This is a genomic window from Pedobacter humicola, from assembly GCF_056490705.1.
The window spans coordinates 1-57,671 of record NZ_JBWJIG010000001.1; the positions used below are offsets into that span (position 1 = coordinate 1).

The 57,671-nt window shown below is 41.2% G+C and carries 51 protein-coding genes (1 of these 51 running past the window's edge); 37 read left to right on the plus strand and 14 right to left on the minus strand.

The genetic code is table 11. The features are described 5' to 3' along the window. Positions 1 to 79 precede the first annotated feature (79 nt). Positions 80 to 1,093, minus strand: a complete 1,014-nt coding sequence (locus AC04Q1_RS00005) for a zinc-binding alcohol dehydrogenase family protein (RefSeq protein WP_478360599.1) — start codon at positions 1,091 to 1,093, stop codon at positions 80 to 82. Positions 1,094 to 1,215: 122 nt separating this feature from the next. Between AC04Q1_RS00005 and AC04Q1_RS00010 the strand changes: the two genes are divergently transcribed. Next, positions 1,216 to 2,055, plus strand: a complete 840-nt coding sequence (locus AC04Q1_RS00010; RefSeq protein WP_478360601.1) for an AraC family transcriptional regulator — start codon at positions 1,216 to 1,218, stop codon at positions 2,053 to 2,055. A 115-nt stretch (positions 2,056 to 2,170) separates the two neighbouring features. On the opposite strand, the gene AC04Q1_RS00015 is transcribed toward AC04Q1_RS00010, so the two are convergent. Both AC04Q1_RS00015 and AC04Q1_RS00020 read right to left on the minus strand, forming a co-directional pair. Further along, positions 2,171 to 2,929 (minus strand): LytR/AlgR family response regulator transcription factor, encoded by a 759-nt coding sequence (locus AC04Q1_RS00015; RefSeq protein WP_478360603.1) that lies wholly within the window; start codon positions 2,927 to 2,929, stop codon positions 2,171 to 2,173. Between the two features lie 3 nt (positions 2,930 to 2,932). Then, entirely contained in the window at positions 2,933 to 5,974 is a 3,042-nt protein-coding gene (locus AC04Q1_RS00020; protein WP_478360605.1) for a ligand-binding sensor domain-containing protein, read from the minus strand. 925 nt (positions 5,975 to 6,899) lie between these two features. Here AC04Q1_RS00020 and AC04Q1_RS00025 point away from each other — a divergent pair. Continuing rightward, a complete protein-coding gene (locus AC04Q1_RS00025) occupies positions 6,900 to 7,154 on the plus strand; it encodes a hypothetical protein (RefSeq protein ID WP_478360607.1) in 255 nt (84 codons plus the stop codon). 384 nt (positions 7,155 to 7,538) lie between these two features. Here AC04Q1_RS00025 and AC04Q1_RS00030 read toward each other — a convergent pair whose 3' ends face one another. Then, positions 7,539 to 8,204, minus strand: coding sequence for a sensor histidine kinase (locus tag AC04Q1_RS00030; protein ID WP_478360609.1), 666 nt, complete (start codon positions 8,202 to 8,204; stop codon positions 7,539 to 7,541). Between the two features lie 461 nt (positions 8,205 to 8,665). On the opposite strand from AC04Q1_RS00030, the gene AC04Q1_RS00035 reads away from it, so the two are divergent. The 10 genes from AC04Q1_RS00035 (at position 8,666) to AC04Q1_RS00080 (ending at position 20,704) form a co-directional block, all read left to right on the plus strand. Further along, complete coding sequence (locus AC04Q1_RS00035; protein ID WP_478360611.1) at positions 8,666 to 9,301, plus strand: response regulator transcription factor; 636 nt, start codon at positions 8,666 to 8,668, stop codon at positions 9,299 to 9,301. A gap of 582 nt (positions 9,302 to 9,883) precedes the next feature. Continuing rightward, a complete protein-coding gene (locus AC04Q1_RS00040) occupies positions 9,884 to 11,476 on the plus strand; it encodes a hypothetical protein (protein WP_478360613.1) in 1,593 nt (530 codons plus the stop codon). Positions 11,477 to 11,830: 354 nt separating this feature from the next. Then, positions 11,831 to 12,373, plus strand: coding sequence for a serine O-acetyltransferase (locus AC04Q1_RS00045; protein WP_478360615.1), 543 nt, complete (start codon positions 11,831 to 11,833; stop codon positions 12,371 to 12,373). 218 nt (positions 12,374 to 12,591) lie between these two features. Next, positions 12,592 to 12,996, plus strand: a complete 405-nt coding sequence (locus AC04Q1_RS00050; protein ID WP_478360618.1) for a response regulator — start codon at positions 12,592 to 12,594, stop codon at positions 12,994 to 12,996. Further along, a complete protein-coding gene (locus tag AC04Q1_RS00055; RefSeq protein ID WP_478360620.1) occupies positions 12,996 to 14,069 on the plus strand; it encodes a sugar transferase in 1,074 nt (357 codons plus the stop codon). Before AC04Q1_RS00050 ends, AC04Q1_RS00055 begins: the two co-directional genes overlap by 1 nt. 31 nt (positions 14,070 to 14,100) lie before the next feature. Further along, positions 14,101 to 14,781, plus strand: coding sequence for a TolC family protein (locus AC04Q1_RS00060; RefSeq protein WP_478360622.1), 681 nt, complete (start codon positions 14,101 to 14,103; stop codon positions 14,779 to 14,781). 8 nt (positions 14,782 to 14,789) lie between these two features. Next, a complete protein-coding gene (locus AC04Q1_RS00065; RefSeq protein ID WP_478360624.1) occupies positions 14,790 to 16,928 on the plus strand; it encodes an exopolysaccharide transport family protein in 2,139 nt (712 codons plus the stop codon). 33 nt (positions 16,929 to 16,961) lie between these two features. Beyond that, on the plus strand, positions 16,962 to 18,218 hold the full coding sequence (locus AC04Q1_RS00070) for an O-antigen ligase family protein (protein ID WP_478360626.1): 1,257 nt from the start codon (positions 16,962 to 16,964) through the stop codon (positions 18,216 to 18,218). Positions 18,219 to 18,323: 105 nt separating this feature from the next. Beyond that, positions 18,324 to 19,478, plus strand: coding sequence for a glycosyltransferase (locus AC04Q1_RS00075; RefSeq protein ID WP_478360628.1), 1,155 nt, complete (start codon positions 18,324 to 18,326; stop codon positions 19,476 to 19,478). Positions 19,479 to 19,495: 17 nt separating this feature from the next. Beyond that, positions 19,496 to 20,704 (plus strand): glycosyltransferase, encoded by a 1,209-nt coding sequence (locus AC04Q1_RS00080; RefSeq protein WP_478360630.1) that lies wholly within the window; start codon positions 19,496 to 19,498, stop codon positions 20,702 to 20,704. Between the two features lie 92 nt (positions 20,705 to 20,796). On the opposite strand, the gene AC04Q1_RS00085 is transcribed toward AC04Q1_RS00080, so the two are convergent. The 3 genes from AC04Q1_RS00085 to AC04Q1_RS00095 are packed head-to-tail and all read right to left on the minus strand — an operon-like array spanning position 20,797 to position 23,842. After that, positions 20,797 to 21,576, minus strand: a complete 780-nt coding sequence (locus AC04Q1_RS00085; RefSeq protein ID WP_478360632.1) for a glycosyltransferase — start codon at positions 21,574 to 21,576, stop codon at positions 20,797 to 20,799. 17 nt (positions 21,577 to 21,593) lie between these two features. Next, positions 21,594 to 22,448: a glycosyltransferase family 2 protein gene (locus AC04Q1_RS00090; RefSeq protein ID WP_478360634.1), complete on the minus strand. Its 855-nt coding sequence runs from the start codon at positions 22,446 to 22,448 to the stop codon at positions 21,594 to 21,596. Between the two features lie 41 nt (positions 22,449 to 22,489). Next, positions 22,490 to 23,842, minus strand: coding sequence for a lipopolysaccharide biosynthesis protein (locus tag AC04Q1_RS00095; protein WP_478360636.1), 1,353 nt, complete (start codon positions 23,840 to 23,842; stop codon positions 22,490 to 22,492). 262 nt (positions 23,843 to 24,104) lie between these two features. On the opposite strand from AC04Q1_RS00095, the gene AC04Q1_RS00100 reads away from it, so the two are divergent. Further along, positions 24,105 to 24,614 (plus strand): serine acetyltransferase, encoded by a 510-nt coding sequence (locus AC04Q1_RS00100; protein ID WP_478360638.1) that lies wholly within the window; start codon positions 24,105 to 24,107, stop codon positions 24,612 to 24,614. Here AC04Q1_RS00100 and AC04Q1_RS00105 read toward each other — a convergent pair whose 3' ends face one another. The 4 genes from AC04Q1_RS00105 to AC04Q1_RS00120 all read right to left on the minus strand — a co-directional run bounded on the left by AC04Q1_RS00105 (position 24,615) and on the right by AC04Q1_RS00120 (position 29,247). Beyond that, positions 24,615 to 25,505 (minus strand): glycosyltransferase family 8 protein, encoded by an 891-nt coding sequence (locus AC04Q1_RS00105; RefSeq protein WP_478360640.1) that lies wholly within the window; start codon positions 25,503 to 25,505, stop codon positions 24,615 to 24,617. A gap of 17 nt (positions 25,506 to 25,522) precedes the next feature. Then, a complete protein-coding gene (locus AC04Q1_RS00110) occupies positions 25,523 to 26,878 on the minus strand; it encodes a UDP-glucose dehydrogenase family protein (RefSeq protein ID WP_478360641.1) in 1,356 nt (451 codons plus the stop codon). Positions 26,879 to 27,008: 130 nt separating this feature from the next. Next, complete coding sequence (locus AC04Q1_RS00115; protein ID WP_478360643.1) at positions 27,009 to 28,181, minus strand: glycosyltransferase family 2 protein; 1,173 nt, start codon at positions 28,179 to 28,181, stop codon at positions 27,009 to 27,011. Between the two features lie 118 nt (positions 28,182 to 28,299). Beyond that, positions 28,300 to 29,247: a glycosyltransferase family 2 protein gene (locus AC04Q1_RS00120; RefSeq protein ID WP_478360645.1), complete on the minus strand. Its 948-nt coding sequence runs from the start codon at positions 29,245 to 29,247 to the stop codon at positions 28,300 to 28,302. Positions 29,248 to 29,536: 289 nt separating this feature from the next. On the opposite strand from AC04Q1_RS00120, the gene AC04Q1_RS00125 reads away from it, so the two are divergent. Together AC04Q1_RS00125 and AC04Q1_RS00130 are read left to right on the plus strand one after the other, a co-directional pair. Further along, positions 29,537 to 30,370 (plus strand): LCP family protein, encoded by an 834-nt coding sequence (locus AC04Q1_RS00125; RefSeq protein WP_478360647.1) that lies wholly within the window; start codon positions 29,537 to 29,539, stop codon positions 30,368 to 30,370. A gap of 63 nt (positions 30,371 to 30,433) precedes the next feature. After that, positions 30,434 to 30,622 carry a hypothetical protein gene (locus AC04Q1_RS00130; protein ID WP_478360649.1) on the plus strand — a complete coding sequence of 63 codons (189 nt, stop codon included), beginning with the start codon at positions 30,434 to 30,436 and terminating at the stop codon, positions 30,620 to 30,622. A gap of 39 nt (positions 30,623 to 30,661) precedes the next feature. On the opposite strand, the gene AC04Q1_RS00135 is transcribed toward AC04Q1_RS00130, so the two are convergent. Then, the gene (locus AC04Q1_RS00135) at positions 30,662 to 33,046 is read right to left on the minus strand and encodes a TonB-dependent receptor (RefSeq protein WP_478360652.1); all 2,385 of its coding nucleotides are present in this window, start codon (positions 33,044 to 33,046) and stop codon (positions 30,662 to 30,664) included. Positions 33,047 to 33,155: 109 nt separating this feature from the next. On the opposite strand from AC04Q1_RS00135, the gene AC04Q1_RS00140 reads away from it, so the two are divergent. From AC04Q1_RS00140 to AC04Q1_RS00150, 3 genes are all read left to right on the plus strand, one after another. Beyond that, complete coding sequence (locus tag AC04Q1_RS00140) at positions 33,156 to 34,610, plus strand: sensor histidine kinase (protein ID WP_478360654.1); 1,455 nt, start codon at positions 33,156 to 33,158, stop codon at positions 34,608 to 34,610. After that, positions 34,597 to 35,289, plus strand: a complete 693-nt coding sequence (locus AC04Q1_RS00145) for a response regulator transcription factor (RefSeq protein ID WP_478360656.1) — start codon at positions 34,597 to 34,599, stop codon at positions 35,287 to 35,289. Before AC04Q1_RS00140 ends, AC04Q1_RS00145 begins: the two co-directional genes overlap by 14 nt. Positions 35,290 to 35,573: 284 nt before the next feature. Continuing rightward, entirely contained in the window at positions 35,574 to 36,488 is a 915-nt protein-coding gene (locus AC04Q1_RS00150; protein WP_478360658.1) for a pentapeptide repeat-containing protein, read from the plus strand. 443 nt (positions 36,489 to 36,931) lie between these two features. Here the strand turns inward: AC04Q1_RS00150 and AC04Q1_RS00155 are convergent, their stop codons facing one another. Further along, positions 36,932 to 37,915 carry a GlxA family transcriptional regulator gene (locus tag AC04Q1_RS00155; RefSeq protein ID WP_478360660.1) on the minus strand — a complete coding sequence of 328 codons (984 nt, stop codon included), beginning with the start codon at positions 37,913 to 37,915 and terminating at the stop codon, positions 36,932 to 36,934. 273 nt (positions 37,916 to 38,188) lie between these two features. On the opposite strand from AC04Q1_RS00155, the gene AC04Q1_RS00160 reads away from it, so the two are divergent. The 8 genes from AC04Q1_RS00160 (at position 38,189) to AC04Q1_RS00195 (ending at position 44,195) form a co-directional block, all read left to right on the plus strand. Beyond that, positions 38,189 to 38,683 (plus strand): SRPBCC family protein, encoded by a 495-nt coding sequence (locus AC04Q1_RS00160; RefSeq protein WP_478360662.1) that lies wholly within the window; start codon positions 38,189 to 38,191, stop codon positions 38,681 to 38,683. A 44-nt stretch (positions 38,684 to 38,727) separates the two neighbouring features. After that, the gene (locus AC04Q1_RS00165) at positions 38,728 to 39,171 is read left to right on the plus strand and encodes an SRPBCC family protein (RefSeq protein ID WP_478360664.1); all 444 of its coding nucleotides are present in this window, start codon (positions 38,728 to 38,730) and stop codon (positions 39,169 to 39,171) included. A gap of 463 nt (positions 39,172 to 39,634) precedes the next feature. Continuing rightward, positions 39,635 to 40,408: a carbonic anhydrase family protein gene (locus tag AC04Q1_RS00170; protein ID WP_478360666.1), complete on the plus strand. Its 774-nt coding sequence runs from the start codon at positions 39,635 to 39,637 to the stop codon at positions 40,406 to 40,408. A 531-nt stretch (positions 40,409 to 40,939) separates the two neighbouring features. Further along, positions 40,940 to 41,365: a Rieske 2Fe-2S domain-containing protein gene (locus tag AC04Q1_RS00175; RefSeq protein ID WP_478360668.1), complete on the plus strand. Its 426-nt coding sequence runs from the start codon at positions 40,940 to 40,942 to the stop codon at positions 41,363 to 41,365. A 5-nt stretch (positions 41,366 to 41,370) separates the two neighbouring features. After that, positions 41,371 to 41,799: a thioredoxin family protein gene (locus tag AC04Q1_RS00180; protein ID WP_478360670.1), complete on the plus strand. Its 429-nt coding sequence runs from the start codon at positions 41,371 to 41,373 to the stop codon at positions 41,797 to 41,799. A 5-nt stretch (positions 41,800 to 41,804) separates the two neighbouring features. Further along, complete coding sequence (locus tag AC04Q1_RS00185) at positions 41,805 to 42,737, plus strand: FAD:protein FMN transferase (RefSeq protein WP_478360672.1); 933 nt, start codon at positions 41,805 to 41,807, stop codon at positions 42,735 to 42,737. 2 nt (positions 42,738 to 42,739) lie between these two features. Further along, entirely contained in the window at positions 42,740 to 42,970 is a 231-nt protein-coding gene (locus tag AC04Q1_RS00190; protein ID WP_478360674.1) for a DUF4266 domain-containing protein, read from the plus strand. A gap of 13 nt (positions 42,971 to 42,983) precedes the next feature. After that, positions 42,984 to 44,195 carry a DUF3570 domain-containing protein gene (locus tag AC04Q1_RS00195; protein WP_478360675.1) on the plus strand — a complete coding sequence of 404 codons (1,212 nt, stop codon included), beginning with the start codon at positions 42,984 to 42,986 and terminating at the stop codon, positions 44,193 to 44,195. Positions 44,196 to 44,245: 50 nt separating this feature from the next. On the opposite strand, the gene AC04Q1_RS00200 is transcribed toward AC04Q1_RS00195, so the two are convergent. After that, positions 44,246 to 44,611 (minus strand): hypothetical protein, encoded by a 366-nt coding sequence (locus AC04Q1_RS00200; protein ID WP_478360677.1) that lies wholly within the window; start codon positions 44,609 to 44,611, stop codon positions 44,246 to 44,248. A gap of 227 nt (positions 44,612 to 44,838) precedes the next feature. On the opposite strand from AC04Q1_RS00200, the gene AC04Q1_RS00205 reads away from it, so the two are divergent. The 11 genes from AC04Q1_RS00205 to ccoN all read left to right on the plus strand — a co-directional run. After that, positions 44,839 to 45,714: a universal stress protein gene (locus tag AC04Q1_RS00205; protein WP_478360678.1), complete on the plus strand. Its 876-nt coding sequence runs from the start codon at positions 44,839 to 44,841 to the stop codon at positions 45,712 to 45,714. 57 nt (positions 45,715 to 45,771) lie between these two features. Next, positions 45,772 to 46,791, plus strand: a complete 1,020-nt coding sequence (gene adhP, locus AC04Q1_RS00210; RefSeq protein ID WP_478360679.1) for an alcohol dehydrogenase AdhP — start codon at positions 45,772 to 45,774, stop codon at positions 46,789 to 46,791. Positions 46,792 to 46,822: 31 nt separating this feature from the next. After that, positions 46,823 to 47,278, plus strand: a complete 456-nt coding sequence (locus AC04Q1_RS00215; protein ID WP_478360680.1) for a pyridoxamine 5'-phosphate oxidase family protein — start codon at positions 46,823 to 46,825, stop codon at positions 47,276 to 47,278. A 175-nt stretch (positions 47,279 to 47,453) separates the two neighbouring features. Further along, complete coding sequence (locus AC04Q1_RS00220; RefSeq protein ID WP_478360682.1) at positions 47,454 to 49,235, plus strand: hypothetical protein; 1,782 nt, start codon at positions 47,454 to 47,456, stop codon at positions 49,233 to 49,235. Positions 49,236 to 49,290: 55 nt separating this feature from the next. Next, a complete protein-coding gene (locus AC04Q1_RS00225) occupies positions 49,291 to 50,493 on the plus strand; it encodes a PAS domain-containing sensor histidine kinase (RefSeq protein ID WP_478360683.1) in 1,203 nt (400 codons plus the stop codon). A gap of 11 nt (positions 50,494 to 50,504) precedes the next feature. Further along, complete coding sequence (locus AC04Q1_RS00230; RefSeq protein WP_478360685.1) at positions 50,505 to 51,536, plus strand: response regulator; 1,032 nt, start codon at positions 50,505 to 50,507, stop codon at positions 51,534 to 51,536. Positions 51,537 to 51,880: 344 nt separating this feature from the next. Beyond that, positions 51,881 to 52,309, plus strand: a complete 429-nt coding sequence (locus AC04Q1_RS00235) for a lactate dehydrogenase (protein WP_478360687.1) — start codon at positions 51,881 to 51,883, stop codon at positions 52,307 to 52,309. After that, positions 52,309 to 53,655, plus strand: a complete 1,347-nt coding sequence (hemN, locus tag AC04Q1_RS00240) for an oxygen-independent coproporphyrinogen III oxidase (RefSeq protein WP_478360689.1) — start codon at positions 52,309 to 52,311, stop codon at positions 53,653 to 53,655. Before AC04Q1_RS00235 ends, hemN begins: the two co-directional genes overlap by 1 nt. 13 nt (positions 53,656 to 53,668) lie before the next feature. Further along, positions 53,669 to 56,053, plus strand: coding sequence for a heavy metal translocating P-type ATPase (locus tag AC04Q1_RS00245; RefSeq protein WP_478360691.1), 2,385 nt, complete (start codon positions 53,669 to 53,671; stop codon positions 56,051 to 56,053). Continuing rightward, positions 56,050 to 56,229 carry a cbb3-type cytochrome oxidase assembly protein CcoS gene (gene ccoS, locus AC04Q1_RS00250; protein WP_478360693.1) on the plus strand — a complete coding sequence of 60 codons (180 nt, stop codon included), beginning with the start codon at positions 56,050 to 56,052 and terminating at the stop codon, positions 56,227 to 56,229. Before AC04Q1_RS00245 ends, ccoS begins: the two co-directional genes overlap by 4 nt. A 72-nt stretch (positions 56,230 to 56,301) precedes the next feature. Further along, positions 56,302 to 57,671, plus strand: partial view of a cytochrome-c oxidase, cbb3-type subunit I gene (gene ccoN / locus AC04Q1_RS00255; protein ID WP_478360695.1) — the 5' portion only. The gene runs 772 nt beyond the window's last position; 1,370 of the gene's 2,142 nt are visible here — the first part of the coding sequence; it begins with the start codon at positions 56,302 to 56,304; its stop codon lies off the right edge, out of view.

Genomic DNA, 57,671 nt, shown 5'->3' on the forward strand with positions numbered 1-57,671 from the left:
AACGGTACGTACAGTGGTGTGAGAGGACAGATAGGGAACTAATCCCTATCTTCCTACTCGATTCAATTTTTGATGTTTTTTAATATTCGATTACCACTTTACCAATGGTTTTGCCGCTTTCCAATAAGCGATGTGCTTCTTTTAAATTTTCTGCTGTAAACTCTTTAAGTGTAGTATTTAATGTTGTTTTAAGTGTGCCATTATCAAATAGTGCGGCCAGTTTATTTAAAATACGGTGCTGTTCTTCCATATCATCGGTTTGATACATCGAGCGCGTATACATCAGTTCCCATGAAAAGGTAACACTTTTGTTTTTTAGTTTGTTTAATGCAATAGGAGTTGCTGAGCCGGTAATGGAGGCAATATGCCCTTGTGGTTTGATCAATTCTACTATCGCGTCCCAATATCCGTTCAGGTCCACAAAATCGAGAATAAAGTCTACCTCCTGGTAACCAGCTGCCCGTACTTCTTCGATCAGGTTTTTATGGTCTACCACCACATCGGCTCCCATCGCCTTACACCATTCTTTTGTTTCGGTACGCGAAGCGGTTGTAATTACCTTTAGTCCGCTTACTTTTTTGGCAAGCTGTATGGCTATCGAACCCACACCACCGGCACCTCCAATAATCAGAATGCTTTTCCCATGATCTTTCTCACTGCTAATGCGGATGCGGTCGTAAAGCGATTCCCATGCGGTAAGTGCTGTTAGTGGCATTGCGGCAGCCTCTGCATCGCTGAGTGTAACTGGCTTTGAGCCTACAATACGTTCATCAATCAACTGGTATTCGGTGTTCGAACCGCTCCGTGTAAGGTCACCAGCATAATACACGGCATCGCCTACTTTGAAAAGGTTAACCGCGTCGCCAACCGCTTCTACTGTTCCGCTTGCATCCCATCCAATTACTTTTGGGTTTTCGAGCAAGGTATCTTTGGCACTGTTCTGGCGGATTTTATAGTCAACGGGATTTACACTAATGGCTTTTATTTTTACTAAAATATCCCGCCCCTGCGGTGATGGAATGGGGGTGTCGAATTCGATCAAACTTTCATCTTCTGTTATCGGGAGCGATGTTTTAAATCCTATAGATTTCATATGTTTTTACTTTAAACTGAATGTTATTTTAATTCTATATAGCAAATATAAACTGATATTGTTTAGTTATTCGGTATAAATTTGTGTTTAATCAGTAAATTTGCGCCCTGGTTTAATCCGCAATGAACAGAGAAACTTTATACGAATCGTTTGAAATTGTTTATCAAAAACTGGATGAATGCCCCAAGCAAGGTCATAAACATCTGTTTTTTGAACTGGTTTATATTTTATCGGGTAGGGGTAAACAATGTATCAACAACAACAAATTCGATTATCGGGCCGGGCATATGTTTCTGATTACGCCAGAAGATTGCCATTCGTTTGAAATCGAAAGCACCACCGAATTTTTCTTTCTACGTTTTGGCAATGTATATATCCGATCGAAAGACTTTCGTACCGACGATGTACAGCGGATGGAATATATTCTGCAAAATGCCAGTCATCAACCAGGCTGTATTCTTAAAAATCTGTCAGATAAAGTTTTTGTAAAGTCGCTGATCGAGGCAATGATAGCCGAACATTTAAATCGCGACCTTTATAATAAAGAATTAATCACTAAAATGGTTGATACGATGATTGTAGTAATCGCCCGTAACATTGCTAAATATATGCCTGCAGCAGTAAAAGGCGATGCCGAAGAAAAAACTCTGGCACTTTTAAATTACATCCAGGCCAATATTTATTATCCTGAGAAATTGAGGGCCGAAAAACTGAGTAAGCAATTCGGTATTTCCGAAAACTATTTTGGTAAATATTTTAAGAAACATACCAATGAAACATTACAGCAATATACTGCCAATTTAAGAATTAAGCTTATCGAGGCACGTTTGCGTTTCAGTAATATGCGGATCAATGAAATTGCCTATGAATTGGGGTTTACCGATGAAAGCCACCTGAATAAGTTTTTTAAATCGCAGAAAGGTTTAAGTCTTAAAGCTTTTAGAACTTTATTTGCGGGTTGATTACATGAAAACTACCTAATCCTTGCTTACATCTGTATAGAAATTTCTTATACAATATTATTGGCTCCAGAATGTTTGGCTCGGTACTTAATTCTTACCAGGGATTTTTTCTCTTTTACTTTGCCATAAGCCCAATTCTTTTGAGTAAATGATCTTTTTTTGAGCGTGCGATCCCAAGCTGATGTCCATTTGCCATCACCAGGAAGGCGCCTTCTGATTTTTTGAACTGGCTGATTTGGTTGATATTGATGGTGTAGGAATGATGGATGCGAACGAATAGCGAACTGGGAAGCAAAGTTTCAATTTCGCCAAGCGATTTGGAAAGCAGAATGGTTTTGCCCTCAGTTAAGTGGATCTCGGTATAGGCTCCGTCCGCTTTGCAGTAAAGAATTTCTGTGGGAGAGATAAAATCATATCCACTACGGTTGGGCAATGCGAGTTTTTGTTCTTCCGTCGGGAACTTAAGGTTGGCTATTGCCTGTTGTATCTGTTGAATGTTATTTTCTTCTGCTTCAATAGAGGAGTGTACCCGTTTTACGGCCTGTAGAAGTTCCTGTCCGTCTATGGGTTTCAGCAGATAATCGAGGGCATTGATGCGTAAGGCCCGAACGGCAAACTGTGCATATGCCGTGGTAAAGATTACTTTGGCCCCAAGGGAAGTCCCAAGGATCTCTAGCATTTCAAATCCATTCATGTCCTGCATTTCAATATCCAGGAAGATGGCCTGGGGAGAATGCTCACGGATTTTTCTGATCCCGTCAAGGCCGGAGTGGGCAATACAAAGGATATTCACATCCGGGCAGTACATCCTCAGGTCGTTACTGAGGGCATTGGCGCAATGCGCTTCATCATCAATGATAATTACGCTGATCATTTCTTATGGTTTTAAAAATTTGACTTCAACAATAGTACCCATGTTTCCATTGGGCTGCGAATAGATCGTAATACTGCTTTGGGTATCGTTTCTGGCATTGAATACCCTTAATCGGTTCTCAATGAGTGCGATTCCCTTCGACTCGTGGAGGCTATTGCTTCTCGACTTTCGGGTTCGGGAAGCTGCCATACCAACACCATTGTCTTCTACCCGACAGGTGATGTATTGCGGGTTGCTATCGATGCGGACCACGATCTCGCCGCCTTGTTCCAATGCCAGGATGCCATGCCATATTGCATTCTCGATCAGGGGCTGAAGAAAAAGCGGGGGTACCATTATTCTTTTGGATTCAACCCCCGGGCCAGTCAAAAAACTATAGCTGATCTTGTCTCCAAACCTGAGCTTTTCCATATCCAGATATAATCGGCAGGTGTTGATTTCCTCTTCCAGTGATATTTCCTGTAGTTCGTTGCCGAGTTGCCCTCTGATAAGCCTGGAGAAGATAGACAGGTAGCTGATAGCCTGTTGGTTAGCGTTTTCCTGAATTAATGATTTGATTGAACTAAGGCAGTTAAAGATGAAGTGAGGGTTCATTTGAGCACGCAGGGCCTGTGCCTCCAGTTCAATCATTTCTATCTCCAGTTCATGCTTTTTCTGATCACGCTGACGGATGCCGGAAATCCTTTGTTTGAAAAGCAGATAGGCGCTCGCGATAAAAAGTATGCCCAGACCAGATATAAACCACCAGGTGAGGTAAAATGGCGGGTGAATAATAATGGTTAATTGCTTATATTCCTTGCTCCATTGTCCTCCGGAATTTGTAGCATTAACCAAGAATTGATATGTTCCTGGTGATAAGTTGGTATAAGTGGCCCGGTTATTCGTTCCCTCGTCGATCCATTTGCCATCTAGTCCGAGCATTGTATAGCGATAGTTGAGTTTACCGGTAATATTGTATTCCAGTGCAGCAAAATCGAGTTCCAGGAAATTTTGGTGATACGACAGCTTAAGCGTATCGAGTGCATTCACCGCCTTACTAAAAGGGGAATTTGGATCGCCATAATCTGCAGGCTTATTGTTTATCCGGATCCCCGTCAGTACAGTAGGAGGTTCAAAGTTGTCGTGGGTAATGGCATCAGGTATAAATAAGGTATAGCCTTGTGTTCCGCCAAATGCCAGTCTGCCATCAGGAATTTCGTAATAGTGAAACCTGTTAAATTCATCTACAGGGAGCCCGTCTATCATGGTATAACTTTGTATTCTGGCATCTTTCAGGTTAAATGAGAATATACCTTTATTGGTGCTGCACCATAATCTGCCATTTTTAGCCTGGATGGCATAGATCGTATTATTGGGAAGGCTATCGTCTGTGCTATAGAGGCGGAATGTTTTGCGGGCGGGATCCATTCTCACCATCCCGTCGCCCTTAGTTCCTACCCATAGTATTCCCGGTTTTACCGGATCTCTGATCAGCATCGTAAATTCTGCGCCAGGCAGCATTTTTCCATACGACAGGTTGACTTTAGTGTGTAGATCAAACCGGAAAAAACCGTGCGAAGTGGTGATATAGAATATTTGTTCATCCTCAACAAGCAGGCTATAGATTTCGAACACCTCTTTTATTCCTGAAAGCGGGATCTGTGAAACAATAGTGGCCAGACGTTTAGTGGTATCCAAACGGATCAGGTGGAGTTGGTTGTCCACGGCCCAAAGCTGGCCTTTATTGCTTAGGCATATAGCGCTGAGGTTTCTATGATTTTTGCTGACCGTATCGGCATACTGCCATTTATCACTGATCAGATGGCCCCCTTGATAATAGCAGATATTAGGCGCCGGAATCTCATTCGAGCCTGCAATCGACATCCATATTTTCCCCTGCTTATCCATAGCTGAACGGAATAGATAAGTTGTTCTCGCGGTAGCTAAGGGACTGTTTTGTATCTCCCTTCCCGGGACATTCATTTCGCGGTGAAGGATATCAATAAAAAAATTGTTGACATAGGTTTTCGCTGGCATGCGGGGCAGTCTCAGGTCAAACTGGCGGAGATTGTAACCATTTGTGCCAATCCAGAGTACCTCGGAGCGGTCGATCAGCATATTCCTGGCAACCTCTCCAGGTGCACTGTGAATGGGCTTGGGGATCAGCCTGCTATCGGTTGTTAGCATAAATACAGACTGGTTACTGCCAAACCAGATGTTGCCTTGGCTATCCACTGTTCGGGAAGGCTGCACGTAAGATTTTGACTCCGTAAGAGGTAGGATGCTAAAGCTACGGGAGGCTTTTTTATAGATGATTACCCGTCCCATATCCAGAATAACCATGTCTCCGTTTTTTCTGATGATTGGAGAGGTGTCCTTCCAGGTCCTGCTGGAGTCGTATATGTTTGGGTTTTTAAAGGTGAAGGGGATGGTACTGATTATTTTGCCTGCGGTGGTCAGAGTGATGATTGCCGAGTTGGTGGCCATTATAATGTTGCCTTTGGATGTTTCTATTCCGGTAATCTGTCTTTTGCCCAGGCCGAGCTTTGCGGGCGTGTAAAATGCCAGTTTCCTGTTTTTGAGATCGGCGACAAAGATTCCCCCGTTTTTGCTGATCATCCAATACATATTCTTTTCAGGGGAAACAATGGCATTGATATTTTTTATATTGGAAAAGGTAGGCCTGAATACGGGGTCGTCAGAAAAATGGTACAGGTGTTCTGTATGGGCGTTGAGCACATCCATTGCACCGTTTTCATACTGGATCCATAGCTGATCCTGGCCATCGAGGTAAAGGGTGGCAATAATATTGGATGCCAGGCTCTTTTGGTCATTCACCCTATGGCGGAAAATCTTGAATTTGCGGCCGTCATATCGGGCCAGCCCTTCGCGGGTAGAGATCCATATAAATCCTGCCTTATCCTGGACGATCCCGCTGACAAAAGATTGAGGTAATCCATCGGCAGAGGTAAGCCTGCGCTTCTCGAGAAGAACAGGCTGTGCCTTGACTGATAAAACAGCCAGCAGCAGAAAGCCGATGAAGTAAGGAATAGGGCGTAGAGACATGATATGCTAAAGTATCGGATTTTCATCAAATTCGGAATGATGTAATGAAATATAGTTTCCTGGAGTCAAATTCTCTGGAATAGCAGCGATAGAATTACCAACTGTTAACTGATATTGTTGTTTAAGAGGTTAATGATTACCAACTGTTAATTTGGATGGGTACATCACGGCAGTATTTGTAATTTTAAACATCTGATTAGGTATGAACTGATTACAGAAATTGATTTTCTAACTGAGTGATCGGCAATTGCTAAAGGCGTTGATTACCTGATGAAGATCTTAAAAATTGGACCGTCTATCCTTATATATGTATTCAAAAAAAATGTTGCACCGTGATGGAGTTATCAGGCCTTTGGCTGATGCAGATACCATCGGGATCAAGTGTAGTTTCTATTGATGATGCGCCTGGGAAAAATATCAGCCATTGATCGCTTTTCAGGTTTGGCAACTATCACTGATGCGAATGCGCAGGAAATTGATTTCCGGATTGCGGATTCACCTTTTGAATTATACATCAACCGTGATGTCTGGTTTGAAATCGTACTTACTGCAAAAGGGCTCAAGGCAGTAGGCCTTAGATCGCTTTCCCTCGCGGTTTCGGAACAAATTGAAGAACCCTGCAGGGTATGACTTAGTGTAACAGGCCGTGTATAAGTGCTTTTATTGCTTTGATTTAAATTGCTTAGTAGGGGAGCGCATTTGATTGACTGAAATATGTAATTTAAATTATACAATGTTTAGGGATAATGACATTTTTCATTTGTCTGCCTGTCGTAAAAAATTATCGTACGGAACATTTTTAGCGGCCAAAAACTTGACATTAATCAATAAATTAACTCTTTATAGGCTTCAATAACTTTAATTAGTCTAAATGGCACAAAAGTTGAAAAAGTATAAGCTTTAATCATCTATACCTAACGAACCTATGTTTAGTAATACTGAATTCGACAATTTTAAAAAAATTATTTTAAAGCGCTTGAAAGCTGCTCTTAAGCTTTTAGATATCGAGAACGATTTTCTCGAAATCTCGACAAACTATATGGGAAAAGCTTACGAAGTCCGCATAATGGGTGGGCAAGACATGAATGGCAATTATTTTTGGGAAGTGGTCAGAGTAATCAACAGAAGCATTATTCCATCAAACCTTGGATTTGATTTTTCTAAAGTAAATGCAGGCTAATCTAAATCAATAAAGCTTTACTAAAACCTTTTAGTGTGGCCTAATGAAGTGTATTAAACATCATTAGGTCATCTTTGGAGCTCTGTAATACCGGCATTAGTCAACGCAAGCAATGGAACCCTTAAGGCTTAAAAACCTCAGCATGGGGCATTTATAAATAGTAAATTTAAACACCTAATGGCTGTAAAGGGCTATAGGATACTATTTATTGCTGCTTTATTTTTGTGATCTTCATAAATCACGGGACGATTTTTTTTAACATTACCCTTCGGATGGAGGGTGATGTTTTAAATTTTCATTATTGCATGTAAAACTAACAGGCTGATCGGCAATATTAGTATTAAAGAAGCTTATCCTTTTCAGCTCAATTTTTCGCTATGCCGCTTAATAGGGCAAATTGTGTTTCATTGGTATATTAATCCTTACCCGTGTACCTCTGTAATTTTCAATAATCAAACCCGCCTTCAGGCGTTTGGTTCTGATGCGTATATTTTCCATACCCGCTCCGGTAGATTTTTGGGCGGCGGGATCAAAGCCTATGCCATTATCCTTCAGGGAAAATATAAGTTGATCTTTTTCAACCTCAATAAGCAGTTTTACTTCGCTCGCCTGCGCGTGTTTAAGAATGTTATGACCGATCTCTTTAGCAATAAGATAGCAGTCGCGTCTGCTTTGACTTTCCAGCTGAATGGCTGGAATGAATTCAGGAAGGTCGGAACTGAAGATGATATCGGTATGTTCAAACAGTTTTCTGATCTGTTCATCGATAAAATAGATCAGGCTTTCCAGATGGTCGCTTTCTGTATTCGAACTCCAGATGATTTCCCTGATTTTCACCGCTATATCGCCGATCATCCCTTCTATGTTCTTAAGTTCCGTCACATCAGGTTTGGAACGGGCTGCATGTTCGGCATATAGCTTGATCGCTGTGAGACCAGATCCGATATCATCATGTATTTCACCACTGATCCTGTCTCTTTCTGCTTTGATCAGTACAGCCTGATTTTTATATTTTTTTTTATATTTTATTGCACTTTTATAATATCTCAACAAAAAGATGAGTAGGAACAGAATTAAAATGATTAAAAAAATGAATAATAAATCGTTAGGTTTTTGGTGAAAATTTAGATGCATATTTTTTGTTCAATAAAAAGATTATGGTGCTTAAAAGCGCATTTTATGTGATTTTTGTATTATTGCAAATACACATTTTATCGATTTTTGTGTAATTGTGTATTACTATCTCCGTTAATAAATGTATTTGTGATAAACTTATTTAGTACAGATGATTTATGTTAACTGAGTGATATCAAAGGACATAGATAAAACTTTTCTTTTTTATAGGTTTGTCAGGTTCAGTTAAACTGAGCAAATAGTCGTTATCCTTCAGAATAAATCGCCTGGCCATTAGTGGTATTAACTTGCTATGCATTGGCTTAATGAAAAACATTGATCAAAAAATGATGGGGATACTGGCATGTAACAATATTACCTAAAAAAAATGCATTATTATGATTTCAGTGTCGATTGTTGAAGATCACAACCTTTACAGGAACAGTTTAGCAAGTTCTATTCTCGAAAACAGCTCATTTGAACTTAAAGGAGTTTATGCATCTGCTGAAGAAGCACTTGAGAAATTGCCGGAGGAGCGTCCGGATATAGCCATAGTAGACATTAAATTATCCAATATGTCGGGTATCGACCTTGTTCTGCAAAGTAGGGAAGGTTTAAATAAAACACTTTTTTTAATGTGTACTGGTTTTCAGAATGACGAGAAAATTTTTAGTGCCTTACAGGCCGGAGCATCAGGTTATATCATTAAAGGATCTACCTCGGCGGAGATCCATGAAGCACTGATAGAACTTTATAATGGGGGTTCGCCCATGAGTCCTTATATTGCCAGGAAGGTGATCAGTCTGATACAGGGAAGCAGGCCTGTTAAGCAAAAAATAGATTTAGGCCTGAGTGAGCGGGAACTGGAGGTTTTGTCATTGCTAAGCAAGGGCCTGTTGTATAAGGAAATCTCTGAAATGCTTTTTATAAGTCCTAATACAGTAAAAAATCATTGCAAAAACATTTATAAAAGACTGCACGTACAAAATAAGATTGAAGCCCTCAATAAGTTTAAAGATTATAGTTACAATTAAAGCCTGTGTGCGCTTTCAGTTCCTATTGCCACCTGCTGGCACAATGGCAGCTCCCAAACTGTATATACATTTAATATTATTAACTGCTCAGGTAGTCCTCCAGCTAGGATTATACCGATATATATTAATCTTATGAGGCCAGGTGAAACCTTTATGGCTTTATCCTGTTATTGTCTTGTTGTCTACTCCTCATTCCTGTCAGGTCATCAACGTTGATCTGTAGATAATGATGTGTCCTTGCTTTGACTGGCAACAATAATAAAGTTTATTTTTTCTCAATATGGTTAAATTAGCGTACAGCACTCCCATTTCCAAGCTTGATAAAATAAAGGTTGGTGATGAAATTATGGATGAATATCAGTCCAGCGGGAAGGTCATTCAGATCACCAAGAATATCAAGGATAAGTTCACTGAATTTATATTTTTATTAGACAGCAGGCAGACCATTTTTATCATGTGTGCCTCCGCATAAAGCGATCTTATGCCGTTTTGTATTGCCAGAGTATTAATTTTTCGTCACTTATAGCAGTTTATAGCCAATGAGAAGATAAAATTGCTATCTTGTAGACCTATCCCGTCATCATGATAAAATGCAATTTCCGGAAAGTATATGTTGCTGCTGCTTTTATTACTATTGTCATTTTTTCGAATTGCAATAAGGTTGTAATTGCAGCCCCTGAAGGTAATGTGGCCAATGCTTCAATGAGCGATGAACCTTTCAGAGCTTATCTGGGTGTTAACGCTTTTGAGTGGAACTTTACTTCAGATGTTATCCATGGACAGATCGAGGAATCCAGGTTCAAGACTATCAAATCTTTTACGGGTATCAGGCACTATCTGGATTGGCAAAGAATTGAAAATAAAGAAGGATCGTTCACTTACAGTCCTTCTCATTATGGGGATTGGGATTATGATCAGATTTACAAACGGATGAAAGATGCCGGGAAATATGTTTTACTGGATCTAAAAGGCTGTCCAGACTGGCTTTTAGCGTCTTATCCCATCGGTAAAAGAGATGCAGAGAATGTTCCTGCACCCTATGGTTTAGACAGGGCTGCACCTGCCTCTTACATCAAACAAGCGCGCGCAGGTTTTCAATTGGCTGCCCGTTATGGCTCAAACAAAAATGTTGATATGAGTTTGCTTTTAGCCGATCCTACTGTCCGCTGGAGAGATGACCCACAGAATATGCCAAAGGCCGGTTTAGGGCTTATCACCTACATGGAATGCGACAATGAACGCGACAAATGGTGGAAAGGCCCGCTCGCCCAGCAGTCTGCAGAAGAATACGCAGCCAATCTTTCTGCTTTTTATGATGGCCATAAAGGCACTCTTGGCAAGGGCATAGGCGTGAAAACTGCTGATCCCAATATGATTGTTGTGATGGGAGGTCTTGCCGATCCAAACCCGGAATTTGTTCGCAAGATGGTTCAATGGTGCAAAACAAATCGGGGGCTGAAGGCCAACGGACAGATTGATCTTTGTTTTGACGTAATCAATTACCACCAATATTCTAACGACGCCTTTAAAAACTATGGAAATGCCACGGCAGGTATGGCACCCGAACTTTCTGATCTGGGCAAGGTAGCATCCCTTTTCAAGGAATTTTCAAAGACGGTAAACGATGGTATCCCTGTATGGGTTACTGAAACTGGTTTTGATATAGGCGAGCATACCCCCCAAAGGGCTTTAAAAATCAGGGATAAAAGTGCAATGGTTACCCAGGCGGACTGGAACCTACGCACAGCTTTGTTGTATGCCAGAACGGGACTTTCCAAATGTATATTTTATATGCTCGAGAATGTGGATGTTAATAGCTGGACACAATATACCTCATCGGGTTTTATCAATCCAGATTATTCCAGAAGACCATCAGCCGATTATGTGCTCCAAACAAATAAGCTTATCGGTGATTATCATTATTTATCAACCCTGAATAAGGATCCTCTGGTTGATGTATACATACTTAACGGAAAAAAGACCTACGTATTAACCATTCCAGATCAGGTGGGTAGATCTAAAGCCTATGATCTGAATCTTGGACAAAGCAAAGAAGCCATTATTTATACGCTTGCTATCGGTAAAGATGAAATGGACAGTAAAACAGTAGCTACTAAAAATGGCATCTTGCAGATCCAGGTAACTGAAACCCCAGTATTTGTACAGCCGAAATAGGTGGGATCCAAAATGGAATATGTAAAATGGATGATGCAATTGAAAGCATCATCCATTTTTTGCTCTAGCTCGAGCGTAATGCTAGCCATTGGCGCAATTTAAATAGAAGGATACTTCTTTCAGATCTGTTTAATAAACTTCAAGCTCCACCAAGCCAACTTTAACCTCTTCTTTAATAAGATTTATCCACTCTTCTTAGGTTAAACCGTTTTTATTGGTACTTAAGGGCTATTGAGCGCGGCAGAACTAACCGATAGCTTTGTAGAAGCTAAGGCTTAGGATCTATACGCAATATGGCGTGCCTGATTTTTTTTCCATGCGCCTTAATGTATATGAATATAAAAAAGAACAATAATGATTTCTGAGGGGCAAAAACAGTCACTTTATATCTTTCAGGACTGGAAGAACAATAAAGGAAACTTCAAGTCCCGGATGATTATGCTCTTCTACAGAATCTCCTCATTAATCTACCGGTACAAAATTTTACGGTTCATTTTTTTCTGGTACTTACTGCTGTATAAATTTGCCATTGGCTGGTTGATGAATATCGGTATCAACTCAAGTGCTGTTATTGGCAGGGGGCTTAGGATTCAATATGGCTTCGGAACGGTAATCGGTAGTAACACCGTGATCGGCGAAAACTGTAATATCAGGCAGCTTACCAACATCAGTTCCAAGATGAAAGAGAACGGGAGCTACAGCCGAGCGCCCAGGATTGGCAATAACGTAGATATAGGCATTAACGTAGTGATACTCGGTGATGTGAATATTGGGAACAATGTAATCATAGGGGCCGGTTCCGTAATTACCAAAGATGTGGAGGATAACAGTGTGATGGTGGGCAATACGGCAACCGTATTGAAGAAGAAGTATATTATCTCAGTTGAAAGGAATTGATATAAAGCCAGATGACCAAATTTATACACGAGTCTTTCCGGTAATTTTTTTAATTAAAAAGAAGTCCTTCTATCATTTTATCCCCTTTCTAAAGGGATTAGCCCTATTGGGCTATTGATCAACGGAGTGGGATATATGACCTTTACACCGATCTATGATACCTATAGCTCCAAGAAGTTATACTGAAGAATATTAGCGTCAACAACATAATAAACCCAATGAAAAATCTTATTTTAAAGAACAGTATCACGCGTTATACCAAAAAGCATATCCTTCTGGTAGATGGAGGATTAAATCTCGGTAAGTTACTGAACTTCATTTTGGCTCCTGAATATAGGCTGACCATCAAAACCAGCGGAATTGATGCATTGAGCTGGCTTGAGGAGGGTAATGATCCCGACCTAATTATTTCTAGCTTAAGGATGCCCTATTTTGATGGGAGCACGTTTATCCAGAACCTCAAGTGCAGCGGGTTCTACCGCAACACCCCAATAATGGTACTTTCAGGAGAAGAAAATCTCGAAGAAAAAGTGAAAAATATGTCTTTTAGGATCGATAGTTATATGGAAAAGCCTTTCGACCCCACAGTTTTGAAGAATCAGATAAGCAGATTGATCGCATAATGAACACTCCGAACATAGATAGTGCTGTGGCTAATGTCCGTTCAGTATATTTTGGTAAATTATTGAGGGACGTCATGTTTGAATGTCTGGGAGGCTGCACCAAAGAACTTATTTTTATTGATGACTTTCAGTCATATATCCAGCAGCAAACTTTTTTAAGTCTTCCAGATCTGGTGATGATTGAAGTGGACGAAAACCCGGAGTGGTTTAACCAGGTTTCTTTTATCAGAGACCATCCTATACTGAGTCATCTTATTGTTGTACTCATTGGAAAGAGCGAAAATGCCGACTGGAGAAAGAAAGCACTTCGGGTTAGGGCAAACGATTATTATGTCTATCCCTTTCCGCAATCAGATTTTATTTCCAGGATCGCTTTTTTGGTTAAGTTCAAAGCGGTTAAACCTAATGTACTCGAAATTTCTGCGGAGATGCAGGAAAGCTATAAGATGCCTTTAAGCAAACGGGTATTCGATATCATCGCTTCTGGAATAGCCTTACTTTTATTGTCACCGCTATTTATCATTATCGCCATGATGATCAGGCTCGAATCTAAAGGCGCCATCATCTATAAAAGCAAACGCGTGGGCGCAGGTTACAGAATATTTGATTTCTATAAATTCAGGTCTATGCGCAATGATGCAGATAAGATGATTGCCGAACTCTCTTCGCTGAACCAATATGCAAACGAAGGAAATAAAAATGGAAAGTCGGCTTTTATAAAGTTTACGAACGATCCAAGGATTACCAGGCTCGGTAAGATCCTTCGTAAAACAAGTATTGATGAGCTTCCTCAACTGGTTAATGTTTTTATCGGCGACATGTCGCTGGTAGGCAACAGGCCACTTCCTCTGTATGAAGCCGAGCAACTTACCACCAATAAATGGTCGTCGCGCTTTAACGGCCCTGCTGGCTTAACCGGTTTGTGGCAGATCAGCAGAAGAGGCAAGAAAGAAATGTCGGAAAGTGAGCGTAAAGAACTTGATAATTATTATGCGAATCATTATTCTATTTTCCTCGATTTCAAAATTATATTAAAAACCATTCCAGCGCTGATCCAAAAAGAAGAAGTTTAAACGGATCAGTTACAAATTACACAAAAATCATATGAAAAACATTTCAGTTATAGCCCTTTTATTATTCGTGCTGGGCGGAGCAAGCGTATCAGCCCAAGAGTCAATCCTGAGCCAGGTGAACAAAACCGATATTGAGCAGTATATCGCTTTGGCAAAACAGAATTATGTAAAGCGGAAAATCCAGGGTGTTTCTACAGAGGCACTGAAGAACGACGTCACTATGGCGAAAATATCTTATCTGGATATTTTTAATGCATCCTATTTCTACCGTCCGCAGAACAATACGGTAATCGATCCTGTAAATCCCTACAACATCAATGGTTTCCAGTTCGGGGTTAACATCAATCTGGGTGCCCTGCTCCAAAAGCCGTATATGGTAAAAAAAGCGAAAGCAAATTATAAGGTTGCGCAGCTGGAGGCATTAGATTTTGACACACAGCTGGTTGTTGAGGTTAAAAAAAGATATTATAATTATCTGCAGGAAAAAGCGCGTTTGAAAGTGCTTACCCAGAGTGCCTCCGATAGTAAAGGTGTGGCGGAAAGTTTAAGAAGGAAATTTGAGCGCAGCGAAACCTCACTTGAAGTGTTCAACCAATCGAGGGTTACACAATCGAGTGCCGAAACCTTAAAGGTAGAAGCTGAAGGCAATTACCTGAAAGCAAAAGATTTATTAGAGGAAATTATAGGACAGGAGATCCCTGAAGGAAAATAAATATGGTAATGGATTTGAAATTGTTTTTGCTGCGTGTTTCCAGGTTAAAATGGCTGATCATATCATTGCCCGTATTGGCCATAGTGATCTCTTTTTTACTGGTGAAAAATCTTCCGAAAAAGTACGAATCAGTTGCACAGATTTCGACTGGTTTGCTCGATCCTTCCAAAAAAGTGATCAGCAATGAAACTGTCGATTTTTTTGCAGTGAACCAGCAGTTCGCCAATCTGGTCGAAAAATTCACCATGAAGAGAATGGTCAATTTGCTTACTTATAAGCTGATTATCCATGATCTTGGAGATCAAAAAAATGCATTTAAACGCCTTCCTGAATCTTTATCGTCAAAAAGTAGTATTGAGCTGCAAAAAATATCAGCGCTTTTTGAGCGAAAACTGGCTGATAATGCACTGTTAACACTTGATGATGACAAGGGCGCTATAAAATTATTCAGTATCGCAGAGGATATGGGCTATGGGGAAGAAAAGGTGAGAGATGGTTTGGAAGTATCACATGCGGCAAACAGTGATCTGCTTTTGGTCAGCTTTACTTCTGAGAACCCGGCATTATCTGCCTTCACAGTGAATACATTATCTACTGAATTTATCAGCAGCTATAGCAACGATGTATCCCTGAATCAAAACTCCTCAGCGAAAATCCTCGATTCAATGCTCTTGAGCAAGAAAAATACGATGGATGCCAAAAATAAACTGCTGTCGAATTTTAAGCGCACCAAAGGGGTGCTGAACCTGGATGAACAATCGGCAACGGTTTACAACCAGATTTCACAATACGAAGCCCAGCGTGCCGAAGCCATGCGGGTAATCCAGTCGAATGCAGGGGGGGTGGCAACAATCGAAAGCAAACTCCAGGGTAACGACCGGTACATTAATGGAAGCAGCAAAGCCAGCAACCGGGAGATCGTCGAACTTAAAAGACAATTGCAGGTGGCCAATAACCTTTTTATTGATGGTGGGTTTAAACCAGCCATGCAGAAAAAAATTGATTCCCTGAACAGACTGATCAATATTAAAAGTGCAGCAAACATGGATGAGAATGTGATTGATACGCGGGTATCTAAGCAGGATCTTGTTCAGCAAAAAGTAGGGTTGGAAGTTTCCTTACAACAGGCCAGGAGCAGTATCAGAACAATCGATCATGAGCTACAGATTTTAAGGGGACGTTATAGTAGCATGGTACCCTTTGATGCAGATATACAGAATTATCAGCGCGATGCGGAATTGGCGACTAAAGATTATATGTTGGCACTCGACCGGTTTAACGCCGCAAAAACCGATCAGAAATTAGGATTGAACCTGGAAATTGAACAAGTGGGTTTACCCGGAAATCCAAAGCCTACCAAAAAAGGCTTATACATTGCCGGAGCGGGTACAGGTACTCTTGCGCTTTGCCTGGGCTTTGTATTTCTTTTGGTGGTGGCTGATTCATCAATCCGTAATCAACGGAGTTTAGAGGCCGTTACCGAAAGTGTAGTGATTGGCAATGTGAATGAAATAGAAGGAACGGAACGCATCGCCAGAAATATTTGGGGCGATAAATCAGGTGACGGAAAGTATCTCGTATTTAGGGAACAGATCAGGTCGCTGAGATTTGAGATCGCCTCCCAAATGGAAAAGAATGGTAGTAAGATCCTGGGCATTACAAGCTTGTCTGCTGGAGCGGGGAAAACTTTTTTAAGCCATAGCATTGCCTACGCCTTCGCCTTAACCGGTAAAAAAGTACTTCTGATTGCTGATGAACAGCTACAAACACTGTCTAATGAAAAAGGACTGGTTGCAAATTTGAGCTTCCAGAATTTTCTGATCAAAAAGAAATTCCATACGGAAGATCTGATCACGGTGATGACTAAAAGTATTGAACGCAATTCATTGCTCGAAATCCAAAATGTAAGCAATCTGAAAGACGGTTTTGAAGTGCTTAAAAAGGAATTCGATTACGTAATTATTGATGTAAACAGTTTAAGGGAAGTGAATATTTCGAAGGAATGGTTATTGTTTACAGAACAAAATATTGCCCTATTTGAGTATGGTGGTAAAGTTAATGAGGCGGACCGTCCGCTGATCCGGTATATCAGAGAGCAACCAGGTTTTATGGGCTGGGTATTCAACAAGGTAAATGATGTTAAATAACAAGCCCTTTAACAAAAACGGTTTACGACACTAATGAAGCGGTACTTATATTATTTTCTTGTAGCGTACTGCTTTTTGTTGTTTTTGTTCTCCCGGGAAATTGGTGGACTGCCTTACGGTCTGATTATTGATATTTCCTTTGTCGCAATCCTGATTACGGCGATTGCCACTACGCCAAAAAAAGAGTGGGATGGGCTTAATGTCAGTTTATTTTATGCGCTGTTGCTGTGGTTATTGGTTAGTTTGTTAGAGGGTTTTAACCCAGGTTCGAGCAGCTTGGGCTGGATCAATGAAATCCGTAGTACCGCCATATATCCTTTTGTAGCCGTGCTTCTGGGGCTGGTGATTTTCAGAACCCGTAGAGACCTGGATCTATTTCTTATCCTGGTACTGGCATGCTCAACACTGGCTTCATTAAACGGGATTAAACAGCTTTACCTCGGTCCAAGCGATAATGAACGTAAATTTTTAGTGGAGAATGCCAGCACCCATCTTTTATGGGGGCATCTGCGTGTGTTTTCTTTTTACAGTGATGCAGGACAGTTTGGTGCATCTCAGGCCCATATTGGGCTTATGGCCATCATTCTTTCCCTGGCGCCAATCAAAACCTGGAAGCGGATTGTACTTTTTTTATGCGGTGCAATCAATATATATGGTATGCTCATCTCCGGTACGCGTGGTGCATTGTTCGCAATTGTTGTTGGTGGTTTTGTGGCTATTGCATTGGGTAAAAACTATAAGGCGCTTCTGTGTGGAGGCTTTTTGGTAGTTGCACTGCTTGGCATATTAAAATTTACAACAATTGGAGACAGTAATTATCAGATTTATCGGTTACGTACGGCGATGAACCCGGAAGACCCCTCACTAAACCTCAGGCTTTCCAATCAGCGAAATCTTGCCCTATATATGCAGGATTATCCATTTGGTAACGGACCCGGGGTTACGGGATATTATGGAAAACTCTATAATGAGGATAAGTATCTTTCGAGGGTTGAGCCCGATAGTTATTTTGTTAAAATCTGGATGATGTACGGTGTTGTAGGGCTTACTATCTGGTTTAGTATAATGATGTACATTTTAGGAAGTTGTTGCGGTATTGTTTGGCGAATAGAGGACAAGGTGTTAAAAACAAAAATGATAGCCCTTACCGCGGGATGCGCAGGCATTTTATTCTGTAGCTATGGTAATGAGGTCATGAACCTGATTCCCAGCTCAATTGTAGTGTATCTTTCCTGGGTATTTATCTACAGATCGCCATTATTAATCCCGGGTAAAGAAATTTTAACTTAAATATATGCCTTTCGAATATTTTATCATTCCCGGAATTATTTGCCTTTTAGTGGGCTTTTCAAAAGCCAAAAGTATTTATTCATCAAAAAAACTGTAAATAAGACTATGATTTTAGATGTTTTATGGCTGATGTTTCAGCTTTTGATCGGTTACAATCTGGTTCTTCCAATATTGCTGTATGCAGGATATCTATCGGTAAAGAAACGTACTTTGGTAAAATTAAATAAAGTGGAATATGACTATGCTGTAATTGTAACAGCCTACGAACAAACTGATCTTTTACCGGCTGTGGTGAGTTCCCTGTTAAAAATGGAATATTCCAATTACCTGATTTACCTGGTCTGTGATAATTGTGATGTCTCCGATCTTCATTTTAGAGATGAACGTGTAATTTTGCTCCGTCCCGAAAAGGTGCTGGCCAGTAATACCCGTTCGCATCTTTATGCCATTGCTCATTTTAAACGCGAGCATGAACTGTTAACCATTATTGATAGTGATAACCTGATAGACCGCCGTTACTTAAAGGAACTTAATGTGTTTTTTGACCAGGGCTTCGAGGCGGTTCAGGGTCTGCGAAGATCTAAGCAGTTGGGAACCACCATTGCATCGCTTGATGCTGCAAGGGATCTCTATTATCATTTCTTTGATGGTAAAGTGATGTTTGCCTTAGGCTCTTCAGCCACACTTGCCGGTTCGGGTATGGCTTTTAAAACATCTCTTTATGTCGAATCTTTTATCAATCATGATCTTCAGGGAGCAGGTTTTGATAAAGTTTTACAGGCAAAAATAGTATCTAAAAATCTTCGCATCGCTTATGCGCCTGCAGCGATAGTTTATGATGAAAAAACAGCGAACCGCACACAACTGGAAAATCAGCGGTCGCGCTGGATCAATACCTGGTTTAAATATTTTAGTCTTGGCTTTTCCATTATCGGCCGCGGGATTGCCAATCTCAGCTGGAATCAGTTCCTGTTTGGTACAATCCTCTTGCGTCCGCCACTTTTCCTGTTTATCCTGCTTTCTATACTCTGTTTTATAATCAACCTCTTTCTTGGCGGCATAGGCTTATGGTTGTGGATTGGCGGTCTTTTGGCCTTTGGTATGAGCTTTTTTGTAGCGCTAAGACACGGCAGGGCCAATAGAAATATTTATTTGGCCCTGGTGGGTATCCCGTCTTTTATATTTGTACAGCTCCGTTCGCTCATGCGCGTCAGGCATGCTAATAAACGTTCGGTAGCAACCCGGCACATCATCAAATAACCTAACCAGAAACGGACTTGAAAAACCAGAACATCATCATTGTGGGGCAACAGCCCTGGGATACAGAGATCGGTAGCAACTGCAAAAATATCGCGCTCGAATTTTCCAAACAGAACCGGGTGCTGTATATCAACCCACCACTCGACCGGATCAGCAGGATGCGGCACGCTGGCGACAAAAAAGTTCAGAAACGCCTGTCGGTCATTCAGGGCAGGCAGAGTGGGTTGGAAGAAATCAACCCCGGGCTCTTCACCCTTTATCCAGATTGTCTGATCGAATCGGTAAACTGGTTGCCCGGGGGATTAATCTTTAATGCAATTAACCGGTTGAACAATAATCGGTTTTACCGTTCTGTACGGTCTGTGATCGAAAGTTTAGGTTTTAATGATGCGATACTGTTCAATGACGGTGATATGTTCAGAAGTTTTTATCTCATCGAATTATTGCAGCCAACGGCCTCCATTTATTATTCGCGGGATAACATGATTGCCACTTCGTATTATAGAAAACATGGCCTGGCCTTGGAGCCTCTTTTGATCGCGAAAAATGATCTCTGTGTCGCAAATTCCGAATATCTGGCGGCATACTGCCGAAAATATAACCCCAACTCAGCCTATGTAGGGCAGGGATGTGATTTTAACCTTTTCGACCATTTTCTACAGAACCCGTCACCAGCACTGCCACACAGTTTTTCAGGCCCCGTAATCGGTTATGTAGGCGTACTTACCTCAGCAAGACTGGATATTGACCTTATTGCAGGGATAGCCAATCAACGGCCTGATTGGAATATCGTATTAGTAGGGCCGGAAGATGCGGATTTTATGGCCAGTGCGCTCCATCAGCTAACAAATGTCCATTTTATAGGGGCCAGGCCTACTGAAGAGCTTCCCATGCATATTAATGGTTTTGATGTATGCTTCAATCCTCAGTTGGTAAATGCACTTACCATTGGAAATTATCCCAGGAAGATTGATGAATACCTGGTGATGGGCAAACCCACTATCGCTACGGCTACCCCTTCAATGGATGCATTTAAGGAACATGTTTATCTGGCAGAAGATGTGGAAGGGTATATTGAAGGTATCGAAATCCTGCTCGGTAGTGATACTCCGGAAAAAGCAGGTCAAAGAGCTGATTTTGCACGATCCCACAGTTGGCAAAAATCTGTTCAGGAGATCTATAATGCCCTGGCCTTAGTTATGGAAGAAAAACGATCAGCTTTTTGAATCAACATAGCCAGGTTTTTAGCCATGAGGTTTTGAAGAGAGTATGGGCAGTACTCTCCGTTTTATGAAATTTTTTGCGTAAAATATTTAGACTAAAGCTTTCGCAATGGTGGCTGAGCAATAATATCGAAATTATACTTCACCTGTCTGTAGGTATCCCTGATCAGTTTAATGAATACTCCTTTGCTTTCCCGCCAGCTCACTCTAGTCATGGTACTAGGTTCCTGTTCTGAGTTTTTCTGAATAAGAAGCCTGCTGAAATCGTTGTAAAACAAGCCCTGAGCCTTGTTCTGTAAGAAAGAGATACACATTCTGTATTCTGTCAGATCGCCTTTCAAACCTTCGGGATACCTGCCAAACTTTTGAAAGAAAGTTGATCTTCTCAGGTGTGGATGGTCCGAATAAAGATAGATTTTAGTGTAATCTGTTCCAAAAGTAGGGTGGTACATCTGCGAAAAATGCGCATCATAGGGCTTTAGATATGCGTATGGAGAATAGGCGTAGAACCGGATGATGTCCAGTTCTTCTTTTTCTTTCATATGGTTCAAACCCTGTAAAAACTGATGGGGAAATTCATTGGAGGGTTCAAAATCCTCCTGGATATACAGGGTATAAGGTTTGGTAACTGCATCCTGGCCTTTGTTGATGTTATGGCCCAGGCCTCTGTTCACCGGCGTGGTGATGAGTTTGAAGCCAAAAGATTTTTGGAGTAACTGGAGATTAGCCAAATGTTCATCCTTGCTTCCGTCGTCTGACACAACAATTTCGCCAAAGCTACATTTTAATTCTTTTAGCCTTCGGAGCAGATTGCCGAGTGAAACGCTTCTATTGTAATGGGTAATGAGCAGTGAAACCTGGAAAAAAGTGTACATATTGATGAAATAAATCTTTAAATTTTTTTTGTGTCGTGCGGCTTGTGTGGAGTAAGCAATGAAAGTAATTTTTTTGATTCGATGGAAATCCTTGATAAGAGTGCCTGTCCGAAACTTCCATCGCGCTGCAAGGTACGTGGTGCTGTCCAGGCACGTGAACGGTTCAGTTTAAGCTGGCGTACCTTTCCGAACTGCATCAGGTCGAAACAGAGCCGCCCGTCTTCTCCTCTAACATTCACCATCACATAGCCAACTTTCATTCCATATTCGCGGATATACCCCATGCTAATGCCAAAGGCATTAAGGTAAGGGCGTTTTACATGTCTTAAAGCGGCAATCCCATCCTTCATTTTTTCAAGCATGGCCAGTTTCCATCTTGGGAAGCCCGGCTCGGGGATAAAAGAGTAGCGGCCATACACACAAACAGTACCCGGGCTGCTCAAAACAGCTAGCATATCATCAAGCCAGCACGCTGGGTAGATACAGTCTGCATCCGCGAGTAAAATGTATTTTCCGCTTGCATTTTCCATACCCAACTGCCGGGCTGGTCCACAGCCCTGAATCTTCTGGAAATAACTTTTAATGTGCAGTTTATCCAGCGTTTCCTGTGTGGCGTCGGAAGAGTTATTGTTCACCACGATTATTTCGATGGGTATCTTGGTGGCCAGATCGGCTAAGCTGGCCAGGTTACGGATAATATTAAGCTCTTCGTTCCAGGCAGCAATTACAATGCTCACCAGTGGGGCTCCCGTCTGCAATCTATCAAGTTTTTGATTGATTTCCTTAAAAAGAGCATCGGGTACCTCAGCTGTTTTCGTGAAGGAAAAATCGTATTTATTGATCCAGTTTGGTGTATGGAAAATATTGTTCATCGTATGCCTTGCTTTCTTATTTATTTGAGCTAAAATCGTAATCAACGTAAATTTCTTGCCTGCTTAAGTCCAACAGTTATAAACCTGGCGATTTCGCGGTAACCGCTGAGGTAACTGTTGATCAGGGAAAACTTTTTAAAGTCTTTATTGATATAGTAGTAGGATATTCCTATTGCCGTAATGGTTGGGAAGAAAGTTCCGATTACGATGCCATAAACATTTCCAAGAAGATATACACCAAGGAAATCGGCCGACAGGTTCACCACCAGCATTACCATCACTTTCATGAAATTGATATGGGGCTTATGGATCGCATCAAGTGCAACGCTCATAAACCGGTCTGCAGGGTAGAGTAGGGCGAATGTGGTAAAAATCCTGAAGATATTTATCGCTGTATCACCCGCTGGAGTATTGTTGTACTGGCCACCACCAATAATGCTCATGGCCAGGCCTGCGGCGATATAGGCCACTACAAGCACCGGGAACAAACAGATGGTGATGGTTCCGATATACTTTTTCATAATTTCGATTACCTCTTTTCTGTTGCCATTGTTATAGGCTTTTGATAGTGAAGGCATCGCTGTTGCCACAAAACTCCTTAATGGTATTTCGACCACTTCCATCAGGCGTTTACCGAGGTTATAAATGGCAAGTGAAGAGGGGCCGAGCATGAAGTTGATGACAAAAGTATCGGTCACGCCAAAAAGACTGCTGCTGATGGATGTTCCCACAGTATATTTTCCGAAATCAAAAATCTCTTTGATGCAGTCCTTTTGTTTTTTGAAAAAATAAGCAATGCCCGACCAGCCCATAAAAAGTGTTAACAAACTGGTGAGCAGGGTAGCGGCAATATTGGCCATCATGAGGTTCTGCAGGGAGTTTAGGTGTAAGATGTTGAGGATAACTAAAAATGTGATCAACAAAAGCACCTGCGACATCCTGATGTATAAAAGTGTATCAAACCTCAGTCCACCTTGCGCAATGCACATGGCTACAACCATCGGTAGGGAACAGAGCAGATTTATGGCGTAGTATTTAATGAAAAAGGCCAGGCTCTCATCGGTACTGAAATGGCTGAAAAAAAGTAATGGGATATTGATTGCTACCAATACCAGTGTAATAAGTGCTGCGATATACCAGGTAGAACCAATTACCTCCTGGCCTTTTTGTGGGGTAGCACCTGCATAGAACTTTACAAATGCCGTGGTCAGAAACCCCTGTCTGAACGTATCCAAAAAGGAAAGCAACGCCTGAAAGAAAAACCAGATGCCAATTTCCTTAATGCTTAACGACCGGTACAAAATGGCTGTAAATAGGAAAGTAAGCAGTGACATTCCCCCGGTACCCATTAAGGATAAGAAGTGTATATTTTTTAACTTAGAAATTAATTTCATTCAATGAAATAGTATTTATCTTGCATATTGAGCAGCCCACAGTATATCGGTGCTATATCTTAACATTGATCAAAACTACTCATCCCAAAGGGCTATGTAAATAGCCCTTAAATACTAATGGAAGCATCGGTTTAAGGTGTTAATTTTGGATATGTTTCTGATAAAAATTATTGAGGCATTGCCGCGGTTCGCCGGGTAGTATTTAATATGGACACACAAGTAAAAATATCAATCCCGGCCTTCAGGTTTTGGATCTTTTAATATGGGGATAAGAAAGTATATCCTTCAAGACTGGAAAGCCAATCTGGCCAATCCTACAAAGGGCAAATATATCGTAGTTCTTTTTAGGATTGCACAGCTCATTGTTAAACGTAAGGTGACCAAGATTCTCTTTTGCTGGTACCTGTTGTTTTACAGGGTTTTTATCGAATGGTTTATGTGCGTAGAACTTAACTGGAAAACTTCAGTAGGTGGCGGCTTCCAGCTTTGGCATGGCAGTGGGGTGGTAATCCATCCCGATACCGTTATCGGTGCCAACTGTTCGGTACGTCAGTGTACCACAATCGGGGTTAAGCAGGATTTCAGCGCATCTGGTATCGTTAAAGCACCTGTAATTGGTGATTCAGTAGACATCGGCTGTAATACCGTTATTATTGGAGATATCAATATCGGAGATGGGGTAACCATAGGCGCAGGTTCGGTGGTGGTAAAATCCATTCCGGCAGGTGCCGTAGCTGCGGGGAACCCGGCAAGGATCCTCCGCAGTAGTTAATTATCTGAAAGCCAGAACCAGCTTTTTCTCTATTTTGTTATAGATCTTTTTTAGATTACTCACTGCATCACTTTTCAGGCTGTAGTTTGCCCATTTCGTTTGGTTCAGGTAATGAAAAAACTTCATCTTGAACTCTTCCTGACCTGAGTAACCCTTGTAAATTGGTTTCATGCCGGTAAAGTGGATCAGGTATGGGCTAGCCGTATGGTTCTTTGCAAACCAGTTCCATAAGGGATCAAGCTCAAACCAGTCTTCATTAAAAATAACATTCAATGTGTACTGCTCCGCAAAATTAAGATGTTCAGCGTTTTCCGCTGCACAGGCAAAAGCCCTGGCCGTAATGTTCCGCTCGCGCCAGCGCTGCGGTTTAAGCAACATCATGCCTGCATTCAGGTATTTACTATTTGGATTGAGCCCAAGTTCTTTATAATTATTGATTCCTCCCCATGGAGAGCTCACCACGCCCGAAAGATCCGGTACTGCACCCAGATCATAATCTCCTATATCGGTATGCCAAAGTTTGGAGATGTCGTCAAGCACAATCATGTCTACATCCAGGTAAATAGCTTTTGTGGCTTCCTGTGGAATAAAATATGGGATACACAGGCGCATATAAACGTTGGCGGGGAAAGAGGATTTATCTCTCGGTAGTTTAAACTGTTTCGGCAAAGCTTCCTCTATGGGGATCCAATGTAAGGTCAGTTTAGCGGTCGACAGGCTGGAGATAACCTTAAGCCTGTTTTTTTCGCTGATGTGATCAGATACAATATACAGGTTGATTTCTTCACCAGAATGGTGATTTTCTTCTAAAGACTTTAACATTGCCGCCATTAATACTACAAATTGGTTGTCGCAAATGGTTACAAGGGTTATACTTTCAGGTTGATGCATAATGGATTGTTAATGGCTTATATTGTTTTAGCTAAAGATTGATGAGTAGTTTGGGTTTGGACCTGGGAAATCAACTTTCTTCCTATACTGTTGTAGTAATAACCGAGTTCGGTCATTTTCTCCAGATCAAAAAGATTTCTGCCATCAAAAATTATTTTTTCCTTTAGCAGATTTTCCATTTTTTCAAAATCCGGGTTTCTGAATAGCGACCATTCGGTGGCAATCAATAAGGCATCTGCACTTTCAAGCACGGCATATTGATCTTCGGCATACGAAATCCGGTCGTTGAATATGGCCTTTACATTTTCTTGTCCCTCCGGATCAAAAACACTGATGCTGGCGCCTTTTTTTAACAGGGTTTCGATCAGGTAAAGTGCCGGAGCTTCTCTGATGTCGTCCGTTTCGGGTTTGAAAGAAAGTCCCCAGAGTGCGAAATGTTTTCCTGAAATATCATTTTTGTAATACTGTAGCAGTTTATCCGCCAGGATTACCTTTTGCTTTTCATTTACCGTAATTACCGACTTCAGGATCTCGAAATGGTATTCGTGTTCATCGGCAGATTTTACCAGCGCCTGCACGTCTTTTGGAAAACAGGATCCACCATAACCAATACCTGGGAACAAAAAGCGTTTGCCAATCCGCTCATCGGTACCAATACCCCTACGTATAGCATCTACATCGGCACCAACCAGTTCGCAGAGGTTTGCAATCTCGTTCATAAAGGTGATTTTGGTAGCCAAAAATGAATTTGCAGCATATTTAGTCAGTTCTGCTGAGCGTTCGTCCATAAAAATAACCGGATTTCCCTGGCGCACATAAGGTGCATAAAGCTCCGACATCATTTTTTTTGCCCGCTCACTGCTTGTACCGATTACCACACGATCTGGTTTCATGAAGTCTTCCACAGCAACACCTTCCCTCAGAAATTCGGGATTGGAAATTACATCAACCTCAACTGTGGTGATGCTTTTGAAAACGGCCTTTACCTTATCCGCCGTTCCTACCGGAACGGTCGACTTGTTTACGATAACTTTATAACCGGTAACCAGCAGCGCGATATCTTTCGCAGCGCCGAGGATGTAGGAGAGATCGGCAGCACCATCTGCTCCTGGAGGGGTAGGCAGGGCCATAAATATAATTTCGGCATGTTGTACCGCAGATAACAGATCTGTGGTAAACTGTATCCTTTTTTGGAGGATATTGCGGTGAAAAAGCAGTTCGAGCCCGGGTTCATAAATGGGCAGTTCACCCTGCTGCATCTTTTCTATCTTTTGGGCATTGATGTCTACACAGATCACATCGTTTCCTGTTTCTGCCAGGCAGGTTCCTGTCACTAATCCGACGTAACCTGTGCCGATAACTGCAATTTTCATGTTTTTTATGGTTAATAGCGTTTAATTTTAAACTGGAATGGCTTGTTTCCATTGCTTACGAAATTAGGATTGAAAGCAGCTTTAAGAAATAGCCCTTTAATACCAAAAGATTTTGTTCTCATCAATCGGGTCAGGCGCTTTTCCGTTTGGAGCGTTCCCAGGCTGCACTCTGATTTTGGTTAATGTATCTAACAATCCCTGCGGCTACGGCATAGTTCATCATGCAAAAATAATAGGGGATAAAAAGGGGTTTGATCCTGATATTTTTCCTTTCCATCAAGAGCCCGAATAAGGCTAAAGTATAAAAAACGCACTGTGCAATCAATAGGAGCGTATAAAACTGATCTCCATGGCGGGATACAATCCAAATATTTGCCAATAAGGCCAGGACAAGGAGGAAAGGGGTGACCGTCCATCTTAATACCCTGTGCGAAAGATACTGAAAGGTTAAAACCGGATAGCGAAATGGGTTCGCGGCAACTTTAAGCCTAAGAATCGACTGGATTCCTCCTGCAGCAATCCGGATCTTTCGCTTAAGCTCTTCAGTGGTATTTTCTGAGGCGGTTTCGCTGGCATAAGCTGCAGGTTCGTAGGCAATCAGGTAGCCTTTTTCGGCAATCCGCATCGCAATCATGTGGTCGTCAATAATCGTGTCCGACTCAATAGGTTCGTATAAAGAAGCGCGGATGCTGAAGAGTTCGCCAGCAGCACCAACGTTTGAATATAACTCATAATCCCATTTTTTAAGTCTCGACTCATATTTCCAGTAAAAACCTTCTCCCGCAGAACTGGCATCAGCACACTGGTTCACCATAATCCGCTTCTCGCCTGCAACGGCGCCAACTTTTTTATTCTGGTAATGTTTCACCAGCTCACGGAGTGCCTCGCGGTTCAAAAAAGTATTCGCATCAGAAAAGACAATGATTTCACCTTTCACATTTGGCATTGCTCTTTTAATCGCTGCCATCTTGCCATGGCGACCGGCATTATGCATCAGCATAATCTCTTCATAAGGATAAATGAGGTCGGGAGTTTGGTCTGTAGATCCATCCGTGATGAAAATGATCTGTAACAGTTCTTTCGGATAATTTAAATGAAGCGTGTTTTTGATTTTATCTATGATTGTGGCTTCCTCATTCCAGGCGGCTACCAATAAAGTAACCGTAGGTAAAGACGCATCGGCCTGGAAGTTTCTAGCTTTGGAAAATGACCGTTTAATTTTGATGAGGATATAAAGCAGCATTCCGTAACCAACAAAAGTATAGGTTACGATAAAAAGACAGGTCCAGAGGAAAATAATCATTTTTAGCAGATATGGATTAAACCGGCAGCATCATTTGATAGACTAAAATTACCTTGTTGCCGATTGGCACGAAGGTAGGCTTAGTATAACTGTTCACCAATAGTCCTTTAATACCATTCTATGGTATGCTTTTTATAAAGGACGATGGTATGGAATTCTTGGAGATATGGTCTCCCAAATGGTTTTTTGAATGGGATAAGTTCCATAACAGCGCCTTCATTACAAAAGGAATCAGATCAGATCTTCCTTTCCATATATAGCCAATCAATTGTTTTGGAATAGCGACCAGAAGATAATAAGCACTAAAGAGCATGACATTGATCAACCTGGTGTTGCGCCGCATAAATAACATCCGGTTGCGGGTATTGAAGTATGTTTTAACCGCACTTTCCTTACCTACACTCATCGATTCCTTATGAAGGATATGTGTTTTTCCCGTAAACCAGATTTTTTTACCCGCACGTTTAAACATTTCGCACCAGTCTAACTCTTCATAATACAGGAAATATTGTGCTGGCATCAAACCTATACGGTCGATATCTGTTTTTCTGCACATCATTGCAGCGCCATGGCAAAAGGCTGTTTCACAACTGGTATTGGCATATTGATCTTTATTTAGATCACCCAGGCCAATGGTTTTATTTCTTGCCGTAATCAAATTGATTGGCGTATAGCCGGCGTATTGAATAATATCCGGATCATCATGATACAGTATCAAAGGGGAGAGGATACCGATTTCGGGGCGGGCAAGCATTTCAGTGATAAGCTGTGCGATAAATCCAGAGATGAGTTCCGTATCGTTGTTGATCATCAAAATATAATCTCCGGTAGCTTGCTGTATACCCAGATTGTTGCCTCCCGCGAAGCCCAGATTTACCTCCGAACGGATATATTTTATTTCAGGATAACAGGCCCTGAACCGGGTTTCATGATCGATCTCACTGGCATTGTCAATCAGGATCACTTCGATTTCGTCAGCAACACAATTTTGTTTGATGGAATTTAACAGATCCAGGGTAACGCCGGGCTGATTATAGTTTACGGTAACGATTGATGTTAATGCCATTGCGGCAAACTTAGCTAAAGCTTATGCATCAGTCTATAGCCTTTTTGGGTAGTTTGCTTTAGCAGGACAGCAATAAGATTGGTCAAAAATAGACTAAGATTCAAGTCATGATATCGTGATTGTCCGTAAATAAAAGTTAATAGCTTGCCTTGATGAGGTGGATAACAAAACTCACTTATAAATAGCGATAAAAGGCTATATGGGAGCTGAAAGCCTCGTGTTAGTTTTGTCATTTAATTACTAACCACTTAAGTATTAAATATATCGCTATATGTTATACACTACCGCAATGAAAATCAAATCAAAATGCTTACTGATATTGATGCTGATTGTATGTACAAATTCGCTTTATGCACAGCAGATACTGCTGATTGGTTCGGATTCCAGGGAGGAAAATAAAAGAGGAAATGCAGATCTGATCATGGTGATCACTGTAAAAAACAAAGAGGTAAAGCTCACTTCCATTTTGCGCGATACCTATGTATACATTAAGGGTTATGGCAATCAGAAGATCAATGCAGCATATCGCTTGGGCGGACGAAAATTATTGATCTCTACGATCAATGCAAATTTTAAAACCAAGCTGGTGTCTTCCATCGTTACAGATTTTAACAATACGGCTAGAGTGATCGACTCCTTTGGCGGCATAACTTTAACCATTGATAAAGGCATCCACCATTATGTGAACAATTATATCGGGGAACAGGCTTATTTAAAAGGAGTACCGCTTTTGCCGCTAACCCGTACAGGGACAATTAAAATGACGGGCGACCAGGCGCTGGCCTATGCCCGTGTGCGGGTGGCCGGAACCTGTTATGATGATCATGCCAGGGTTGAAAGACAAAAAAATGTAACCAAGGCAGTGATTAGCTACGCAGTGAAAAATAAATCAGTCGCCTTAAAGAACCTATCTGATTTATGGTCGATGATTGATACCGACATTAATCTGAAGGACTACATTAAAACCTTCAGCTCATTTTTAAATAAACAGCGTTTGCCCCGATCGCAGGTATTTCCGAAGGCGGATTTGTACACCAATGAGCGGATAGATGGCGTTGGCCTTGTGCTCAAGATCAACAATTTCAGGAAGGCCTCTTATTATTTAAATAATATGATAAAATAATGGATCGTATTGCGCGATATGATGTGGCATTAAATGAATATGGATAACATGATAATTACATAAATGAGAAAAGGAAAAATACTGAGTCTTGATCCGGCCCTTGGACGAGGTTTGATTGAGGATGAGAACGAGCAGGAAATAATATTTAATTTGACAAATTTGAATACAAAGGTGGATGTAAGCGATGAAGTAATGTTCGAGATTGCGTTGAGTGTTTGTGGCCTGGTGGCAATAGATATTATGGTATTATAAGTCGAACTAAACCACCTTATTATTACCTAAAGTTAACGCTTACTGTGTGCGTTTCTTTTCCTCCTCACTGGCCGATGTTCTTTTTCTTGCGGCTGTTGGATTACCGCCCAACCGGTATGAGAAACTTAGCGTGGCACTGCGCGTATCATTCTGCTCATAAAAACCGTTGCGCTGATTTTCATAATCCACATCAATGCGGTAAGCATTTCCGTAAAATAGATCATTGATGGCCAACCTTAAAGTACCTTTGCCCTTTAACAGACTCTTGCTCGCACCAGCACTCACATCATAAAGCTGTGCAAGTTTATAAATACCCTGTATGGTAGGGGAAGAGTACCATGCGCTGATTTCTGCTTTCAGTCCATGTGTTTTGTTTAAGGTAAATGCGTGATTAGAACTGAGGTAAACGCCCAAAGCATGATAATCATAATGTGCCTGTAAATATCCCGACTTTTCCTGGCGATAGGAGCCCTGTGCATAATTGTTGATTTCCCACCAGGAAGCTGGCTTAATGGGAAAGGAAGCCGAGAAGCCCATTTCCTGACTTAAATCGAGGTTTCTTTGGGTATCATAAAATAGTTTTGTGATATTGTCCTGTACGGAGATATTGCTAAAATAATCAACTGTCCGTCTGAGATAGAATGAAATGTTATATTGCTGCTTATAGGTATAGCCCAGTTCACCATTGTATATAAAGGCAGGTTGTAACGCAGGGTTTCCTTCCAGGTAAGTGTAGGGGCTGGTGTAAGATTTAAAAGGGTTTAGCCTCCAGTATTCAGGTCTGCTGATTCTTGAATTGTAAGTGAGGTTTATTTCGTTGTCTTTATTCATTTTATAAAGCACGAAAATCGTTGGGAAAAGTTTGAAATAGTTCTTCCGATTGTTGGTATTTAATACCAGCGATTTGCCATTTGTCTGGGTATATTCGCCACGCAGGCCACCTTCAAAACTCCACTTACCTACATCTCCGGTAATACTTGCATACGCGGCGCTTATATTTTCTGCATATTCAAAGCGGTCGCTGTGGTTTGGTATCAACTCCAGGCCGGTAGCCGGATGGTTATAAAAATCAAAACTGTTGCGTGTACGGATACTGCTGTATTTCAGGCCTGATTCAAATGTCCATTTCTTCCAGAATTTATCGGTATAATCCAGTTTTCCTGAATAAATATCAATGTTCTGGTTAGATGGGGTAAAGATATGATAACTATCTGGAAGCAAATTTCCGGTACTCCCTGTACCATAGGTATCTACCTGCTGGCTGTTTTTGTTCTGGTAGGGCACATAATCCATATCGACGTTAATATTTCTTCCACTGGTATCCAGTTTGATCTTGTAATTCAGGTTAAAACTATATTGATATGCCGCTCCGGTAGAAATGTTTTGGGTATTGAGGATAGAATCAGGTCGTAGTGCATGGTTATTCACTATAGTCGTCAACGCCTGGTTCGGTCTGCTGTTGTTGCCATGATAACCATTTACCAAAATACCGATCACCTGTTTGCCGGTCAGGTTGTAATCCGCGCCAATTTTATAACTATTGGCATTCCCCAAACGTATTCCCGATTTATCATTCTTCCAGTCTGCATAGTTTTCCGGCGAATCGAAGATGATGTACTCACTTTCCGTGTGGTCTTTTTTACGCCTGCTGTAACCATAACTGCCATATATATTCAACTTGTCTTTTCGATAATTAAATACCATGCTTGAATTATAACTGCTATAGGTAGATTGGGTATAAGCACCAGATAGCACCACGTTAAAACCGTCGCCTTTTGGTTTTTTAGAAATAATATTGATTACTGCACCACCCTGTGCATCATATCTGGCTGTTGGATTGGCAATAATTTCAATTTTGGCAATATTATCCGAAGGCAGGCTCCGGAGATAGGCAGCCAGGTCTTCTCCAGATAACCTGATGGGCTTATCGTCCATATAAATCACTACTCCCTTATTGTTTGCTGTTACGCCCCCATCAAAACGTGTTTGTACACCCGGTGCTTTACCCAGCGCATCCCAAACCGTTGCACCACTGGCAACAATGCTATTTTCGACATTGAATATTACCCTGTCGATTTTTCGCACGATCAGCGGCTTTGAAGCGGATACCGTTACCTGATCGAGGGGTTTGTCGTCACTGATCATTACTATCGTCACTGAATCTATTGGAAGATTTATCACTTTGGTTATGTTTTTATATCCAACCGCATTGGCCTTTAAAACATAATTTCCTTTGAAAGGCTGCAGGAAACTGAACAATCCATTTTTTGAAGTCTGTATAGCCAGGGTCGAGTCAGCCCGGTGCAGGCTGATGGTTACTCCATCAATCGGTTCGCCGGTTTTATCGTTCACAAAACCTTTGTGCAATTGTGCTAATGTGATTAAAGGGAAAGAGAAAAGGAGGAGTAGGCTTAATTTTTTCATGTTCCAAAGCTAAATGCTTAGCATGTAAAGCAAAGTTAAGCTCGGTTAAATATGGTTAAATCTTCTGTCGATACTTCCATTGATAAAATGATTTGTTCAATTTAGGGGAATGAAATGGCTTAGCTCCAGATATGTACTTCCTTTAGCGGTGATCACGCTGGTGATTAGTGTATGCCTGCAATGTGCATGGATAAGGCAATTGTATCTGGCGCAAAAGAAATCCGTTGCTACAGCTCTCGAATCCATCGTGAGTGATGCTTCAAGGCGGATCACCTATCAGAGTATCGCGAAGGGACATGAGAAAAGTATCCGTTTTCAGCAGTTTTTCCTCTCTCCTGAATGGCTATCGCTCAGGCAGGCTTTTGATGAATTAAAAGTAGATAACCTGCGGAGCCAGTTTCATTATGGAATTACCAATGACAGTTCGGTGGTCGAAATGAAAATGTCGTTCCTGAACGATCCTAAAAAGAAAATTGGCCATAAGGCTAAAGCTGTTATCGATGGTAAATCTCAACGTGATGTTTCGCTCGGAGATCAGCGTGACCTGAAAGTGATGGATAGTTTGGTGAACCATCAGCTCGATAGGTTGGGTTGGCATATCGATAGAAATTATGCACTTTACGACTATTCTGACGGAAGATTGGTAAAAGGGAAAGTGGTTTCCAAATCTCCATCTGCCTTCCTCAGCGGAAAATATACCTATAACCTTAAGTTTCAGAACAGATATCAGCTCGTAATCCCAACCATTACCTGGTTAATCATTTATCAGATGCGGTATTACCTCATTTCATCTTTCCTGATGCTGGTGCTCACCGCTGCGGCATTCTACCTGCTCATCAGGCTGATGAAAAACCAACAGCTTTATGCGCAGGCGAGAATGAGTTTTACCAGCAATATGACACATGAACTGCAAACTCCAATCTCGACGATTGCCGTAGCCCTCGAATCGATCAGCAAATACCATTTAATAGATGAGCCCGAAAAACTGGAGAATTACCTCAATATAAGCCGCCACGAATTGCAGCGTTTACAGGCCATGATCGAAAAGGTGCTTAAGCAGGAACAGATGGATCTGGGTAAAACTACATTGCAATTAAGCCTCTTCGATATTCAAACTATACTGAAACAGGTAATACTTTCAATGGATATTCAGGTGAGAGAGAAAAATACGCGGTTGATACTAATACCTGCTGATGAACCCTATTTTATCAAAGGTGACGCGATGCATATGGCTAATGTATGTTATAACCTGATTGATAATGCATTGAAATATTCGCCTGCGGAATCCAAAATTGAGATATCCTGCAGTATTGCTAACCATGAGTTAACCATCAGCTTTAAAGATAATGGCCCTGGTATTAAAGAGATTCATCAGCTACAGGTTTTTGAACGCTTTTTCAGGATTTTTAACCAGGATAATATACACAATGTAAAAGGATCCGGTTTAGGACTTCACTATGTAAAACAGGTGGTAGAACTCCACGGCGGGCGTGTTGCGCTGCACAGCAAAGTAGGTAAGGGAAGTAATTTTATGGTTATTTTGCCATTGTATGAAGAAAACTAAGGTTTTATATGCGGAAGATGAGCCTTTTTTGGCGCGCATTGTACTCGATGGTTTAACCAGCAGCGGTTATGCGGTAAATCTTGCTGCGGATGGGCAGCTTGCCTGGAAACAATTTGCTGCAGAAAAGCCTGATATCTGTGTGCTCGACATCATGATGCCGCAAAAAGATGGCTATACGCTGGCGGCTGAAATCAGAAAATCAGATCCCAATATCCCGATTATCTTTTTGAGTGCAAAGGCGCTTACCGAAGATGTGATAATGGGATTCAAAAACGGGGGCAACGACTATCTTAAAAAGCCCTTTAGTATTGAAGAATTGCTGGTGCGCATGGAATCCCTTTTAAAGCGCTTTGGCCCCGCGCACCAAGCAGAAAATGATGCCAATAGAAAATACCAGTTCAGAAACTGTGAACTCGATCCCGTTGCCCAGAAATTAAAAACTTCCGTAGGCGAATATTCACTTTCTTACAAGGAAGCCATTCTGCTCGAATTGTTACTGCAGAACCGCAATAAGGTTTTGGAACGCGAGGATGCTTTGATTAAAATATGGGGTGAAGACAGTTTTTACAATGGCCGCAGTATGGATGTTTTCATGGCGCATTTGCGCAAACTCTTAAAAAGTGAAGCAGAGATACAGATCATCAGCTTAAGGGGGGTGGGATATAAGCTTATTTGTTGATTAGACCTGAAACCAAAGTTTGTTACCTGATGCAAGACTAGTGTCTATAAATATTTTAAAGTGTAGGTCAGGCTATGGCTTAGTCTGTGCCGACAAGAATGCTTAAGCGATCGATTAAGTCTTAAACCTTTTAGAAATTCAAGTGTGAACAAAATACAACTATAAGTTGCTAAAAAGCAACAATAAGTAGCGTAATTGCAACTATAATGATCGACTGATTTGCTGAATCTGACTTGTTGGCCAGCTACATTTGCAATGTCGAAAGTTAAAAAAAGACAATACATATGGACGCAAAAATGATTGGCAAGATGATTGCCGGAGCACGAAAAAAGATAAGTATGTCGCAGGCTGGGCTTGCCGGACATGTATTTGTAAGCCCACAGGCTGTTGGAAAATGGGAGCGGGGAGAATCAATGCCCGATATTATTACCTTAAACCAACTCGCTAAGATTCTGGATGTAGATCTTAATTATTTTTCAGAGAAGCCATCTTCTCCAAATCAGATCAGTGAAATTGAACAGACCATACCAGAGGTAAATAGTTTAACCGATTCGCATCAGCCGCAGCTATTGACCAATTTTAGTGGGAATGATCTTGCCAATACCGATTTTGCAGGTGTTGTTGCGCATCATTTGAAATTTAATGGAAGTAATTTAGGTGGGTCAGATTTTACTGGTGCCGACCTAACGGGCAGTTCTTTTCTGGGTAGTAATGCTCGTGAGGCGAGTTTTCAAGGAGCAAATCTTACGGACTGCAACTTGTCTGCCACTGATCTTACAGGCGCTAATTTCGAGCAGACCATTTTGTTGCGTACAAAATTTTACGCGTTAGGACTGGCTAAGGCAAAAATCAGTAATACCAAGCTTACCGAGGTAAAACTCAGCAAGACCGATCTAAGGGAGACAGTTTTTGAAAACTGCGTGTTTGAGGGCGTAGATTTTGACTATTCCGATTTACGTGGACTCCATTTGGATGGGCAGACTTTTACAGGGGTTTTGTTTCACAATGCAGCGCTTAATGAAACTTCGTTTAAGAACGCAACACTTAAAAATGTCTCATTCCGCTCTACTTTCGCTCTCACCAATAAATATTACCGGACCATTAAAACGATCTGCTTTGATGGGGCAACGATGGATAAATTAACCTATGCATCACTCAAAGGTTTGGGTGCCGATTTAGCAAAAGTTACCCTGATGTAGAGGTATAAGTTGAACCATTCTGGCGCAAGTGCTGGTGTTTTGGATAATCTTGGTGGGTTAAATATGTTTTTAATTTATTTAGCAAAATACATTCTGACCATGGCATTATATGGTATACGGGTACTTGCGCTAGAAGGGATTTAAAATCTGCGATGATCTGTTTGGTGAGCGGGACAATTTTTTATTGATTTGTTCCCCGTAGATGAAAATGTTGGATGCAGAATAAAAAGGGTGATACAATCGCTGTGCTCAGTCATCCTGGCTATTCTAAATGAATTACTTTGTGATAAAAGAGGGGATTTCGGGACTTCTTGAGAAGGCATTGGATGTTTGAAGGTATTTTTTAGTCTGAAGTCCATAGTCTTGAATCGACCCACCAATCACCAATGATCCATGAACCAGTTTAACCGATTAACCCAATGACTAATAAACCTTCGGCATTACTATTTCCCTATACCGTCTTTATTATACTTCCCCCTGTAATCTAAAGGCGATAAACCTGTATATTTCCTGAACACTTCACGAAATGCTTTCACGTCGGCATAACCTACCTCGTACATCACTTCATTTATTGTTTTACGACTTGTTTCAAAAGCTTTTTTCGCCATCTCAATTTTAACCCGCTGCGCATATTCAATTGGCGTATTTCCCGTGGCCTTGATAAACCTTCTGTCGAAATTCCTGCGGCCAACATTGAATTTTGAGGAGAGGTCGCCAATCGTAATTTTTTCTTCTAAATTATGCTCGATATAGTTTTGGGCCTGTTTCACAACTTCATCCCCGTGTTTTTTTTGACCGTTAAAAATTGTAAACTCCGATTGCGTGCTTCGGTCTATCTCTATCTGGAATACTTTGGAGCAATAAATAGCGGTTTGCCTGTCGTAATATTTTTCGATCAGGTATAAGATCAGGTTTAAAAAGGAGTAGGCTCCGCCATTGGTGTAAATTCCCCTTTCATCAGTAATCAGAAGATCCGTTTGCAAATTTACTTTTGGGAACATCAGACGGAAATTTTCTGCTACTGACCAGTGTGTGGAACAAACTTTTCCGTCTAACAAGCCGGAAGCCGCAAGCAGAAATGTGCCGGTACAGATCGTAGCGATTTCAGCACCGTGTTGATGTTGTTGCAGCAACCAGGTGACTAAGGATTCATTACCTTTCAGCGCAAGTTCATAATTGTGATTGAGGGAGGGCACAATGATCAGGTTTGTTTTAGCGATTTCTGCAATCGTAGTGTGTGGTTTAACCGAAAACAGACCTGCATTAAAATCTATCTGAGACGATACCCCCACCAGCTGGATGCTAAACAGCTCCTGTTTCGTCATACTTTTCCAATACAAGTTTGCCCTCGAAAAAATCTCGTAGGTTCCCGTAATGCTACTCAAATTGTTCTCTCCGTTGGGTACTATAATCGTCAGGTGTTTCATAGCCTTTTTTTACCCAAAGATAAGGCATGGTATTGTCCAAATCAACCCACTATATTGTCTATTTAACACCCTAACAAAGTGTGAATTCCTTCATTACTTTGTGTATCAGCCAGAAAGCGGGGTATATCGGATTCTGCTGAAACACCTAACCTAAAAATTAAAGTCATGATTGTACCTCTTTTATTAACAACACTGCTCAGCTGCCAAAGTCTGGCGGGAAGGCCTGTAAAACAAAACGCATTAACCGAAATCACTAACATAAAAAAAACGACTATGAACAGCAAAGACTACACCACACAGATTGTGGTAAACAAAGATCCGCAAACAGCATTTAAGGCGATACAAAATTTCAGGGGCTGGTGGTCGGAAGAAATCCAGGGTACAAGCGATGTGCTAAACGAATCCTTTTTCTACCACTATAAGGATGTGCATTTGTGCAAACTGAAACTCATCGAAAAGATTTCCGATCAGAAACTCGTCTATCTGGTGATCGATAACCAGTTCAATTTCGTAAAAGATAAAACAGAATGGGTGGGTACCAAACTGGTTTTTGAGTTAATCCCTGAGGGTAAGCACACCAAAATTATATTTACACATGAGGGTTTGGTGCCCGAATATGAATGTTACCAGGTTTGTCAGGATGCCTGGACAAGCTACATTCAGGGAAGCCTGAAAAACTTTATTGAAACCGGAGCGGGAAAGCCTAACGGCAAAGAAGGAGGCCTAAACGCCGAGCTTGTAAAAAAGTGGGGATTACCAGATAAATAATAGAGAACTGCATTGGGAACACGATTATAAATTTAAGTAATGACATGGAACAACAAAAAGATTATACCACATCAATTGTGGTTGATAAGACTCCGGAAGAAGTATTTAACGATATCAATCATGTGAGCGGATGGTGGCATGGGGAAATTAAAGGTGACACCGAAAAAGTAGGCGATGAGTTTACCTATCAAATGGGCGACGTTCATTTTTCTAAGCAAAGAGTGATCAAATCTATACCCGGAAAAAAGGTAGTATGGCTGGTTACGGATAGCAAAATCAGTTTTGTGAACGATAAAAAGGAATGGGTAGACACAAAAATCGTGTTTGCGATAACTCCGGAAGGAGATAAGACCAGATTAACTTTCACCCACCAGGGACTTGTGCCAGCAATCGAATGTTACGGTAGCTGTTCGGGTACCTGGCAAAATTTAATTGGAAAAAGCCTGTTTACATATATCCTTACCGGCAAAGGCGTAGAGGTATTTTAAACGATGCACTTCAAGGGTATTTGGGCAGTGTTGTTTCTCTTGTTGCGCTTTTAAAATCTGCGTTAATCGGTGTGATCATCGTGGGAACCTCTTGGTTTATTTGTTCCTGCAGATCTAAACTGATTCGCGCAGAATAGTTTCTGGTCGTCCTGAGGGATAATTTATTTTATAAAAATCAATATAAATGACAGGAGAGATTGAGTAATCATCTCAAAGTATCGTAACCGCTTTACTTGAGCCTGTTAATGATAATGGGGTCGAAGGATTTCTCCATATGGAACACCTTAGAAACATATAAGCTTATGTGTCCCTATATTTTTCATAGGGTTGACAATGAATATCAAATCAAAAAATATCTTCTCCTACGGGGATGACCAGCTTGCATTAAAATTGATAGTTGGAAATTCCAGACGCTTTAATGTTTAAATATTTTTATAAATTTAAATCATTATATCAAGCACTTATGAGAACCTTTTTTTTCGCTTTCCTTATTATTCCAGCCATTGTCCTAAATGCATGCCAGCAAAATAATTCAAAAATAAAACATGATGGAATTGATCAGGAAGATACGCTAACCATTGCTAATGAAGACATTCTGACTTCAGATATTTTAACAAAAGAAGAACAGTCGAAACTTAAACCTGCTGATGTGCTAAAACGCTTAAAGCAAGGTAATATCGATTTTACCAAAGATAACTTAACCATTCGCAATACCACAGAAAGGGTGAGAAAAGCTTCGCTTGGGCAGTACCCGAAGGCAGTTATCCTGTCGTGCCTGGATTCAAGAGTACCTGTAGAAGATGTGTTTCACAGTGGAATAGGAAACCTTTTTGTTGCCAGGGTAGCGGGGAATATTATCAATGATGATATTTTGGGAAGCATGGAATATGCCTGCAAAATTTCCGGAGCAAAGCTTGTACTTGTACTGGGCCACGAATATTGCGGTGCGATTAAATCCGCTATTGATGGCGTGAAATTGGGTAACATCACTAAGCTGCTTGAAAAAATTAATCCCGCTGTTACCAGCGCTACAACTACCTTCAAAGGCGAACCTGTATCTTCAAATTCATTATTCGTAGAGGCCGTTTGTGATGAAAACGTCAAACTGTCTATTCAGGAAATTAGGAACAGGAGCGTAATTTTGAAGGAAATGGAATCAAAAGGTGAGATATTAATCGTTGGGGGAGTTTATGACATGAATTCTGGAAAAGTCGAAATATTTGAGCCTGTTAAGTAACATGTCATAACTTTAAATCTTGAGGTAAAGGATTTTGATTTAACAATTCGAAATCTGCTATATGATAAATGTTAAGCAAGGTGTTATGGAACTGACCGGACAACAAACGGTCAGTTTTCAGATTTTGATTTGACCCCTGCAAAAAAAAAAATTGGAGGCTCATCCAGGCAAAAACCAGCTTGTGGTGCCTTTTTCTTGAAAATGGAACAGGTAGGATTATTTGAGCTTATTTAAATCTTATTATCCTCATGTAATGCTAAGCGAACGACATTTGTTAACAAAATTTAACAAATTATTTTGTTGAACTTCAGAATGTCTTCAGATTTCATTCATATTTTTGTTACAAAACGGAGATCTAATCAGATTCTCTAATGAGAATGCAATACCCATCAGAATTAGGAAAACTAATAACTTTTTATAGAAAGAATTTTACAAGATTTTTTCAGCCTTGCCCGTCGGTACTAAACCCTTATCTATTGGCACCCTGGACTGGATATTTAATGAATTGCTCATTTTAATTATAAAAAGTGTATGGACGGAAAAGATTTCCTTAACAATATCGGAATGAGCACTGCGGCTTTTGCCCTGGTCAATTGCACAGGCTGTAAGCAAACTGATTGGGCTAGTTCCTCAGATACATCAAGTCCCGCAAGGGTGAATTTCACGCTCGACTTAAGTATGGTTGGCAATGCCTTACTGCTAAACAAGGGCGGATCTTTGGTGTCGAACGGGATCATCGTAGCAAATACCCAGGTCGTGGCTTACATTGCCGTGCAGCGTTCGTGTACACATGAAAGCTATGTGGTCAGCTATCAGTCGGGAAGTAACCGATTCTCCTGCCTCAACCATGGTGAAACCTTTTCTGCAAGCGGCACCATTACAAATGTCCCGGCATCACGTGCAATAACCGTTTACAATACCCAGCTTATGGGTACCACTATAAAAGTTTATTCTTAAATAATATGAAACTACTTTTTGTTACCCTATTTGGGCTGTTGGCTGTTCCCGCACTATGGATGGGAAATTTTACGGAAGCGCAGAAACTGGCTAAGGTTACGCACAAACAGATCCTGATCAATTTTTCGGGTTCCGATTGGTGCGGCCCATGTATCCGCCTGCGCAAGGAAATTTTAGAATCAGAAAGCTTTGAGCAGTATGCAGCTGTCAATCTGTTGCTTGTTAGGGCCGATTTTCCGAGACAAAAGAAAAACCAGTTATCCAAAGAGCAGATCAAACTGAACGAATCACTGGCAGAGGTATATAATAAAGATGGAAAGTTCCCTTACACCGTTCTGGTAGATGAAAATGGAAAGGTGCTCAAAAGCTGGGACGGCTTTCCAGATGAAACGCCGCAGGCTTTTGTATCCGAAATTGATAAACTAAAAAAGTAAGTTAAATGATCAAACCTGTTTCTGTAAACCGGATACTAAAGCTCATGGGAAACCGCTTTGAGTTTACGGTGATCGCCGAAAGTGAGCAGGCAGGCAATGCCGCAATTGATCTTGCTATTGCAGAAGTGAGCAGGATCGAATACCTGCTCACCACTTTCAGCGATCTTAGTCAGACCAGTCTGATCAATGAAAACGCGGGCCTAAAACCTGTAAAAGTAGATGAAGAAGTGATCAGTCTTATCGAACGCTCCATCAGGATCTCAGAAATTACCGATGGTGCGTTCGACATTAGCTATGGATCGATAGATAAACGGTTATGGAACTTTGATCCCAATATGACCAGTCTGCCTGATGAAGAAACCGCATTGGCTTCTGTTGGGCTGATCGATTACCGGAGTGTGATCCTGAATAAGGATAATTCGACAGTGTTTCTAAAAAATAAAGGGATGCGTATCGGTTTTGGCGGAATTGGGAAGGGATACGCGGCGGATAAGGCCAAGATTGTGCTGCAAAAGCTGGGCATTAAAAGTGGAATTGTAAATGCCGCTGGCGACCTGGTTACCTGGGGGAGCCAGGCTAATGGTCATCCCTGGACAGTAGGTATTGCAGATCCCGAACAGACCGACAGACCATTTTCTTCCCTAAAAATCAGTGATATGGCCATTGCCACCTCTGGCAGTTATGAAAAATATGTCACTATAAATGGAAAACGGTATTCACATACGATCGACCCTAAAACCGGACTGCCGGTAAGTGGCGTGAAGAGTGTGAGTATCATTTGCCCCAGTGCTGAATTGGCCGATGCGCTGGCCACACCTGTTGTTGTGATGGGTGTTCAGGTCGGACTAGCGCTAATCAACCAGATTAAACAAGTGGCCTGCATCGTCATCGACGATAACGACAGGGTTTTTACCTCAAACAATATTAATGTGATATAAATATGAAAAGTTCCAGAACATTTTCCCTCCTGGCTATCACTGCATTTTCGATCATCGGGATGCTGAGCGCCTGTAGCAGTGTAAAGCCTTATCAAAAAAGCAAACTCAATGATGCCGATATGATCCTTTCAGCCCGAAAAGCCCAGAAATTTGAACAGAGTTTTCAGCTTTACCGCGAAGGCGCTTCGGGTGCTAACGGCGGTAAAAGCGGTGGTGGTTGCGGTTGTAATTAATCTTTTATAGGCAATGAGAAAAATATATCTCCATGTGCTTTTTATGTACTTCGGTATATTGAGCACTTACGCACAAACCAAACCGGAAGTTGCAAAGGTCGACAGCAGTAAATACCAGTCGCGCAAGTTAAAAATAGACGAGATCAATCTCGTTTCTGCCTATTATCACCAGGACGGCAATAATTCTGCGGTAACAGGTGGTGTAGGAACCGAAAAACTGAGCGATTTTGCCAATACCATTGATCTGCAGATGTCCAGGTTCAACAAAAGAGGTAAGAAAAATACATTTCTTTTCGAACTGGGTATAGACCATTATACTTCAGCTTCTTCTGATAAGATAGATCCAAGCACCATTTCTTCAGCTTCTTCTGCTGATACCCGTATTTATCCTTCCTTAAACTGGACACATTCTAATGAAGAGACTGGAAATTCCTTTGGATTTACAGGTTCATATTCAACAGAGTTTGATTATCAATCTTTGGGAGCCGCATTTAACTTAACACGATTATCAAAAGATAAAAATACACAGTTTGATTTCAAGCTTCAGGCATTTCTGGATCAATGGACGGTCATCCTGCCTATAGAACTGCGAACGGGAAATACCGGAAAAGGAGGTGAGCAATATGATACCGCCCCGAGAAATTCTTTCAGTGCATCGTTCTCCCTCTCTCAGGTGATTAACCAGAAATTTCAGGCTTCCCTGATTTTGGAACCTTCCTATCAAAAAGGTTTGCTGGCCACCAAATACCAGCGGGATTATTTTACAGACGGTTCGATGCGTTCGGAAACTTTGCCTGATAAACGTTATAAACTTCCTATCGGACTGCGGATGAATTACTTTTTGGACGATCGTTTTGTGATCCGCACGTTTTACCGGTATTATATGGATAACTGGGGGATAAGGGCGCATACGGCAGAACTCGAAATTCCCGTAAAGATCAGTTCCTTCTTTTCAATCAGTCCGTTTTACCGATATAATAACCAGATTGGAACTAAATACTTTGCACCTTATGGAGAGCATGAGGCATCGGAACAGTATTTTACCAGCGATTATGACCTATCAACACTCAGCAGTGATTTTTATGGAGCTGGCATCAGGTTTGCTCCCCCAAAAGGTGTTTTTGGCTGGCAAAGGTTGAACATGCTCGAATTGAGATATGGACACTATTCCCGCTCAACAAGTTTGGTTTCGAACATTGTATCGTTAAACCTCAAGTTTAAATAGCGGTTGCATATAAATAAACCGGTGATGATCAGTAAATTGATTAAGCCGGTTTATCTGAATTGTCCCTTTTCCAATAGGGAAATTGTACTGAGCTGAATTTTATTTAACCTTTCCTGAAGTTCGAGCGCTTTGTTCTTTTCGTTGAGCAAAGCTTTAAGCCGGTCTACTTCTGCTGCGAGCCTGTTTTTTTCCTGTAACTCGATCTTCGAGAACACCTTTCCGCTTTCGTAATAACGGAAAAAATTATAGTTCAGAAATTCACTGACGCGAACCAGGGTAAGAATATCGATGGTAGCGCTATTCAGCATCTCCTGTGCTTTTGTTTTGTTAATCTCAAGCCCAGCGGCAATGTCTGAAACAGAGATATCTTTCTGCTTCATTTCTTTCCAGATCATTAAGCCTATATGAACACTCATTTTCTACAAGGGGATAATTTTAAAACACTGAAATTACACAAAGGATAATGAATTTAATCTTTTTTTGTGGTAATGATAATTAGTCTAAATATCCCTTTAATAAGGTTTTAGAAAGATTTGCCTTTTTGGTATCGTCCCAGATGACGATCATTTTAATAACTGATGCAGCTCATATTTTTATCATCATGTTTTTCCAAACTTTATGCACAACAAAAAAAGAGTTCAGTATGAAAAAGATATTGGTGCCTGTTGATTTCTCTGCAACAGCGGAGAACGCAGCCGATTATGCTACGGATCTGGCTTATGGTATTGGTGCCAGGGTAGAACTGCTAAATGTATTTCAGGTTCCGGAGTTTTCTCCTGCTGCAGCCTCCCTGGTATGGCCGCTTGAAGAATATCAGCTTATCGAAGATGATGCTAAAAAAGCGCTGGAAAAGCTGGTGGAAAGGGTGGAAGAGAAATATAAAAAGGCCCATGATGAATTGGGTTTTAAAGCAGAAGTGTTTGGCAGATCGGTTCGTGGTAAGGTTGACCAAGAGGTTTATAAATATTTTACAGCATGTAAAATGAACCTTGCTGTAATCGGATTAAATAGCGCAGGTAAACTTTCAAAACTATTTGTAGGCAGCAAGGCAAGGAAAATGATTGAATGCCAAATTCCGCTTTTACTGATTCCCGCGACCTGCCAGTTTAAAAAACCTAAAAAGATCGCTTTTGCAACAGATTTTAGTCATAGTGATATCCCTGTTTTATGTGCGCTTGCCGAATTTGCAAAACCATTTAACGCCGATATACTCATTATGCATACCGGAAATCCTACATCAAGCCCTGAGGATTCGAAACAAAATACAGAAGATTTTTTAAACCGGGTAGCCGACAGGGTTAACTACAGACATATTTACCATAGGCATGTACACAGCGAAAGGATAAAGGAAGGTTTGGATTGGATCGTAGAAAACGGACAGATCGACATCCTGGCAATGGTGCACCGAAAACACGATTTTTTTTACCGCCTGATTAATGGCAGCTATACCCTGAACATGTCGGATCATATTCAGATTCCCCTTTTGGTTTTACCGCCCGAACACAACATTCCCATGTAACCGACAGTAGATAAACAGAATTCAATTCCTAAATAAAAAACGATGTACCCTAAAACAATGAAAGCTGCAGTTATCCATGAATATGGAGGACCGTTGGCCATAGAAGAACTTCCGGTTAGACCACTCAATCAATATGAAATTCTGGTAAAAGTAATTTCATGTGGTGTATGCCATACCGATTTACATGCCTGTAATGGCGACTGGCCCGTAAAATCAAAAATGCCTCTGGTACCTGGTCACGAAGCGATCGGGCTTGTTGCCGCAATGGGGGATGACGTTAAAAGTGTTAAGGAAGGAGATGTGGTTGGCGTGCCATGGTTATACAGTGCCTGTGGCTGTTGCGAATTCTGTTTAACAGGCTGGGAAACATTGTGCTACGAGCAACAAAACGGCGGCTATAGTGTTAACGGTGGCTTCGCAGAATATGTAATTGCCGATTCGAGATATGTAGCCCACTTTCCTTCGCATGTTAACTTTGCAGAAATGGCACCGATCATCTGTGCCGGTGTTACCGTTTATAAAGGCTTAAAAGAAACCGAGGTTAAAGCAGGCGAGTGGGTAGCCATATCTGGCATCGGCGGACTTGGTCATCTTGGTGTTCAGTATGCAAAAGCCATGGGCTTTCAGGTTGCGGCAATTGATATATCGAACGATAAACTGGAGATGGCCAGAAAACTCGGTGCCGACATTGTGGTGAACGCCCTTGAGCAGGATCCTGGCGAATTTTTAAAAAAACAGACCGGAGGCATGCATGGTGTATTAGTTACTGCTGTAACACCTGTTGCTTTTAGTCAGGGGCTTTCGGCATTACGCAGAAAAGGTACTTTAGCGCTAAACGGATTGCCTCCCGGCAGTTTTGACCTTCCCATATTCGATACCGTTCTGAACCGGATAACCGTTAGAGGCTCTATTGTGGGCACCAGAAAGGATATGCAGGAAGCCATCGAATTTGCGGTAGACGGAAAGGTGAGGGCACAGGTTAAACCAGCAAAACTAGAAGACATTAACGAAGTATTCGGACAGATGAAAAAGGGGGAGATTGAGGGAAGGATTGTGCTGGAAATTTCGGGCAGTTAGTATTTATAAACAGGTATCTAAGGATAAAAAAATGTTAGGGAATTTAGAAGAAGTGGAGATCGAAAATCTCCTTAAAGAACAATATATTGGTCGTTTGGCCTGCCATGCCCATGGCATAAGTTACATTGTACCCATTAATTATGTGTACAACAGCGGCACCGTTTATGCCCATTCTGCTCCCGGGCAAAAAATCAGAATGATGAAAAGTAATCCCCAGGTGTGCTTTCAGACTGATCAGATCCGCGATACTTACAACTGGAGAAGTGTGATATGCTGGGGCAAATTTGAGGAAGTTACCGATGCCGGCGAAAAACAAAGGGCTCTTCAAGGCATTATCCACCGGATGATGCCATTAACCAATACACCTTCTGAGCAGCCCTCACATGGCACAGGAAAAACCGATGCTTACGATAAAGAAATTATTGTATTCAAAATTATCCTGCACCTTAAAACCGGCAGGTTTGAAATAAATAATAACAATAATTGATAGTTTTTACCCTGCTTCTAACATTCCAATCCGCAATTGCTACTCAAAAAATGAGCTGGATCATTTTTTGAGTTGACAGGTATCATCCTCCGGTTGCCTCGGCTTTAATAGTTTTGCTTTCGAAATTATTTGCCCTTTCGTTATGAGGGGGCATACCCATATATAACGAAATACGATGCCACATTCATTCCATATTCCCGTATTGGGCTTAGGCTATTCTATCGATACCCCTTTAAAAGTTGCCCGGTACGGCATATCTTCCGTGTTATCTATAGTTGATGACGAACTGATCGAGCGTATCCGTGCTTATCATTCAAAAAACCGTTTCATTCCTTTCGAAGCGATTCCAAAAGGAGTGACTGACAGCCGGAGCAAACGTATCACCGCCTATCTCAACTTTTTGTCGGATACGATAACCGATGATTTTAAAGGCTTAAAACAACAGGATTTCGCCGTTGGAAATGATATTTGCCGTTATTTTGAGCTTTTACCAGATTCCGCTAAATTAAAACATAGTTATGATCTGATGCTGGAATATCCGGAAGGTGAAACCAAAAAGACTTTTCAGTCGCTTTTAAAAAATGCGATGCGGGTGGGAGCTATTGATGTGAACATTATGGCCAAGGTAGATAAAATGAATTATTTAGATGGCGAATATTCCGGCGATACGCATACCGATGCATTAACAGCACTACGGGGTTTTGCCGAAAGTAAACTGAGCGCTTCAGTTGTGCTATCTGCAGGGATGAACCCGAAATTATACAGCTATATGGAAAATTTTGAAGATTTTTTTCCGGATGAAAATGGAAAGCTGAAAAAGAAAATCATCTTAAAAGTAAGCGATTTCAGGTCCGCATTGATCCAGGCTAAATTTTTGGCAAAAAAGGGTTTGTGGGTTTCAGAATTCAGGATAGAATCCGGGCTGAATTGCGGTGGCCATGCATTTGCTACAGAAGGATATTTATTGGGGCCGATTTTGGAAGAGTTTAAGCTCAAGAGAAACGATATGTCTGTTGAGCTTTTTGCCATGTACGAATCTGCTTTGACACAAAAGGGGATCCGAATAGCAACACAGCCTAAACAACGGATCAGTGTTCAGGGTGGGATCGGTACAGCGGCTGAGCATGATTTTCTCCTGCAATATTATCATCTTGATGCCACAGGCTGGGGAAGCCCTTTTCTGTTGGTACCCGAAGTAACCAATGTAGATGCCGGAACATTGGCCCGATTGGCAGGTTCGAAGGAAAGTGATTTTTATCTGAGCGGAGCTTCCCCGCTGGGTATCCGGTTTAACAATTTTAAAAACAGTACAATAGATATCCAGCGTGCCGGGCGGATAGAAAAGGGCCGTCCGGGAAGCCCATGTACCAAGAAATACCTTTGTAACAATACCGAATTTACCGTGCAGGCCATTTGTACAGCATCCCGGGAGTACCAGCATTTAAAAATCAAAAGCTTAAAAACAGCTGGTTTATCTGCCGACGAATACCAAAAGCAGTTTAACCTGGTAACCGAAAAGATTTGTTTATGTGAGGGCTTATGTGCCTCTGCCTATTTAAAATATAACATCTCAAAACCAAAGGAAAGTTCAGCGGTAGCCATTTGTCCGGGGCCAAATCTCGCTTATTTTTCTGATGTCTATTCATTTGATGAGATGGTTGGCCATATTTATGGAAAAATTAACCTGTTGGCGAAAGTAGAAAGGCCACATGTTTTTATCAAAGAGCTTAATCTCTATATCGACTATCTCCAGGAAGATATTAAACAGCAGTTTCAAAATTTTAGCGATAAGAAAAGAAAGCAGTTAAATGCGTTCAAAGTTCAGCTGGCTGAAGGGATTAATTATTATAAAAAACTTTTTGCCGAGCTTGCAGATCAGGCATCCGGAGAGTTAAAAGGATTATGTGAGCAATTAGCGGAGTCGGAAGGCAAGCTCGATGGATTGATTGTTGAATGAGGGAAAAAGATCGGGAATAACTTTTCTATATTTACAAGGATATACTGGATGCGAAATGGATAGATCGAAATTTTTAGATGCAATTATTGAAAATGCCATTGATGGGATAATTACCATTGATGACAAAGGAATTATTGAACATTTAAACCCGGCCGCGCTCGAACTTTTTGGTTATGACAGAGCAGAACTGGTAGGAAGAAATGTTTCGGTTTTAATGCCGGAACCCGATCATTCGCGCCATGATGGCTACTTATCTAGATATGAACATACCGGACGGAAACACATTATTGGTGTTGGGAGAGAAGTTTCCGGAAAACGTAAAGATGGTTCGGTTTTCCCCTTTAGGCTGGGCGTAAGCGAAATCAAATTTAGCGACCGTAAAATTTATACCGGTTTTATCCACGATCTGAGCAAAGAAAAAGCCAACGAAGAGCAGATTAGAAGCTACACCGAAAAACTGGAAGTCAAAATCAAGGAACGTACACATGATCTGGTTAAGCTGGTATCGGAATTGGAAATGGCCAAAGAGAATATGCAGGCACTCTTTCATAAGGAAAAGGAACTCAATCAGCTCAAAACCAGGTTTGTTTCTATGGCCTCACACGAGTTTAGGACGCCATTAAGTTCCATTCAGTTATCGGCATCTCTAATCGATAAATATACTATCAAGCAGGATGTAGCCAGTGTAGAAAAACATACCTTGAAAATCAAAAATTCAATTAATAACCTCACCACCATCCTGAACGATTTCCTGTCACTGGAAAAACTCGAAGCAGGAAAAGTTGAAGTAGCTGCCCAATCTTTCAATATCATTAGTTTCGCTGAGGAAATAGCTGAAGAAATGCAGATGATGACCAAGCAGAATCAGCACATTATTTACGAACATACCGGTACAACCGCCGAAGTTTATCTCGATCAGAACCTGTTGAAAAACTGTGTGATTAATCTGATTTCCAATTCAATAAAATACTCTGGCGAAGATACGCTGATCCAGTTCAATTCCATTTTAAAGGACGATGAACTCATTCTGGAGGTGAAAGATAATGGTATTGGAATTCCTCTGATTGACCAAAGTAACCTTTTCGAGCCGTTTTTCAGGGCGCACAATACAGGCGATATCCCGGGCACAGGTTTAGGCCTCAACATTGTAAAAAGATATGTAGGGCTGATGAATGGCACCGTAACCTGCCAGAGTGAACAAAATTCCGGTACGGTTTTTACGCTCACCTTTTCTTTCCAAAATAATTTTACAAACTAAGTCCCATCCCCATGAACAAGAAAGTTTTGATTATTGAAGACAATGACGACATCAGGGAAAGTACGGCCGAAGTACTTGATCTGGCTGGTTATATAACCTTTACGGCTAAACATGGTAAACTGGGGGTAGAAATGGCGTTAAACCATTCGCCTGATGTGATCCTCTGCGATATTATGATGCCGGAACTGGATGGCTATGGTGTACTGTACCTGTTAAACAAAAACCAAAAAACAGCTAATATTCCTTTCATTTTTATCACCGCCAAAACCGAGCGGGCAGATATGCGAAAAGGTATGGAAATGGGAGCTGATGATTATCTGACTAAACCATTTGATGATATCGAACTTTTCAGGGCGATCGAAAGCAGGTTTAAGAAAAAGCAGCAATCGGCAGGTTTTAACGCTGCATCAGGCAATAGCGAAACGGTGATGGAAGAACTTCGTAAAAAGGGGAAATCAAAACCAATAGCGAATAAACAGATTATTTATGTAGAAGGGGATGAGCCAAACCACCTTTATTATGTGGTGAAGGGCCAGGTTAAAACATACAAGCGTTTTAAAGACGGGAGGGAACTTTCATCCAACCTTTATCGGGATGGTGATTTTTTTGGGTATGAAAGCCTCTGCAATGGCGGGGTTTATACAGACAACGCGGCAACCTTAATTGAATCGGACATTATCCACATCCCAAAAGTAGATTTTATGGAGTACCTCCTCAATCATCAAACGGTTTCTAAAACTTTTATCGGTTTGTTATCGGGCAATATACGTGATAAAGAAAAACAGATGCTTCAACTCGCCTATTCTTCGGTAAGAAAGCGTGTAGCAGATGCCTTGCTACAGGTTGCAGCAAAATTTGGCGATGGTATTTCCGATAGTTGTACCATTCGTATTTCGCGTGATGACCTTGCTGCATTGGTAGGCACAGCCAGCGAAACGGTAAGCAGGATGCTTGCTGATTTTAAAGATGAAAAGCTCATCGATAAAACAGGGAATGCAATTAACATTCTTTCCTTAGAAAAACTACGGAATATTAAACAGTAGGTGGTTAAAGGTTAACTGGTCAAGTGTTTAAATCAGTTAACTGTAAATTGCAAACTGAGAACTGTTAACTATTAACTGTTCATGATTGATAGGCTCTCCTTTCGCATCGTCACCCTCGCGCATGCGGGATCTTAATACTAATAATTATTTTTCGCAATTATTAGGGAATGTATCCGTCTAAGACTCCGGACAGATCAATCGGTTAACCGGCTCGAAATTCGCATCGCCAAACGCGCGACGCCAATCGCTCACACTGAAAAGTAACAAAAATCACTTTTTTCCCTAAGCATTCTCACCTCTTGTATCTGCCATGGACCATAGTTTTGCATATATAAACTCTATATATGAAAGCTATAGCTTATAACATCAAGCCCGATGAAAAGGAATGGTTGGTACTGGCCAATTATAAAAAACATGACATTACCATAATTGCAAACAGTTTAACAGCCGATACACTTTCATTTGCAACAGGAAAGGAAGCACTATTGGTTTTTAATAATGATGAGCTTAGTGAAATAATGATCTCGGGCCTGAAAGCCCTCGGTATAAAGTATATCGCTACTGCATCATTCCAAACAGACCATCTTGATTTAAAAGCTGCCGGTTCTGCCGGAATTAAAGTAGCTAATGTTCCTTTGGCATCTGGCGATGCAGGTGCCAGAGAACGGATGGAGCAGGTGATCAAAAACCTCGATCAGTGGGCTGCCGGTAAATGCGTTGGTACTGCATGCTGCTGTCAAAACGAATGTTCGACCATAAAAGCGTTTAAATAATGGAAACTTCGGCACTCCTAAAAAAATATAATGTAGCCACACCAAGATACACCAGTTATCCAACCGTACCTTATTGGGATACTGAAAATTTTAATGTAAATGGCTGGTTAGCCAATGTAGCCAAAACCCATGCAAACCATAAGGATGAAGGGATTAGTTTGTATATCCATCTTCCATTTTGCGAAAGCTTGTGCACCTATTGTGGTTGCAATACAAGGATTACCAAAAACCATAAGGTAGAGCTTCCTTATATAAACGCTGTACTTGCGGAATGGAAAATGTATGTAGAAGTTTTAGGGGAGAAACCCAAACTAAAAGAACTGCACCTGGGCGGAGGAACGCCTACTTTTTTTAGTGCAGAAAATCTCGGATTGCTCTTGAATGGCATTATGGAAAATGTAACCATAACACCTGGAACAGATCTTTCTTTTGAAGCACATCCCGCCAATACGACCAGCGTACACTTAACTAAACTATATGATCTTGGTTTTAGGAGGTTAAGTTTAGGTATCCAGGATTTTGATCCAAAAGTACAGTTCCTGATCAACCGTTATCAAACGCCCGGGCAAGTAGCTGAAGTTACCGCAAAGGCAAGACAAATCGGTTATACTTCTGTTAATTTTGACCTGATTTATGGCCTGCCGGGGCAAACTATCGCCGGACTAACAGAAACTATAAATGAAGTGATCGCAATGCAGCCAGACCGCATTGCCTTTTACAGCTATGCGCATGTGCCATGGTTAAAGCCTGGACAGCGGCATTACTCCGAAAAAGATATACCCAAAGGAGATGAAAAGTTTATTCTGTACGAGCTTGGCAGGCAGTTGCTTGACAGAGCTGGCTATAATGACGTTGGAATGGATCATTTTGCACTAAAAAGCGATTCTTTGTACAAGGCAATGACCGAACAGAAACTGCACCGCAATTTTATGGGCTATACCAAGCAACATACCCATTTACTTATCGGCTTAGGCGTTTCTTCCATCAGCGATAGCTGGACAGCTTTTGCACAAAACCCAAAAACAGTGGAGGCTTATCTGGATAAGATAAAACAGGGAATATTGCCGGTCGAAAAAGGACATTTCCTGAACGATGAAGATCTTGAAGTGAGAAAACATATCCTCAACATTATGTGCAGGGAAAATACCTTTTACAATGAAGGAATTCCAGAAGGGGTATATGGCAGACTCTTACCCTTACTACATGATAAGCTGATCTGGGTAACAGAAAAGGAAATCAGGATCACCACTAAAGGGAAATCTTTTCTCCGGAATGTCTGTATGGCCTTCGACGAGAAACTGTGGCTTAAACAGCCCAAAGCTCAATTATTCAGTTCATCAATCTAAAAAAAAGATTACAATGGAAGATCAAAAGAAAACTGTCACCCAGGCGGTATGCTACCACTGTGGCGAAAATCTGCCAAATGTGAAATATCAGCTGGGTGATAAAGATTTTTGTTGCCTGGGCTGTATGGCGGTTTTTAAGATCCTATCAGAAAACAACCTTTGTAATTATTATGTGTATAACAATAATCCTGGTCAGCGTTTTAAAAATGATGATCATTTAGAATACCTCGACGAACCGAAAATTATTGATCAGCTGCTGGATTACCATGATGAGCATTCGAGCATCATTACCTTTTACATTCCCGCTATCCACTGTAGTTCCTGTATCTGGTTGTTAGAGCATTTATACAAAATCAATGCAGCCATATTCAGCTCGAGGATCGATTTCCTTAAAAAACAGGTGACCATTAGTTTCAATCACGATGAAATTTCTCTGAGGTATCTGGTAGAAACTTTAAATCACATCGGCTACGAACCCTTGATCAGTTTGCAGGATGTAGTAAAAGCACATAGCAGTTCGGTAGACAAGGCTTTAGTGTTGAAAATTGCTGTTGCCGGGTTTCTGATGGGTAATGTCATGCTCTTTAGTTTTCCTGAGTATTTCGGTCTCTCAGGCTTTGAGAGACAGTTTCAATCCCTTTTTGGCTGGCTAAACTTAGCTTTTTCCATTCCTGCCGCTTTTTATTGTGGCCGAGATTATTTTATCTCGGCAATCACAAGTATCAAACACAAACACATTAATCTGGATACCCCATTGGCATTGATTATTGCGGTATTGTTTTTACGTACTGCATTTGAGGTCATTTTTAGCTCCGGACCGGGTTTTGCAGATACCCTAACCGGATTGGTGTTTTTACTCCTGATGGGGAAATGGCTCAAGCAACGTACTTATCATCACATTTCTTTCGATCGTGATTACCGTTCTTACTTCCCGATTGCAGTAACTACCTTGTTAAATGGCAAAGAAAAGCCTGTACCGATAAACGAAATCAAGATTGGCGACAGGTTGTGGATCAGGAATGGGGAGCTGGTTCCGGCTGATGCCATTCTGATGAAAGGCGAGGCCTGGATGGACATGAGTTTTGTTACCGGCGAATCGGACCCCGTGCACAAAGTTTTGGGCGAAATTATTTATGCAGGTGGCAGGCAAACCAGCGAGGCCATTGAGCTCGAAGTAATTAAACCTGTTTCGCAGAGTTATCTAACTGGTTTGTGGAACAATGATAATTATAAAAATGATACCGAAAAACAGAATTTTAACGATTCCGTAGCCAAATATTTCAGCCTCGGTGTTTTCCTGATTGCATTTTTTGCTACCGGATATTGGTTGCTCCAAAATGACAGCCATAAAGCATGGTCCGCATTTACTGCTGTAATTATTGTGGCCTGTCCGTGCGTACTGGCTTTAAGTACGCCATTTACCCTATCTGCAATTTTATCGGTTTTTGATAAGAAGGGGTTTTATGTGAAAAACACCGATGCTGTTGAAGAGCTTGCCAAATGCGATACGCTGATTTTCGATAAGACAGGTACACTAACCAGTAATGAAAATGCAACGATTAGCTTTAGCGGAGTTCTAACCGAGGAGGAGAAGGTTATCATAGCATCATTGCTGCGAAATTCTACCCATCCTTTAAGCCGCCATATCTTAAAGGCCTTAAATGTTGATCGGTTTTATACAATCTGCGATTATAAAGAGGTGGTAGGAAAAGGTTTAACGGCTACAGTAAACAGCAAAAGCATTTACGCCGGGCATCTATCTATGTTACCAACTGCCATAAACGCTGCCGGTGAAACAGGTGTACATATTGTAATCGACCATGTTTATAAAGGATATTTTGACATCAAACAGCAGTGGCGTAAAGGATTGGCACAGTTGATCTTAAAAATTTCGAAATTCAGGCTGCTGGTTTTATCTGGCGATACCGATAAAGACCGGTGGATGCTGGACACCATTTTTGCCAAAAATACAAGCATCAGGTTCCGCCAGAGCCCACATCAAAAACTGGATGCTGTTCTACAACTTCAACAGCAAGGAAATAAAGTAATGATGCTGGGGGATGGTTTAAACGATGCTGGTGCATTAAAACAAAGTAATTTTGGAATCGCGATAACCGATAACATTAATAATTTTACGCCTGGCTGCGATGCCATCCTGAAAGGTGATGCCCTAAATTTTCTGCCTGATTTTATCAGGTTAAGTAAGGATGGGCTGAAGATCATTAAAACAAGTTTCGCCATAGCAATTGCCTATAACTGCATTGGTATTTATTTTGCCGTGCAGGGTACACTTTATCCATTGGTGGCGGCCGTGCTGATGCCAATCAGCACCATTACCATTATTTCCTTTACTACCCTGGCTACCAAATGGTTTGCCCGTAAAAATAAACTGATATGAACATCCTTTACTTCTTGGTTGGCTGCAGTGTTGTAATGGCCCTTATTTTTCTGGCTGCATTCTTCTGGGCATACAAAACCGGTCAGAACGATGATGTACATACCCCAGGTATCCGTATGCTCTTTGATGATGAGGTTGTTGCTGAAAAAAGTGAAGAAGATCACTTTTCCACCTAACGGCCATCATCCTTTACCAACCATGGGCAGAATACCTTTGGTGCACAAAACAAACAACATTCAGCTTCCATTATGCAGTTAGAAAAATTTACTTACGATAACAAGATTGTCCGGAACTTTGGGATTGCCACCCTGGTTTGGGGAATTATAGGAATGACAGTTGGCTTGCTTGCAGCCATGCAATTGTTCAAGCCCGCAATGAACATGGGTAGTCAGTATACCACATTTGGTCGGATCAGGCCGTTGCATACCAATGCCGTAATTTTCGCCTTTGTAGGCAATGCCATTTTTATGGGCGTTTATTATTCCCTTCAACGCTTGTTAAAAGCAAGGATGTTTAGCGATGTGCTGAGCAAAATCCACTTTTGGGGTTGGCAGCTGATTATTTTGTCGGCAGTAATCACGCTTCCGCTTGGATTTACCACTTCTCATGAATACGCTGAACTAGAATGGCCTATTGATATTGCCATTACCATCATATGGGTAGTTTTTGGGATGAACATGTTCGGAACGATTTTTAAAAGAAGAGAACGCCATTTATATGTGGCCATCTGGTTTTACATTGCCACTTTCGTTACCATTGCGGTATTGCACATTGTAAACTCTTTTGAACTGCCTATTTCTTTTATGAAAAGCTATTATTTGTATGCAGGCGTACAAGATGCGCTGGTGCAATGGTGGTATGGACATAACGCAGTGGCATTTTTTCTAACCACGCCCTACCTTGGAATGATGTATTATTTCTTGCCAAAGATGGCCGGAAGGCCCGTTTACTCTTATAAATTAAGTATCCTGCATTTTTGGTCACTTATTTTTATTTACATATGGGCAGGTCCGCACCATTTGTTATATACGTCATTACCCGGTTGGGCACAATCATTAGGCGTTGCCTTTTCAATTATGCTGATCGCACCAAGCTGGGGCGGCATGATCAATGGTTTATTAACCCTACGTGGCGCCTGGAACAAGGTAAGAGAAGACGTAACGTTGAAATTTATGGTGGTTGCCCTTACCGCGTATGGTATGGCTACTTTCGAAGGCCCTTTATTGTCTTTAAAACAGATTAACGGTGTTGCTCACTTTACTGACTGGATCGTGGCACACGTGCATGTTGGTGCTTTGGGCTGGAACGGGTTTTTAACCTTTGGAATACTGTATTGGTTAATCCCCCGTATTTACAAAACGGAATTATACTCTAAAAAACTGGCAGGTTTTCACTTTTGGGTAGGCACTTTGGGTATACTTTTTTATGCCGTACCCATGTATTGGGCAGGTTTCACCCAAGGTTTGATGTGGAAAGAATTTACGCCTGAAGGTTTATTGAAATACCCTAATTTTTTAGCTACTACGTTACAGATTATCCCGATGCACATTTTACGTTCAATCGGGGGCGCACTTTATTTGATAGGGGTAATTGCGATGACCTATAATCTGGCTAAAAC

Bases quoted from the DNA above. Each gene is read 5' to 3' on its own strand.
- AC04Q1_RS00005 (WP_478360599.1), bottom strand. From the start codon at position 1,093: ATGAAATCTATAGGATTTAAAACATCGCTCCCGATAACAGAAGATGAA.
- AC04Q1_RS00010 (WP_478360601.1), top strand. From the start codon at position 1,216: ATGAACAGAGAAACTTTATACGAATCGTTTGAAATTGTTTATCAAAAA.
- AC04Q1_RS00015 (WP_478360603.1), bottom strand. From the start codon at position 2,929: ATGATCAGCGTAATTATCATTGATGATGAAGCGCATTGCGCCAATGCC.
- AC04Q1_RS00020 (WP_478360605.1), bottom strand. From the start codon at position 5,974: ATGTCTCTACGCCCTATTCCTTACTTCATCGGCTTTCTGCTGCTGGCT.
- AC04Q1_RS00025 (WP_478360607.1), top strand. From the start codon at position 6,900: ATGTTTAGTAATACTGAATTCGACAATTTTAAAAAAATTATTTTAAAG.
- AC04Q1_RS00035 (WP_478360611.1), top strand. From the start codon at position 8,666: ATGATTTCAGTGTCGATTGTTGAAGATCACAACCTTTACAGGAACAGT.
- AC04Q1_RS00040 (WP_478360613.1), top strand. From the start codon at position 9,884: ATGATAAAATGCAATTTCCGGAAAGTATATGTTGCTGCTGCTTTTATT.
- AC04Q1_RS00045 (WP_478360615.1), top strand. From the start codon at position 11,831: ATGATTTCTGAGGGGCAAAAACAGTCACTTTATATCTTTCAGGACTGG.
- AC04Q1_RS00050 (WP_478360618.1), top strand. From the start codon at position 12,592: ATGAAAAATCTTATTTTAAAGAACAGTATCACGCGTTATACCAAAAAG.
- AC04Q1_RS00055 (WP_478360620.1), top strand. From the start codon at position 12,996: ATGAACACTCCGAACATAGATAGTGCTGTGGCTAATGTCCGTTCAGTA.
- AC04Q1_RS00060 (WP_478360622.1), top strand. From the start codon at position 14,101: ATGAAAAACATTTCAGTTATAGCCCTTTTATTATTCGTGCTGGGCGGA.
- AC04Q1_RS00065 (WP_478360624.1), top strand. From the start codon at position 14,790: ATGGATTTGAAATTGTTTTTGCTGCGTGTTTCCAGGTTAAAATGGCTG.
- AC04Q1_RS00070 (WP_478360626.1), top strand. From the start codon at position 16,962: ATGAAGCGGTACTTATATTATTTTCTTGTAGCGTACTGCTTTTTGTTG.
- AC04Q1_RS00075 (WP_478360628.1), top strand. From the start codon at position 18,324: ATGATTTTAGATGTTTTATGGCTGATGTTTCAGCTTTTGATCGGTTAC.
- AC04Q1_RS00085 (WP_478360632.1), bottom strand. From the start codon at position 21,576: ATGTACACTTTTTTCCAGGTTTCACTGCTCATTACCCATTACAATAGA.
- AC04Q1_RS00090 (WP_478360634.1), bottom strand. From the start codon at position 22,448: ATGAACAATATTTTCCATACACCAAACTGGATCAATAAATACGATTTT.
- AC04Q1_RS00095 (WP_478360636.1), bottom strand. From the start codon at position 23,842: ATGAAATTAATTTCTAAGTTAAAAAATATACACTTCTTATCCTTAATG.
- AC04Q1_RS00100 (WP_478360638.1), top strand. From the start codon at position 24,105: ATGGGGATAAGAAAGTATATCCTTCAAGACTGGAAAGCCAATCTGGCC.
- AC04Q1_RS00105 (WP_478360640.1), bottom strand. From the start codon at position 25,505: ATGCATCAACCTGAAAGTATAACCCTTGTAACCATTTGCGACAACCAA.
- AC04Q1_RS00110 (WP_478360641.1), bottom strand. From the start codon at position 26,878: ATGAAAATTGCAGTTATCGGCACAGGTTACGTCGGATTAGTGACAGGA.
- AC04Q1_RS00115 (WP_478360643.1), bottom strand. From the start codon at position 28,181: ATGATTATTTTCCTCTGGACCTGTCTTTTTATCGTAACCTATACTTTT.
- AC04Q1_RS00120 (WP_478360645.1), bottom strand. From the start codon at position 29,247: ATGGCATTAACATCAATCGTTACCGTAAACTATAATCAGCCCGGCGTT.
- AC04Q1_RS00125 (WP_478360647.1), top strand. From the start codon at position 29,537: ATGAAAATCAAATCAAAATGCTTACTGATATTGATGCTGATTGTATGT.
- AC04Q1_RS00130 (WP_478360649.1), top strand. From the start codon at position 30,434: ATGAGAAAAGGAAAAATACTGAGTCTTGATCCGGCCCTTGGACGAGGT.
- AC04Q1_RS00135 (WP_478360652.1), bottom strand. From the start codon at position 33,046: ATGAAAAAATTAAGCCTACTCCTCCTTTTCTCTTTCCCTTTAATCACA.
- AC04Q1_RS00140 (WP_478360654.1), top strand. From the start codon at position 33,156: ATGAAATGGCTTAGCTCCAGATATGTACTTCCTTTAGCGGTGATCACG.
- AC04Q1_RS00145 (WP_478360656.1), top strand. From the start codon at position 34,597: ATGAAGAAAACTAAGGTTTTATATGCGGAAGATGAGCCTTTTTTGGCG.
- AC04Q1_RS00150 (WP_478360658.1), top strand. From the start codon at position 35,574: ATGGACGCAAAAATGATTGGCAAGATGATTGCCGGAGCACGAAAAAAG.
- AC04Q1_RS00155 (WP_478360660.1), bottom strand. From the start codon at position 37,915: ATGAAACACCTGACGATTATAGTACCCAACGGAGAGAACAATTTGAGT.
- AC04Q1_RS00160 (WP_478360662.1), top strand. From the start codon at position 38,189: ATGAACAGCAAAGACTACACCACACAGATTGTGGTAAACAAAGATCCG.
- AC04Q1_RS00165 (WP_478360664.1), top strand. From the start codon at position 38,728: ATGGAACAACAAAAAGATTATACCACATCAATTGTGGTTGATAAGACT.
- AC04Q1_RS00170 (WP_478360666.1), top strand. From the start codon at position 39,635: ATGAGAACCTTTTTTTTCGCTTTCCTTATTATTCCAGCCATTGTCCTA.
- AC04Q1_RS00175 (WP_478360668.1), top strand. From the start codon at position 40,940: ATGGACGGAAAAGATTTCCTTAACAATATCGGAATGAGCACTGCGGCT.
- AC04Q1_RS00180 (WP_478360670.1), top strand. From the start codon at position 41,371: ATGAAACTACTTTTTGTTACCCTATTTGGGCTGTTGGCTGTTCCCGCA.
- AC04Q1_RS00185 (WP_478360672.1), top strand. From the start codon at position 41,805: ATGATCAAACCTGTTTCTGTAAACCGGATACTAAAGCTCATGGGAAAC.
- AC04Q1_RS00190 (WP_478360674.1), top strand. From the start codon at position 42,740: ATGAAAAGTTCCAGAACATTTTCCCTCCTGGCTATCACTGCATTTTCG.
- AC04Q1_RS00195 (WP_478360675.1), top strand. From the start codon at position 42,984: ATGAGAAAAATATATCTCCATGTGCTTTTTATGTACTTCGGTATATTG.
- AC04Q1_RS00200 (WP_478360677.1), bottom strand. From the start codon at position 44,611: ATGAGTGTTCATATAGGCTTAATGATCTGGAAAGAAATGAAGCAGAAA.
- AC04Q1_RS00205 (WP_478360678.1), top strand. From the start codon at position 44,839: ATGAAAAAGATATTGGTGCCTGTTGATTTCTCTGCAACAGCGGAGAAC.
- adhP (WP_478360679.1), top strand. From the start codon at position 45,772: ATGAAAGCTGCAGTTATCCATGAATATGGAGGACCGTTGGCCATAGAA.
- AC04Q1_RS00215 (WP_478360680.1), top strand. From the start codon at position 46,823: ATGTTAGGGAATTTAGAAGAAGTGGAGATCGAAAATCTCCTTAAAGAA.
- AC04Q1_RS00220 (WP_478360682.1), top strand. From the start codon at position 47,454: ATGCCACATTCATTCCATATTCCCGTATTGGGCTTAGGCTATTCTATC.
- AC04Q1_RS00225 (WP_478360683.1), top strand. From the start codon at position 49,291: ATGGATAGATCGAAATTTTTAGATGCAATTATTGAAAATGCCATTGAT.
- AC04Q1_RS00230 (WP_478360685.1), top strand. From the start codon at position 50,505: ATGAACAAGAAAGTTTTGATTATTGAAGACAATGACGACATCAGGGAA.
- AC04Q1_RS00235 (WP_478360687.1), top strand. From the start codon at position 51,881: ATGAAAGCTATAGCTTATAACATCAAGCCCGATGAAAAGGAATGGTTG.
- hemN (WP_478360689.1), top strand. From the start codon at position 52,309: ATGGAAACTTCGGCACTCCTAAAAAAATATAATGTAGCCACACCAAGA.
- AC04Q1_RS00245 (WP_478360691.1), top strand. From the start codon at position 53,669: ATGGAAGATCAAAAGAAAACTGTCACCCAGGCGGTATGCTACCACTGT.
- ccoS (WP_478360693.1), top strand. From the start codon at position 56,050: ATGAACATCCTTTACTTCTTGGTTGGCTGCAGTGTTGTAATGGCCCTT.